General features: G+C 65.0%; 52 protein-coding genes (1 of these 52 running past the window's edge). 20 read left to right on the forward strand and 32 right to left on the reverse strand.

Annotated elements, in window-relative coordinates; translation table 11 throughout:
• The 4 genes from A3M7_RS46670 to A3M7_RS0117190 form a co-directional block, all read right to left on the reverse strand.
• The coding region (locus A3M7_RS46670) for a helix-turn-helix domain-containing protein (RefSeq protein WP_156936904.1) at window positions 1-164 on the reverse strand (164 nt) is incomplete at its 3' end.
• A gap of 267 nt (window positions 165-431) precedes the next feature.
• Window positions 432-860 carry a heme-binding protein gene (locus A3M7_RS0117180; RefSeq protein ID WP_027545025.1) on the reverse strand — a complete coding sequence of 143 codons (429 nt, stop codon included), beginning with the start codon at window positions 858-860 and terminating at the stop codon, window positions 432-434.
• The gene (locus A3M7_RS0117185; protein ID WP_027545026.1) at window positions 853-3,828 is read right to left on the reverse strand and encodes an FAD-binding and (Fe-S)-binding domain-containing protein; all 2,976 of its coding nucleotides are present in this window, start codon (window positions 3,826-3,828) and stop codon (window positions 853-855) included. The genes A3M7_RS0117180 and A3M7_RS0117185 overlap by 8 nt, the downstream gene beginning before the upstream one ends.
• A 103-nt stretch (window positions 3,829-3,931) precedes the next feature.
• A complete protein-coding gene (locus A3M7_RS0117190; RefSeq protein ID WP_049823500.1) occupies window positions 3,932-4,669 on the reverse strand; it encodes a GntR family transcriptional regulator in 738 nt (245 codons plus the stop codon).
• A gap of 133 nt (window positions 4,670-4,802) precedes the next feature.
• On the opposite strand from A3M7_RS0117190, the gene A3M7_RS0117195 reads away from it, so the two are divergent.
• The 11 genes from A3M7_RS0117195 (at window position 4,803) to A3M7_RS0117245 (ending at window position 16,672) form a co-directional block, all read left to right on the forward strand.
• Window positions 4,803-6,005 (forward strand): alanine--glyoxylate aminotransferase family protein, encoded by a 1,203-nt coding sequence (locus A3M7_RS0117195; RefSeq protein WP_027545028.1) that lies wholly within the window; start codon window positions 4,803-4,805, stop codon window positions 6,003-6,005.
• A 55-nt stretch (window positions 6,006-6,060) separates the two neighbouring features.
• Window positions 6,061-7,344, forward strand: coding sequence for an MFS transporter (locus A3M7_RS0117200; RefSeq protein ID WP_027545029.1), 1,284 nt, complete (start codon window positions 6,061-6,063; stop codon window positions 7,342-7,344).
• A 117-nt stretch (window positions 7,345-7,461) separates the two neighbouring features.
• Window positions 7,462-8,661, forward strand: coding sequence for an alanine--glyoxylate aminotransferase family protein (locus A3M7_RS0117205; RefSeq protein ID WP_027545030.1), 1,200 nt, complete (start codon window positions 7,462-7,464; stop codon window positions 8,659-8,661).
• Between the two features lie 41 nt (window positions 8,662-8,702).
• Window positions 8,703-9,500: an enoyl-CoA hydratase/isomerase family protein gene (locus A3M7_RS0117210; RefSeq protein ID WP_027545031.1), complete on the forward strand. Its 798-nt coding sequence runs from the start codon at window positions 8,703-8,705 to the stop codon at window positions 9,498-9,500.
• A 146-nt stretch (window positions 9,501-9,646) separates the two neighbouring features.
• On the forward strand, window positions 9,647-10,633 hold the full coding sequence (locus A3M7_RS0117215) for a tripartite tricarboxylate transporter substrate binding protein (RefSeq protein ID WP_049823501.1): 987 nt from the start codon (window positions 9,647-9,649) through the stop codon (window positions 10,631-10,633).
• A gap of 228 nt (window positions 10,634-10,861) precedes the next feature.
• Complete coding sequence (locus A3M7_RS0117220; protein ID WP_027545033.1) at window positions 10,862-11,404, forward strand: tripartite tricarboxylate transporter TctB family protein; 543 nt, start codon at window positions 10,862-10,864, stop codon at window positions 11,402-11,404.
• 12 nt (window positions 11,405-11,416) lie between these two features.
• On the forward strand, window positions 11,417-12,934 hold the full coding sequence (locus A3M7_RS0117225) for a tripartite tricarboxylate transporter permease (protein ID WP_027545034.1): 1,518 nt from the start codon (window positions 11,417-11,419) through the stop codon (window positions 12,932-12,934).
• Window positions 12,935-13,104: 170 nt separating this feature from the next.
• The gene (locus A3M7_RS0117230) at window positions 13,105-13,974 is read left to right on the forward strand and encodes an outer membrane protein (protein WP_027545035.1); all 870 of its coding nucleotides are present in this window, start codon (window positions 13,105-13,107) and stop codon (window positions 13,972-13,974) included.
• Between the two features lie 439 nt (window positions 13,975-14,413).
• Complete coding sequence (locus A3M7_RS0117235; protein WP_027545036.1) at window positions 14,414-15,304, forward strand: outer membrane protein; 891 nt, start codon at window positions 14,414-14,416, stop codon at window positions 15,302-15,304.
• A gap of 183 nt (window positions 15,305-15,487) precedes the next feature.
• Entirely contained in the window at window positions 15,488-16,339 is an 852-nt protein-coding gene (locus A3M7_RS0117240) for a leishmanolysin-related zinc metalloendopeptidase (protein ID WP_027545037.1), read from the forward strand.
• Between the two features lie 51 nt (window positions 16,340-16,390).
• Window positions 16,391-16,672, forward strand: a complete 282-nt coding sequence (locus A3M7_RS0117245; RefSeq protein WP_027545038.1) for a hypothetical protein — start codon at window positions 16,391-16,393, stop codon at window positions 16,670-16,672.
• Window positions 16,673-16,691: 19 nt separating this feature from the next.
• On the opposite strand, the gene A3M7_RS0117250 is transcribed toward A3M7_RS0117245, so the two are convergent.
• Complete coding sequence (locus tag A3M7_RS0117250) at window positions 16,692-17,885, reverse strand: CaiB/BaiF CoA-transferase family protein (protein ID WP_027545039.1); 1,194 nt, start codon at window positions 17,883-17,885, stop codon at window positions 16,692-16,694.
• Between the two features lie 145 nt (window positions 17,886-18,030).
• Complete coding sequence (locus A3M7_RS0117255; protein WP_027545040.1) at window positions 18,031-18,357, reverse strand: hypothetical protein; 327 nt, start codon at window positions 18,355-18,357, stop codon at window positions 18,031-18,033.
• A gap of 196 nt (window positions 18,358-18,553) precedes the next feature.
• Here A3M7_RS0117255 and A3M7_RS46675 point away from each other — a divergent pair, with 196 nt between their 5' ends.
• Together A3M7_RS46675 and A3M7_RS0117265 are read left to right on the forward strand one after the other, a co-directional pair.
• Window positions 18,554-21,517 (forward strand): M10 family metallopeptidase C-terminal domain-containing protein, encoded by a 2,964-nt coding sequence (locus A3M7_RS46675; protein ID WP_156936905.1) that lies wholly within the window; start codon window positions 18,554-18,556, stop codon window positions 21,515-21,517.
• Window positions 21,518-21,887: 370 nt separating this feature from the next.
• Window positions 21,888-23,465 carry a hypothetical protein gene (locus A3M7_RS0117265; RefSeq protein WP_027545041.1) on the forward strand — a complete coding sequence of 526 codons (1,578 nt, stop codon included), beginning with the start codon at window positions 21,888-21,890 and terminating at the stop codon, window positions 23,463-23,465.
• Window positions 23,466-23,475: 10 nt separating this feature from the next.
• On the opposite strand, the gene A3M7_RS0117270 is transcribed toward A3M7_RS0117265, so the two are convergent.
• The 20 genes from A3M7_RS0117270 to A3M7_RS0117365 form a co-directional block, all read right to left on the reverse strand.
• Complete coding sequence (locus A3M7_RS0117270) at window positions 23,476-24,684, reverse strand: glycosyltransferase (RefSeq protein ID WP_027545042.1); 1,209 nt, start codon at window positions 24,682-24,684, stop codon at window positions 23,476-23,478.
• Entirely contained in the window at window positions 24,681-25,448 is a 768-nt protein-coding gene (locus tag A3M7_RS0117275) for a class I SAM-dependent methyltransferase (protein WP_027545043.1), read from the reverse strand. Before A3M7_RS0117275 ends, A3M7_RS0117270 begins: the two co-directional genes overlap by 4 nt.
• Window positions 25,445-26,566 carry a DegT/DnrJ/EryC1/StrS aminotransferase family protein gene (locus A3M7_RS0117280; RefSeq protein WP_027545044.1) on the reverse strand — a complete coding sequence of 374 codons (1,122 nt, stop codon included), beginning with the start codon at window positions 26,564-26,566 and terminating at the stop codon, window positions 25,445-25,447. The genes A3M7_RS0117275 and A3M7_RS0117280 overlap by 4 nt, the downstream gene beginning before the upstream one ends.
• A complete protein-coding gene (locus A3M7_RS0117285) occupies window positions 26,563-27,009 on the reverse strand; it encodes a hypothetical protein (protein WP_027545045.1) in 447 nt (148 codons plus the stop codon). The genes A3M7_RS0117280 and A3M7_RS0117285 overlap by 4 nt, the downstream gene beginning before the upstream one ends.
• 127 nt (window positions 27,010-27,136) lie before the next feature.
• Window positions 27,137-28,315 (reverse strand): glycosyltransferase, encoded by a 1,179-nt coding sequence (locus A3M7_RS0117290; protein ID WP_027545046.1) that lies wholly within the window; start codon window positions 28,313-28,315, stop codon window positions 27,137-27,139.
• A gap of 4 nt (window positions 28,316-28,319) precedes the next feature.
• Window positions 28,320-29,624 carry a hypothetical protein gene (locus tag A3M7_RS0117295; RefSeq protein WP_027545047.1) on the reverse strand — a complete coding sequence of 435 codons (1,305 nt, stop codon included), beginning with the start codon at window positions 29,622-29,624 and terminating at the stop codon, window positions 28,320-28,322.
• Window positions 29,625-29,665: 41 nt separating this feature from the next.
• A complete protein-coding gene (locus A3M7_RS0117300; RefSeq protein WP_027545048.1) occupies window positions 29,666-30,628 on the reverse strand; it encodes a UDP-glucuronic acid decarboxylase family protein in 963 nt (320 codons plus the stop codon).
• Between the two features lie 165 nt (window positions 30,629-30,793).
• Window positions 30,794-31,543 carry a glycosyltransferase family 2 protein gene (locus tag A3M7_RS0117305; protein ID WP_027545049.1) on the reverse strand — a complete coding sequence of 250 codons (750 nt, stop codon included), beginning with the start codon at window positions 31,541-31,543 and terminating at the stop codon, window positions 30,794-30,796.
• Window positions 31,544-31,554: 11 nt separating this feature from the next.
• A complete protein-coding gene (locus A3M7_RS0117310) occupies window positions 31,555-32,958 on the reverse strand; it encodes a capsule biosynthesis protein (RefSeq protein ID WP_027545050.1) in 1,404 nt (467 codons plus the stop codon).
• A 4-nt stretch (window positions 32,959-32,962) separates the two neighbouring features.
• Entirely contained in the window at window positions 32,963-34,351 is a 1,389-nt protein-coding gene (locus tag A3M7_RS0117315; RefSeq protein WP_027545051.1) for a surface carbohydrate biosynthesis protein, read from the reverse strand.
• A 71-nt stretch (window positions 34,352-34,422) separates the two neighbouring features.
• Window positions 34,423-35,937 (reverse strand): hypothetical protein, encoded by a 1,515-nt coding sequence (locus A3M7_RS0117320; RefSeq protein WP_027545052.1) that lies wholly within the window; start codon window positions 35,935-35,937, stop codon window positions 34,423-34,425.
• A 10-nt stretch (window positions 35,938-35,947) separates the two neighbouring features.
• A complete protein-coding gene (locus A3M7_RS0117325) occupies window positions 35,948-36,769 on the reverse strand; it encodes an SDR family oxidoreductase (RefSeq protein WP_027545053.1) in 822 nt (273 codons plus the stop codon).
• A gap of 13 nt (window positions 36,770-36,782) precedes the next feature.
• Entirely contained in the window at window positions 36,783-37,484 is a 702-nt protein-coding gene (locus tag A3M7_RS0117330) for an acylneuraminate cytidylyltransferase family protein (RefSeq protein ID WP_027545054.1), read from the reverse strand.
• Window positions 37,481-38,389, reverse strand: coding sequence for a Gfo/Idh/MocA family protein (locus A3M7_RS0117335; RefSeq protein ID WP_027545055.1), 909 nt, complete (start codon window positions 38,387-38,389; stop codon window positions 37,481-37,483). The genes A3M7_RS0117330 and A3M7_RS0117335 overlap by 4 nt, the downstream gene beginning before the upstream one ends.
• Window positions 38,386-39,435, reverse strand: a complete 1,050-nt coding sequence (locus A3M7_RS0117340) for a nucleotidyltransferase family protein (protein ID WP_027545056.1) — start codon at window positions 39,433-39,435, stop codon at window positions 38,386-38,388. The genes A3M7_RS0117335 and A3M7_RS0117340 overlap by 4 nt, the downstream gene beginning before the upstream one ends.
• A 195-nt stretch (window positions 39,436-39,630) precedes the next feature.
• Window positions 39,631-40,701 (reverse strand): N-acetylneuraminate synthase, encoded by a 1,071-nt coding sequence (neuB, locus tag A3M7_RS0117345; RefSeq protein WP_027545057.1) that lies wholly within the window; start codon window positions 40,699-40,701, stop codon window positions 39,631-39,633.
• On the reverse strand, window positions 40,698-41,876 hold the full coding sequence (gene neuC / locus A3M7_RS0117350) for a UDP-N-acetylglucosamine 2-epimerase (RefSeq protein ID WP_027545058.1): 1,179 nt from the start codon (window positions 41,874-41,876) through the stop codon (window positions 40,698-40,700). Before neuC ends, neuB begins: the two co-directional genes overlap by 4 nt.
• The gene (locus tag A3M7_RS0117355) at window positions 41,869-43,089 is read right to left on the reverse strand and encodes a LegC family aminotransferase (protein WP_027545059.1); all 1,221 of its coding nucleotides are present in this window, start codon (window positions 43,087-43,089) and stop codon (window positions 41,869-41,871) included. Before A3M7_RS0117355 ends, neuC begins: the two co-directional genes overlap by 8 nt.
• Window positions 43,082-44,101 (reverse strand): NAD-dependent 4,6-dehydratase LegB, encoded by a 1,020-nt coding sequence (locus A3M7_RS0117360; RefSeq protein ID WP_027545060.1) that lies wholly within the window; start codon window positions 44,099-44,101, stop codon window positions 43,082-43,084. Before A3M7_RS0117360 ends, A3M7_RS0117355 begins: the two co-directional genes overlap by 8 nt.
• Window positions 44,102-44,234: 133 nt before the next feature.
• On the reverse strand, window positions 44,235-45,437 hold the full coding sequence (locus tag A3M7_RS0117365; protein ID WP_027545061.1) for an HAD-IIIA family hydrolase: 1,203 nt from the start codon (window positions 45,435-45,437) through the stop codon (window positions 44,235-44,237).
• A 282-nt stretch (window positions 45,438-45,719) separates the two neighbouring features.
• Between A3M7_RS0117365 and A3M7_RS0117370 the strand changes: the two genes are divergently transcribed.
• The 3 genes from A3M7_RS0117370 (at window position 45,720) to A3M7_RS0117380 (ending at window position 48,627) form a co-directional block, all read left to right on the forward strand.
• A complete protein-coding gene (locus A3M7_RS0117370; RefSeq protein ID WP_049823507.1) occupies window positions 45,720-46,460 on the forward strand; it encodes a hypothetical protein in 741 nt (246 codons plus the stop codon).
• Between the two features lie 92 nt (window positions 46,461-46,552).
• Window positions 46,553-47,395: a hypothetical protein gene (locus A3M7_RS0117375; RefSeq protein ID WP_245284270.1), complete on the forward strand. Its 843-nt coding sequence runs from the start codon at window positions 46,553-46,555 to the stop codon at window positions 47,393-47,395.
• 83 nt (window positions 47,396-47,478) lie between these two features.
• A complete protein-coding gene (locus tag A3M7_RS0117380; protein WP_027545064.1) occupies window positions 47,479-48,627 on the forward strand; it encodes a hypothetical protein in 1,149 nt (382 codons plus the stop codon).
• A gap of 78 nt (window positions 48,628-48,705) precedes the next feature.
• Here A3M7_RS0117380 and A3M7_RS0117385 read toward each other — a convergent pair whose 3' ends face one another.
• Entirely contained in the window at window positions 48,706-49,647 is a 942-nt protein-coding gene (locus A3M7_RS0117385) for a glycosyltransferase family 2 protein (RefSeq protein ID WP_027545065.1), read from the reverse strand.
• Between the two features lie 201 nt (window positions 49,648-49,848).
• Between A3M7_RS0117385 and rfbF the strand changes: the two genes are divergently transcribed.
• Genes rfbF through A3M7_RS0117405 form a run of 4 tightly spaced genes read left to right on the forward strand, consistent with a single transcriptional unit; the run spans window position 49,849 to window position 53,888 of the window.
• Complete coding sequence (rfbF, locus tag A3M7_RS0117390) at window positions 49,849-50,619, forward strand: glucose-1-phosphate cytidylyltransferase (RefSeq protein WP_027545066.1); 771 nt, start codon at window positions 49,849-49,851, stop codon at window positions 50,617-50,619.
• Entirely contained in the window at window positions 50,616-51,677 is a 1,062-nt protein-coding gene (rfbG, locus tag A3M7_RS0117395; protein ID WP_198033759.1) for a CDP-glucose 4,6-dehydratase, read from the forward strand. The genes rfbF and rfbG overlap by 4 nt, the downstream gene beginning before the upstream one ends.
• Window positions 51,678-51,718: 41 nt before the next feature.
• On the forward strand, window positions 51,719-52,963 hold the full coding sequence (locus tag A3M7_RS0117400) for a class I SAM-dependent methyltransferase (RefSeq protein ID WP_027545068.1): 1,245 nt from the start codon (window positions 51,719-51,721) through the stop codon (window positions 52,961-52,963).
• Entirely contained in the window at window positions 52,956-53,888 is a 933-nt protein-coding gene (locus tag A3M7_RS0117405) for a hypothetical protein (RefSeq protein ID WP_027545069.1), read from the forward strand. Before A3M7_RS0117400 ends, A3M7_RS0117405 begins: the two co-directional genes overlap by 8 nt.
• Window positions 53,889-53,913: 25 nt before the next feature.
• On the opposite strand, the gene A3M7_RS0117410 is transcribed toward A3M7_RS0117405, so the two are convergent.
• The 5 genes in view from A3M7_RS0117410 to A3M7_RS0117430 are tightly spaced (at most 14 nt apart) and all read right to left on the reverse strand, a layout consistent with a single transcriptional unit that may run on beyond the window.
• Window positions 53,914-54,753: an SDR family oxidoreductase gene (locus tag A3M7_RS0117410; RefSeq protein WP_027545070.1), complete on the reverse strand. Its 840-nt coding sequence runs from the start codon at window positions 54,751-54,753 to the stop codon at window positions 53,914-53,916.
• A gap of 14 nt (window positions 54,754-54,767) precedes the next feature.
• Window positions 54,768-55,529, reverse strand: coding sequence for an SDR family NAD(P)-dependent oxidoreductase (locus A3M7_RS0117415; protein ID WP_027545071.1), 762 nt, complete (start codon window positions 55,527-55,529; stop codon window positions 54,768-54,770).
• Window positions 55,526-56,374, reverse strand: a complete 849-nt coding sequence (locus A3M7_RS0117420; protein ID WP_027545072.1) for a sugar phosphate isomerase/epimerase — start codon at window positions 56,372-56,374, stop codon at window positions 55,526-55,528. Before A3M7_RS0117420 ends, A3M7_RS0117415 begins: the two co-directional genes overlap by 4 nt.
• Window positions 56,371-57,135, reverse strand: a complete 765-nt coding sequence (locus A3M7_RS0117425) for an SDR family oxidoreductase (protein ID WP_027545073.1) — start codon at window positions 57,133-57,135, stop codon at window positions 56,371-56,373. The genes A3M7_RS0117420 and A3M7_RS0117425 overlap by 4 nt, the downstream gene beginning before the upstream one ends.
• Window positions 57,128-57,230: the 3' portion of an acylneuraminate cytidylyltransferase family protein gene (locus A3M7_RS0117430; RefSeq protein ID WP_027545074.1), read on the reverse strand. The gene runs 587 nt beyond the window's last position; the window shows 103 of its 690 coding nt (coding positions 588-690); its start codon lies beyond the right edge, outside the window — the gene reads right to left on this strand; the stop codon is at window positions 57,128-57,130. The genes A3M7_RS0117425 and A3M7_RS0117430 overlap by 8 nt, the downstream gene beginning before the upstream one ends.

A 57,230-nucleotide genomic window follows, 5' to 3' on the forward strand; every position in this document is an offset into this window, starting at 1 on the left:
TTGTAGCCGACCTGCCTGCCACGGTTCCGCCTCAGCTCCCGAGAGATCGTTGATGGCGGGCGATCCAAAGCTGCCGCGATTTGCCCGACCGAGTTGCCATTGGCCGAAAGGCGGGCAATCTCGCATCGATCGTCAAGGGAGAGCTGTTTGTAAGTCCGCCCCATGGCAACACCTCCAGTTGGAAGTGTTGCACTTCGTTTGTGAACTCAGGGGACCCATTACCCCAGGAGTCAGTTATCGCGCGCGCTCTTACCCCCAATCTTCGCCATAACCCCCGCCGGTGGTAATGGGTCCTGACTTTCGCCAGGACGACATTGAGGAGGCGGTATGCGCGCTACAGACTCGTCATTGCGAGCGCAGCGAAGCAATCCAGACTATCTCCGCGGAAAGACCAGGGATTGCTTCGCTTCCTCCGGGCTAGGGGACGGACCTTACCCCGCGTTGGCCTTCAGCCCCGCCGCCTGGATGCCCGCGACCGCGCAGGCCTCGTCATTGTCGGAGGTGTCGCCGGACACGCCGACGGCGCCGAGCAACGTGGTGCCGTCCATGATCAGCACGCCGCCGGGGACCGGCACCAGCGCGCCCTTGGCAATCGTGTTCACGGCGTCGATGAAATAGGCCTGCTCCTGGGCCCGCTGGTACAGCGCGCGCGAACCCATGCCCATGGCGAGGGCGCCATAGGCCTTGCCGTGCGCGATCTCGCCCCGCATCAGGCTGGTGCCGTCCTGGGCTGCTGCGACCTTGAGCACGCCGCGCGCGTCCAGGATGGTGACGACAAGCGGCTTCAGCTTCAGCTCGGTGGCCTTCGCGAAGGCGGCGTCGAGGATCTTGCGGGCGGTGTCGAGCGTCAGTTCAGCCATGGTTGGGTTCCTTTGCAGCTGGAGAAGGGAAATTGGTCTTGGCGCGATCGAGGCTCATCGCCAGCACGCGCGCGACGTGAAGCGCTTCGCGTTTCGTGCCGTCGTGGATCTGGTGCCGGCACGAGGTGCCGTCGGCGACGACCAGCGTCGCCTCGCCCGCACGCCGCACGGCGGGCAGCAGCGACAGTTCGGCCATCTCGATCGAGGCATCGTACGTGTCTGCACCATAGCCGAAGGCGCCGGCCATGCCGCAGCAGCTGGACTCGATGGTCTCGACCTCAAGGCCGGGAACGAGCCGCAGCACCTGCTCGACCGGCTTGAAGGCGCCGAAGGATTTTTGATGGCAGTGGCCGTGCACCACGGCCTTGTCGGCGACGGTGCCGAGCGGCAATTGCAGCCGGCCGGCCTGGGCCTCGCGCACCAGGAATTCCTCGAAGGTCAGCGCATGGGCACTGATGGCCTTGGCGTCATCGTCCTTGCGCAGCGATGAAAGCTCGTCGCGCAGCGTCAGCAGGCAGCTTGGCTCGAGGCCGACGATCGGCACGCCGCGCGCAGCGAAAGGCGCGAAGGCGGCCACCAGCCGGTCCAGCTCCGTCCTGGCCTCGTCGACGAGACCCGCGGAGAGAAAGGTGCGGCCGCAGCACAGCGGGCGGCTGCCGCTCGCGGGCTTGGGCAGATGCACGCGATAGCCGCCGGCCGCGAGCACGCGCAGCGCGGCGTCGAGGTTTTCGCGCTCATAGATGCGGTTGAACGTGTCGGCGAACAGCACGACCTCGCGGCCGCTCTCTGGTCCGACCGCTTCCGCGGGCGGCGCAAACACGTCGCTGCGGAAGGCGGGTAGCGCCCGGCGCGCGCTGATGCCGGCAAAGCGCTCGAACAGTTTTCGCAGCAGCGGGCTGTGATTGCGCAAATTCGCGAGCGGCGCGAAGCGCGCGGCGAGGCCGGCATAGCGCGGCAGATAGCCGACCAGGCGGTCGCGCAGCGTCAGGCCGTGGGTGGCGGCGCGTGCGGCGAGCACCTCGATCTTCATCTTGGCCATGTCGACGCCAACAGGGCATTCGTGGCGGCAGGCCTTGCAGGAGACGCAGAGTTTCAGCGTCTCCATCATCTCGTCGGAGGAAAGCGCATCGGGGCCGAGCTGGCCGGAGATCGCGAGCCGCAAGGTGTTGGCGCGCCCCCGCGTCACATCCCTCTCGTTGCGCGTCGCGCGGTAGGACGGGCACATCACGCCGCCCTCGAGCTTGCGGCAGGCGCCGTTGTTGTTGCACATCTCGACCGCGCCCTGGAAACCGCCGCCGGCGCCGGGATAGGCGGACCAGTCGAGTTTTGTCTTGAGCTCAGCGACGCGATAGTCCGGCCTGAAGCGGAACAGCGAGCGGTCGTCCATCCTGGGCGCATCGACGATCTTGCCGGGATTGAGGACACCGGCGGGATCGAAGCGCTGCTTCACCTCCCTGAAATCGGCGACGAGGCGTTCGCCGAACATCGTTTCGTGGAATTCCGAGCGCACCAGGCCGTCGCCGTGCTCGCCGGAATGCGAACCCTTGTATTCGCGCACCAGCGCGAAGGCCTCTTCGGCGATCGTGCGCATCGCCTTGACGTCCTTCTCCAGCTTCAAGTTCAGCACCGGGCGCACATGCAGGCAGCCCTCGGAGGCATGCGCGTACATCGTGCCGCTGGTGCCGTGCCTGGCAAAGACCTCGTTCAGCCGCGCGGTGTAGTCGGCCAGATGCGGCAGCGGCACGGCGCAGTCTTCGACGAAGGAGACCGGCTTGCCCTCCTGCTTCATCGACATCATGACGTTGAGGCCGGCGGCGCGGAAATCGGCGATGCCGCTCTGGAGCGCGGGCTCGGTGATCTCGACCACGCCACCCCATTTGCGCTGCTCGTTGTTCCAGCCGAAGCCGAGATCGCCCATCAGCTCGCCGAGCTGCTTCAGGCGCAGGAGATTGTCGGCCTGGTCCTCTTCGGCGAATTCGACCACCAGCACGGCGTCCGGATCGCCCTTGATCGCGGCCGAGATGATCGGCCTGAACATCGCGATGTCACGGCCGAGCGCGATCATGGTGCGGTCGACCAGCTCGACCGCGATCGGCTTGAGTTTGACGAGATGCTGGGCCGCATCCATGGCCTCGTAGAAGCTGCCGAAATGGCAGACGCCCAGCGCCTTGTTGCGGATGACGGGCCAGAGCTTCAGCTCGACCTTGGTGGTGAAGGCCAGCGTGCCCTCCGAGCCGACCAGCAGATGCGCCATGTTGTTCGGCGCGTTGCGCGGCACCAGCGCATCGAGATTGTAGCCGCCGACGCGGCGCTGCACCTTTGGGAAGCGTGCCGCTATCTCGTCGGCCTCGCGGGTGCCGAGATCGAGCATGTCGCGAAATAGCGCCCGGGCATTGTCGCCGGCATCAATATCGGACAGATCGCGCGACACCTCGCCGAAGCGGCTCAGCGTGCCGTCGGCAAGCGCCGCCTCCATCGACAGCGTGTTGTCGCGCATGGTGCCGTAGCGCAAGCTGCGGCCGCCGCAGGAATTGTTGCCGGCCATGCCGCCGATGGTCGCGCGCGAGGCCGTGGAGACGTCGACCGGAAACCACAGGCCGTGCTTTCTGAGCTGGCGGTTGAGGTCGTCGAGCACGATGCCGGGCTCGACCACGCAGGTGCGGTTCGCGACGTCGAGCGACAGGATGCGGTTCAGGTGCTTCGAGAGATCGACAACGAGGCCGTCATTGACGGTCTGGCCGCATTGCGAGGTGCCGCCGCCGCGCGGGGTGACCTTGCGGCCCTCGTCACGGGCGATCGCCAGGGCCCGCAGCGCCTCGTCCATGGTCTTGGGCACGACCACGCCGGCCGGCACGATCTGATAGAACGAAGCGTCGGTGGCGTAGCGGCCGCGGCTGAAGGGGTCGAACAGGACGTCGCCGGTCAATTCCGACCGCAGGCGCCGTTCGAGCGAGGAGGCGTTTGTCATCCCTGATCCCGGGCTGACCCAGCGAGGCTCGGCCTTGCTGAGTTATTCATTATTGTTCATGACCGATTATATTATGAATTCAAAATGAGCAAGCCAGCCGCCGTCAGGGCGAGGCCGGCGCGTCCTCTTGGGGCTCGGTCAGGTGCTCGATCGCGGCCATTCGCTTGTTGCGCAGGTGCTGGAACAGGATGTCGCTGAGCTCGCTGCCGGCGCGGCGGCGTAGTGCATCGAGAATGGCCTCGTGCTCGCGCATGGCTTCCGCCCAGCGCTGCCGCTTGCGGGCGAAATTGGCCGAATAACGGACGCGGCGAATGCGCCCGGCGAAGTTGGTGTAGGCCGTCTTCAGCGTCTCGTTGCGCGCGGCCGCCACGATGCTCTCGTGAATGCGCTGGTTGGTCTGGAAATAGCCGTGCATGTCGCGGTGCAGATAGTGGCCGTACATCTCGTAATGCAGCTGCTCTATCGCGATGATTTCCGCATCGGTAATGGCCTCGCAGGCGAGGCGCCCGGCGAGGCTTTCCAGGCCCGCCATGACGTCGAACAGCTCCTCGAGGTCGCGCTGGCTGAGCTGGCGCACCCGCGCGCCGCGGTTCGGCAGCAGCTCGATCAGGCCTTCGGCGGCGAGCACTTTGAGCGCCTCACGCAAGGGCGTGCGGGAGATGCCGAGCATCTCGCAGAGCTGGCGCTCGGGAACGCGCGCTCCGTCGGGAATGTTGCCTTCGACCACGTAGTCGCGCAACCGCAGCAGGATCTCGCCGTGAAGCGAGGCCTCCTGGCGATCACCGCCGTTTCCGGCGGGCGGGGCGATTGGAACCCCGGTGTCGGGAATCGTGGATTTCATTTGCAGCACAATAGTTTGCTCGTTTGGTCACGTCGACGTCCACAATCGAATACCAAATTTCGATTGAAAGGACAAAAAATGAATGCAAAATAGTCGGCAACGCCGGCCAGAACCCGCCGACAGGGAGGTTTTCATGCACCAGGGACGCCATTTCCTTCAGATTCCCGGCCCAAGCCCGGTCCCCGAGCGCGTCCTGCGCGCCATGGACATGCCGGTCATCGACCACCGGAGCGCCGAATTCGGCGAGCTCGGCCGGACCGTGCTCGAAGGCAGCCAGAAGATTTTCCAGACCGCGGGGCCGGTGGTGATCTTTCCCTCGTCGGGGACCGGCGCCTGGGAGGCCGCGATCGTCAACACGCTGTCGCCGGGTGACAGGGTGCTGATGGTCGAGACCGGCCATTTCGCCACCCTGTGGCGCCAGATGGCGGGCCGCTTCGGCATCGAGGTCGATTTCGTTCCCGGCGACTGGCGTCGCGGCGCCGATCCCGCCGTGATCGAGGCGAAGCTCGCCGAGGACAAGGCACGCGTGATCAAGGCCGTCATGGTCGTGCACAACGAGACCTCGACCGGTGCGACCAGCCGCATCGCCGAGATCCGCGCCGCGATCGACCGCACCTCGCACCCCGCGCTGCTGATGGTGGACACCATCTCCTCGCTCGGCTCGGTCGACTACCGCCACGACGAATGGAAGGTCGACGTCAGTGTGAGCTGCTCGCAGAAGGGCTTCATGCTGCCGCCCGGCCTCGGCTTCAACGCGATCTCGGAGAAGGCGCGCGCTGCGTCCAAGACCAACAAGATGCCGCGCTCCTATTTCGACTGGGAGGAGATGCTGAAGCCGAACGCGAAAGGCTTCTTCCCCTATACGCCGGCGACCAATCTGCTCTACGGCCTGCGCGAGGCAATCGCGATGCTGCTCGAAGAGGGGCTCGACAACGTCTTCGCCAGGCATCAGCGGCTAGCTGCGGCCACGCGCGCCGCCGTCAATCATTGGGGCCTCGAAGTGCTCTGCCAGGAGCCGGCCGAGTTCTCGCCGGTGCTCACGGCGGTGCTGATGCCGCCGGGACATGATGCCGATCAGTTCCGGAAAGTGGTGCTCGACAATTACAACATGTCGCTCGGCTCTGGCCTGTCGAAGGTCGCCGGAAAGGTCTTCCGTATCGGCCATCTCGGCGAATGCAACGCGCTGACGCTGCTCGGCGCGCTCACCGGCGTGGAGATGGGCCTGTCGGTTGCGGGCGTGCCGCATCGCTCTGGCGGCGTCGATGTCGCGATGAAGCTGCTGGAACAGCGCCCGCAGGGCAATGCGTCGCCGCATCTGAAAGTGGTCGGCACTTAAGTCGCGCGGGACATTCGAGCGGCAATCATAACAACAGCAAGTCGGGAGGGGTGAGATGGGAGTTCGGTTCAAGGCCACGCATGTCGTGCTGGCGATGCTCTGCGCGATGTATTTCATCACCTATGTCGACCGGGTGAACATCGGCACGGCGGCGAGCGAGATCCAGAAGGAGCTCGGCCTGTCGAACACCCAGCTCGGCCTCGTCTTCTCGGCCTTCGCCTATCCCTATCTGCTGTTCCAGGTGATCGGCGGCTGGGTCGGCGATCGTTTCGGGCCGCGCAAGACGCTGTTCTGGTGCGGCATGATCTGGGCGGTCGCCACCATCATGACCGGCTTCGTCAACGGTCTGGCCGCGCTGTTCGTCGCGCGCTTCGCGCTCGGCTTCGGCGAGGGCGCGACGTTCCCGACCGCAACACGCGCGATGCAATATTGGACGCCGGCGAACCGCCGCGGCTTTGCGCAAGGCCTGACCCATTCCTTCGCCCGGCTCGGCAATGCCGTCACGCCGCCCGTGGTGGCGCTGCTGATCCTCTGGCTGACCTGGCGCGGCGCCTTTGTCGTGCTCGGCTTCGTCAGCCTCATCTGGGGCGTGATCTGGGTCTGGTACTTCCGCAACGAGCCGAAGGAGCATGCCTCGATCACCGAAGCCGAGCTTGCGGCGTTGCCGCCGCGCCCGACCGGCGAGCGGCCGCGCGTGCCGTGGGGGCCGCTGCTCGGCCGGATGTGGCCGGTGACGCTGACCTATTTCTGCTACGGCTGGTGCCTGTGGCTCTATCTCAACTGGCTGCCGCTGTTCTTCAAGAACAACTACGGTCTCGACATCAAGAACTCGGCGCTGTTCGCCTCCGGCGTGTTCTTCGCCGGCGTGGTCGGCGACAGCGTCGGCGGCGTGCTGTCGGACAAGATCCTCGACCGCACCGGCAATGTCCGCCTGGCGCGGCTCAGCGTCACCGTTGCGGGATTTACGGGGGCGCTGCTCTCGCTTTTTCCGATCCTGTTCGTCCACGACATCACCATCGTCGCGCTGTGCCTGTCGGCCGGCTTCTTCTGCGCCGAGCTCGTGATCGGCCCGATGTGGTCGATCCCGATGGACATCGCCCCGAAATATTCCGGGACCGCCTCGGGAATCATGAACACCGGCTCGGCCTTCGCGGCCATCGTCTCCCCGCTGGTCGCGGGCTTCGTGATCGACGCGACCGGCAACTGGTACCTGCCGTTCCTGATGTCGATGGGGCTGCTGCTGCTCGGCGGCTTTTCCGCCTTCCTGATGCATCCGGAACGCCCGTTCGCGGAGGCCGAGGGCAGGTTGCCGTCCGGAAAGGTGGTGCCCGCGGAGTAGGGGGCGACGGAGGCCCGCCGCCCATGCATGGGAGGAGCCTTAAGGAGAGGGGACAAGCCGGTCAAATGGTGCTATTCGGCGGCCATCAAAATCAAGGCAAGACCGGGAAGGACGCCGATGACCGTGCATACTGGAAGGCATTTCCTACAGATTCCAGGACCGACCAACGTGCCCGACCGCGTGCTGCGGGCGATGGACATGCCGACGTTGGACCATCGCGGTCCGGAGTTCGCCGAGCTCGGCTTCGCCGTGCTTGCCGCGATGCAGCGCGTGTTCCGCACCAAGCAGCCCGTGATCATCTTCCCCTCGTCCGGCACCGGCGCCTGGGAAGCGGCGATGGTCAACGTGTTCTCGCCCGGCGACAAGGTCCTGATGTGCGAGACCGGCCAGTTCGCCGTGCTGTGGCGCGGCATCGCCGACAAGTTCAAGGTCGACGTCGACTTCATCCCGAGCGACTGGCGCCATGGCGCCGATCTCGCCGAGATCGAGAAGCGGCTCGCGGCCGACAAGCAGCACGCGATCAAGGCGGTCTGCGTCGTGCACAACGAGACCTCGACCGGCTGCGTGACGCCGCCGCTGGAGGTGCGCAAGCTGCTCGACCGCGTCAAGCATCCGGCGCTGCTGATGGTCGACACCATCTCCGGCCTCGGCTCGATGGAATACGAGCACGACGCCTGGGGCATCGACGTCTCGGTCGCGGGCTCCCAGAAGGGCCTGATGCTGCCGCCCGGCCTCGGCTTCAACGCGGTCTCGGAGAAGGCGCTCGCGGTCGCCAAGGCCAATCCCGGCATGCGCTCCTACTGGGACTGGCAGGAGGTCATCAGCTTCAACAAGCTCGGCACCTTCCCCTACACGCCCGCGACCAATCTGCTCTACGGCCTGCGTGAAGCGGTCAAGATGCTGGAAGAGGAAGGGCTGGAGAACGTCTGGACCCGCCACAAGCGCCACAGCGCGGCGACGCGCGCTGCGGTCAAGGTCTGGGGCCTGGAGACGCAGTGCGCCGATCCCGCGGCGCATTCGCCTGCGCTGACCGGCGTGCGCGTGCCGGATGGACACGACGCCGACGCCTTCCGCAAGGTGGTGCTGGAAAACTTCGACATGTCGCTCGGCACCGGCTTGAACAAGGTCAAGGGCAAGGTGTTCCGCATCGGCCATATCGGTCATTTCAACGATCTGATGCTGATGGGTACGCTCGCCGGCGTCGAGATGGGCCTCGATCTTGCAAAGATTCCGCACCGGAGCGGCGGCGTATTGGCGGCCATGGACGTCCTCAAGGGACGCGACGTGGTGCCGATGGCCAAAGCCCAAGTCGCTTAAAGGCGCAGGTGGCCTGAACCAACCTGGAAAGTGAGCGCGCGATGAACGCACCGACGACTGCTAACGAAGACCTGCTCTACTCCGTCCAGGACGGCATCGCGCGGATCACTTTCAATCGCCCGCAGGCGCGCAACGCAATGACCTTCGCCATGTATGACCGCATGGCGGAGATCTGCACCGAGATCAACGCCGACCGCTCGATCAAGGCGCTGATCCTGACCGGCGCCGGCGACAAGGCGTTCGCCTCCGGCACCGATATCTCGCAATTCCGCGCCTTCAAGACTGCGCAGGACGCGCTCGATTACGAGGCCCGTATCGACCGCGTGCTCGGCACGCTCGAGCAGTGCCGTGTGCCCGTGATCGCGGCGATCGCGGGGGCCTGCACCGGCGGCGGCGCCGGCATTGCCGCCTGCTGCGACCTCCGCATCGGGACCGAGACGACGCGCATCGGCTTTCCGATCGCGCGCACGCTCGGCAACTGCTTGTCGATGTCCAACATTAGCCGCGTCGTCTCGCTGGTGGGACCTGCCCGCACCAAGGATATGATCTTCAAGGCGCGCCTGGTCGAGGCGCCGGAAGCGCTCGCCCTCGGCCTGCTCAACGAGATCGTGCCCGACGTCGAGACGCTTCAGCGCCGTGCCGACGAGACCGCGAAGCTCGTCGCGAGCCATGCCCCGCTCACGCTCGAAGCAACCAAGGAAGCGGTGCGCCGCATCCGCCGCACGCTGTCGCGCGAAGAGGGCGAGGACCTGATCCTCAAGGCCTATATGAGCGAAGATTTCCGCGAGGGCATGGACGCCTTCCTCAACAAGCGCACGCCCGTCTGGAAGGGCAAGTAGCGAGCGCGCCGTCGAGCGCTTTCCGTCAGCCGAAAGTCATATGCGGAGATACGTCCGTCTGCTTGAACTCGTCAGCAATAGTCCGCACAATGCAGCGATAACCTTCCCGGCATCACAAAGCCAATAAGAATCAGGGGACGAAACTCGTGCGAATTTCAGTGAAAGCCGTCGGCGCCGCGACAGCGCTGTTGTTGGGCACGCCGGCTTTTGCCGGCTGGGAACCGACCAAGCCGGTCGAGATTGTGGTGGCGGCCGGTGCGGGCGGTGCTTCCGATCAGATGGCGCGAATGATGCAGGCCGCGATCCAGAAGAACAATCTGATGAAGCAGCCGATGGTCGTCTCGCTCAAGGGCGGCGCCTCGGGCGCGGAAGCACTGATGTACATGAAGTCCAGCGAAGGCGACCCGAACAAGGTGCTGATCGCCTATTCCCTGATCTACATGCTGCCGCTGTCGGCGAAGATTCCGTTCAACTGGCGTGAGCTGACCCCGGTCTCCGTGATTGCGCTCGACCAGTTCGTGCTGTGGGACAACAGCGCCGGTCCGAAGACGGTGAAGGAATTCGTCGCGGCCGCGAAGGCGGCGAGCTCGCCGTTCAAGATGGGCGGCACCGGCTCCAAGCGCGAGGACCACGTGCTGACCGTGTTCCTGGAGCAGAAGACCGGCGCGAAATTCTCCTATCTGCCCTACAAGTCCGGCGGCGAGGCCGCGACCCAGCTCGTCGGCAATCACACCGAAGCCAACGTCAACAACCCCAGCGAAAACCTCGAAGTCTGGCGCGCCGGTCAGGTGCGTCCGCTCTGCGTGTTCGACAAGGAGCGCATCTCCTACACCAGCAAGGTGACGGACACGCAGTCCTGGGCCGACATCCCGACCTGCAAGGAGGAGGGCGTCGACGTGCAGTATCTGATGCTGCGCGCGATGTTCCTGCCCGGCAAAGTGACTGCCGAGCAGCAGGCGTTCTATGTCGAGCTGTTCCACAAGGTGACGCAGACCGCCGAGTACAAGGACTACATGGAGAAGCAGGCGTTGAAGCCGATCTTCCTCACCGGCAAGGACATGGTGCAATTCCTCGAGGAGGACGATGCCACCAACAAGGCGCTGATGACGGAAGCCGGATTCGTCGCGAAGTAGTCGGTCTTCACCTCTCCCCGCTTGCGGGGAGAGCATAGGCCGCCTAGGCGGCCGTTCTTAAGGGACGCCGAAGCGAAGCTTCGGCTATGTCGCATCGAAGATGCGATGCAGGTGAGGGGGACTCTCCGCGAGTCCGACTTTCACCGTCCCCGTGGAGACTCCCCCTCACCCTGACCCTCTCCCCGCAAGCGGGGAGAGGGGATTGGCCACAGCGTTTGTTGTCAGCACATGTCCCAAACCGATATCGAAATCGTCGTCGACGATCCGACCGCGCCTGAAGACGATTCGCCCTCCGTCGTCAGCTCCGGCACGATCGAAATCCTTGTCTGCCTCCTGCTGCTCGCGCTGGCCATCACGCTCGGCTACGACAATTGGCGCACCGGGGCGTCCTGGGACGCAACCGGGCCCGAACCCGGCTATTTCCCGTTCTATCTCTCCCTCATCCTCGCCGGCGGCAGCCTCTACGGCCTGGTCACGGCGCTCGTCGCGCGCCGGGCGACGTCCGGAAGCTTCGTCACGCGCGCGCAGGCGCGCCGCGTCATGGCGGTGTTCGTACCGACGCTGCTGTTCTGCCTCGTCACGCAATTCCTCGGCCTCTATGTCGCGAGCTTCCTGCTGATCGCGAGCTTCATGCGCCTCGTCGGCAAGATCGCGCTGTGGAAGTCGCTGCTCACCGCGCTCGTGTTCACGGCGATCATGTTCGTCACCTTCGACATCGCCTTCGACGTCATCATGCCGAAGGGACCGCTCGAAGCGGCCTTCGGTCACTAAGGCGGCCCCGCGATGGAAGCTCTCGGTCTCCTGTTTCACGGCTTCGCCGTCCTGCTGACGTGGAAGACGCTCGTGCTGATGATGGTCGGGCTGGTGCTCGGCATCTTCGTCGGCGTGCTGCCCGGGCTCGGCGGCCCCAACGGCGTTGCGATCCTGTTGCCGCTGACCTTCACGATGGATCCGACCTCCGCCATCGTGATGCTGTCCTGCATCTATTGGGGCGCGCTGTTCGGCGGCGCCATCACCTCGATCCTGTTCAACATCCCGGGCGAAGCCTGGTCGGTCGCGACCACCTTCGACGGCTATCCGATGGCGCAGCAGGGCAGGGCGGCGGAGGCGCTGACCGCGGCGTTCACGTCCTCCTTCATCGGCTCGCTGGTCGCCGTGCTCCTGATCACCTTCCTCGCGCCGATGATCTCGTCCTTTGCGTTGAAGTTCGGCCCGCCCGAGTTCTTCGCAGTGTATCTGTTGACCTTCTGCTCCTTCGTTGGCCTCGGGCGCGAGGCCAAGCACAAGACGGTCATCTCGATGTCGCTCGGGCTGCTGCTCGCCGGCATCGGCATGGACACGGTGTCGGGCAATCTGCGCATGACCTTCGGCTCGGCCGAGCTCTTGCGCGGCATCAACTTCCTCGTCGCCGTCATCGGCCTGTTCGGCATCAGCGAGATCCTGCTGACGATGGAGGAGCGTCTGGCATTGCGGGGACATGCAGCGAGCATCTCGCTGCGCGTCGTGCTCAGCGTCTGGAAGGACCTGCCGAAATACTGGGTGACGCTGCTGCGCTCCTCCTTCATCGGCTGCTGGCTGGGCATCACTCCGGGCGGGGCGATCGCCGCGTCCTTCATGGGCTACAATCTCGCCAAGCGCTTTTCCAAGGATCCCGAGAGTTTTGGCAAGGGCCGCATCGAGGGCGTGTTCGCGCCGGAAACGGCGGCGCATGCCTCCGGCACCGCGGCGCTGCTGCCGATGCTGGCGCTCGGCATTCCCGGCTCCGGCACCGCCGCGATCCTGCTCGGCGGCCTGATGGTGTGGGGGCTCAATCCGGGCCCGTTGCTGTTCGTCGAGCACAAGGACTTCGTCTGGGGGCTGATCGCCTCGATGTATCTCGGCAACGTCGTCGGTCTCGTGCTGGTGCTGACGACGGTGCCGATTTTCGCCTCGATCCTGCGGGTGCCGTTCGCGGCGGTGGCGCCGATGATCGTGGTGTCCTGCGCGATCGGCGCCTATGCGATCCAGAACGCGATGTTCGACATCTGGCTGATGCTCGGCTTCGGGGTCGTCGGCTACGTCTTCAAGAAGATCGGCATTCCGCTCGCGCCGTTCACGCTGGCGCTCGTGCTCGGCAACCGCGCCGAGGATGCCTTCCGCCTGTCGATGATCGGCTCCGGCGGCGACCTCAAAGTGTTCTGGTCGAACGGGCTGGTCGGCTCGATCACGACGCTGGCGATCGTGCTGCTGTTTTGGCCGGTGATCGACGGGTTGCTGGGCCGCGTCGGACTGACGCAGCGGACCAGGGCGACATCGCGCTAGGCCTGTAGAACAACACTGTTCCAAATCAACGACTTAGAGAATGTGGTGGCGTTCGGGTGCCGGCACAACCTTAAGCCCGATTATTTCCAGATGTTGCTGGCGCGGCACAGCCCTTGGGTGGGGAGCGGGGTATATTTTGATCACAAGATTGTGCGGGATGAGGAATTGCTATGAAGCGGATTGTGATTGGAATGGCAGCGGCGATGTCGCTGTTCGCGACGGGCGCACTGGCGGCCGACCTCGCGGCGAAGCCCTACGTCAAGGCACCGGTCATGGTCGATCCGGTCTGGAGCTGGACCGGCTTCTACATCGGCGTCAACGGCGGCTATAGCTGGGGGCGTTCGCGCACCGACGTCACCTACAACAACACGGCGACTGGGGCGGTGATCGCGCCTCCGGCGGGCTCCATCACCAGCGCGTCGTTCGACATGAACGGCGGCGTCGCCGGCGGTCAGGCGGGCTACAACTGGCAGAGCGCCAACTGGGTGTTCGGCGTCGAGGGCGACCTGCAGTGGTCGGGTGAAAAGGGCAGCGCCTTCTTCAACTGCGGCGGCGTCGCGCCTGCCGGTGGTGCCTGTCTTCCCGGGCTGACCTTCCTTCCGGCCGGCGGTCTGGCCGGCACCACGCTGACGATCGACCAGAAGCTCCAGTGGTTCGGCACGGTTCGTGGTCGCGTCGGCATCCTGGCGACCCCGAAGGTGCTGTTCTACGGCACCGGCGGTGTGGCCTTCGGCGAGATCAAGACCACTGGCACCATGACTGGCTTCACGCCCGCTGGCGTCGCGATCGCCTCGGTCGGCTCGAGCTCCGATACGCGCGTCGGCTGGACCGTCGGCGCTGGTGTCGAAGGCAAGATCACCCAGAACTGGAGCGCGAAGCTCGAATATCTCTACATGGATCTCGGCCGCTTCTCGGCGGGTCCGTTTACGCTCGCGCCGGCTTCCGCGATCGCCGCCAATACCTCGTCGCGCTTCACCGACCACATTCTGCGCGCCGGCATCAACTATCAGTTCGGCGGCCCGGTGGTTGCCAGGTACTGAGATCAACAGAGGCGTCAACAAGAAGCAAAGCCCGGCCTCGCGCCGGGCTTTGTCGTTCCTCTCCTGATTCTTGGACATGACGCAGGGCCGACGATCGGACAGTGCGACCCGCTTGTTGCGGGTGTGCCACATCCGCGGCCTGATCTGCTCTGATTGGATTGTCGAAGCTGCGCGTACCGGGCCTCTTTCGAGGCCCTCGCGTCCGTCCCCAAGATTCATCCCCGCCGCCAAACCGCGCTGAAATAGCAGCGATCTCGAGATCGTCCCGATGGCCCGCGCGCGCCCCACGCGCGCGAGCGGCTGCACGCGTCCTCTGAACGACCGACGTTCGAACGCAGGACGCGAAGAGATGCGCTCTTTCCTAGTGTCGCCGCACTGAATCGCCCGCGCATCTTGCGAGCAGGCGAACAGGCAACGCCATTTTCTCGAGGGAAGATTGATGACACGAACTTTGCTGGTCGCGGCGGCGATCGCCATGCTGCTTGCACCGCGTGCCTTCGCCGCCGATCTGGCGGTGCCGCACATCCATACCAAGGCGCCGCCGGTGGCCGTCGATCCCGGCTACAATTGGAGCGGCTTCTATGCCGGCATCAATGTCGGCTATGGCTGGGGCCGCTCGGCCACCACGGCCGACTTCATCGACAGCGGGGGCGGCGCGCCGCTGAGCTCGAGCGCCGGCACGTTCGATCTCAACGGCGTCACCGGTGGCGGACAGATCGGCTACAACTGGCAGCGCGGGATGTTCGTGGCGGGCTTCGAGGCCGACTTCCAGGGCAGCGGCCAGAAGAACCGTTTCGACGCGCTGTGTGCCGGCGCACCGGCCGGTTTGCAGGACGGCGTCTGCACGCCGGGCCATCGCGGCGACAACACGTTCGATCCCGCGCTGCCTGTTACGTTCGATCTCACCCAGAAGCTCGACTGGTTCGGCACCGTCCGCGGCCGTCTCGGCGTCGCCGTGACGCCGCGCGTGCTGCTCTACGGCACCGGCGGTCTCGCCTATGGCCGCGTCTCCACCGCAGGGAGCGTGAGCGCGATCAATGTCGGCGGCTTCCCGGGCGCCGACGGAGGAACGTTCACGCCTGTCGCGACGAGCTTCAGCAGCAGCACGTCGAAGGTCGGCTGGACCGCGGGCGCCGGCATCGAAGGCGCCTTCGCCGACAATTGGAGCGCCAGGCTCGAATATCTCTACGTCGATCTTGGAACGGTGTCGGGCACGCTCGCAACTCCCGTGATCGCGCTCAGCGGCGCGCCGCTGGTCGTCGGCTATCGCTCGCACGTCACCGACAACATCCTGCGCCTCGGTGTGAACTATCGCTTCAGCGGGACCTGAGCGACTGTTTCGCAAAGCGTGGTTGCGAGTCGAAAGCCCGGTGGTCGCGCCGGGCTTTCGTGTGTCCGGAGTGAAAACAGTCAGGCCCCGTGACGCTTTCTCTCCCTTGTCAGCGGCGTTAATCGGGATCACTATGCAAGCATAGATAGAAACTTATTTGATCTGATTTTTTCGGAGGATGTCATGGCCATTGAACGTTATCGCGCCCAGAGGGGCGCCGAGATTCCTCACGCGGTCGCCGCCGCAGCCGCCCGAGGTTACACGATCGAAGTTCATTTCCTGGGCGGACTGACCGCCAAACAAAAGGCCGCTTTCAAGCTTGCGGCAAACCGGTGGACCCACGCCATCGTGGGCGACTTGCCGGACGTCACGGTTGGCGGCGAAAGGATCAACAATCTTCGTATCACAGCGCAAGGCACTGACATTGACGGCCCCGGAAATGTACTCGGCCAGGCGGGGCCGGACCGCCTGCGTCCGAAGAGTGCAGGGGCCGCTGCGTTCCTGCCGGCGACGGGTGACATGCAATTCGACATTGCCGATCTCGCCGCCATGGAAGCCGACGGCACCCTGAACGACGTCATCACGCACGAGATGGGTCATGTGATCGGCATCGGAACGATCTGGACGAACAAGAGATTGTTGAAGGGCGTCCGCACGCACAATCCGACTTTCCACGGTGCCAACGCCATGCGCGAATACGGCAAGCTCCGCGGCTCCGCTACGCCGCTCCCCGTTCCCGTCGAAAACAAGGGTGGCGAGGGGACGGTGGATTCGCATTGGCGCGACGCTGTTTTCGGCGCGGAATTGATGACCGGCTTCGTCAATGAGGGCGGCAATCCGATGAGCCGGTTGACGATCGCCAGCTTGCAGGATCTGGGCTATGAGGTGAACATGGAGGTTGCGCAGCCATATCACCTGCCCAATCATCTCCATATGGCTGAGGCGGGACTTGCTGCCGCGCATGATGAAAAGCCAAGAGGCATCGTGCTCCCGCGGATTCCGATCACGTTGCCTGATGAGAGCCTCGAACCTTAGGCCAAAGCACCGCCGAGCAAGGCTTCGCTCGGAATTCAGGGAAACCGGATCATGGAGGGTATGAAGCGACCGGAAGCGATTGTGCTTCCAGATTCGTCATTGATCCCGTCCGACTGTCTGATCTCGCCTCCGCCCAACCAGTTCACGCACGAGGTGGCGAGATCGCAGCCATTCTATGCCTCGCGCGGCATGCCGAGCGGACCACCGACCGGGCAATTCGAGGCGGGAGCCAAAGTCGTTCTGCTCTATCATGATGGCGGAGAGCTTTGTCGGGTTGTCGATGCCGGCGGCCACTATGTCGACACGCGCTTCGACGGCTTGCGCAAGATCTAGACGACTGCGTACGCCGCTTTCAGACCACCTTGCGCTGACGCAGCTCCGCGATCTCGTCGGCGCCGAAGCCGAACTCCTTCAGTACCTCGTCGGTCTGCTCGCCGAATTCCGGCGGCCGCGCCACCATCTTGCTCGGCGTGCGCGACAGCGTCACGGGCTGGCCGACCAGGCGGATGTGGCGGTCCTCGTCGTTCGGCACGTCCTGCGCGATGCCAAGATGCCTGACCTGGGCATCCTCGAACATCTGGTCGATGGCATAGATCGGCCCGCAGGGCACGCCGGCGTCGTTGAATTCCCGGACCCAGGTCTCGGTCGACTTCGTCACGGTGCGCTTCTCGATCTCGGCGTTGAGCGCGTCGCGGTTCTTGGAGCGGGCGGGGGCCGTCGCATAGTCGGGGTGGCTAAAGAGCTCCGGCGCGCCGATCGCCTGGGCGCAGCGCTCCCAGATCCGCCCGCCCGTGGTGGCGATGTTGATGTAGCCGTCCGAGGTCTTGAACACGCCGGTCGGGATGCTGGTCGGGTGATTGTTGCCGGCCTGCTTGGCGACTTCCTTCTCCATCAGCCAGCGCGCGGCCTGGAAGTCGAGCATGAAGATCTGGGCCTGGAGCAGCGAGGTCTGCACCCACTGGCCCTTGCCCGAGACCTCGCGCTCGAGCAGCGCCGTGAGGATGCCCATGGCGCAGAACAGGCCGGCGGTGAGGTCGGCGACGGGAATGCCGACCCGCATCGGGCCTTCGCCCGGCGCGCCGGTGATCGACATCAGCCCGCCCATGCCCTGCGCGATCTGATCGAAGCCTGGCCGCTTGTGATAGGGGCCGTCCTGGCCGAAGCCGGAAATGCTGCCATAGACGATGCGCGGATTGATCGCGGCGAGGCTGTCGTAGTCGATGCCGAGCTTCTTCTTCACGTCGGGACGGAAATTCTCGACCACGACATCGGCCTTGGCGGCGAGCCGCTTGAACACGGCGAGCCCGCGCTCGTCCTTCAGGTTCAGCGTCATCGCACGCTTGTTGCGGTGCAAATTCTGGAAGTCGGAGCCCCGCCGCGGCCCGCCCGGCTGTTCCCCGCCGGTATCCTCGGTCAGCGCGTCGATCTTGATCACGTTGGCGCCCCAGTCCGCGAGCTGCCGCACGCAGGTGGGCCCGGATCGGACACGGGTCAGATCGAGCACGGTGAAGCGCGACAGGGCTTCCGAGGCATGCGGAAAGGGCATCTTGAAGGGCTCCGGGACAGATTGCGGGCCTACCATAGTGCCCAACGCCCATGCGACAAGTCTGGGCCGACGCGGATGCCGCCTGTCGAAATGCAGTGCCTGACGGGGCTGGGCTGGCGCGGCTTGCTGCGCCGCGTGAAAGGGATCAGCGCGGCAGGCGCTTCAGCTCGGCGCGCGCCTGCTCGGCCAGCGGGGCGTCGCCGTGGCGCGCAATGAACAGCTCGAGCGCCTCCCGTGTTCCGGTCCGACGGGCGGCTTCGTACTCCTCCGCCACCGCGGCGGAAGGATCGCGCGCCATTGGCATGGAGGGTGCGCGGCCCGCCTTGCCGCGGTCTTTGCCGCCGTCCTTGCCGTTTTCATCCGCGTTGGCCTTCACGACCATGACAGGCTGTTCTCCGATGGACAGGTGATCCGGCCCGGCGACCACCGCAAGGACGCCGACGAGACCGGCCGAGAAGGAGCCAAGTTTCATGATTCTCCTCTGGAGATCCCGTGCTCGGCCCCGTATGACTACGGAATGCTTGGCCCGTATGATTACGGGATTTGATGGCTAATACAACTTTATGGAAGGGCCCGCACGCAGGCACAAAATTTAATCCAAACGTTTACCTCTGAGGCTAGAATCATACGCCTTCGCCCGAATCGCGCGGGTAGCTCCGGAGAGTCCATTGGCCACCGCTGTCACCGTCAGTGCCACCAATAACGCCGAGATCGACGGCCTGCTGTCGGGCGCCAAATGGTCCGGCTCGATCACCTACAGCTTTCCGGACTCGCCCAGCGATTACGCCAATCCCTACGGCGGCGGCAACAGTGAGCCGACCACGTCTGGTTTTGCCTCGGCGCCGAGCCAGATGCAGGCGGCGATCAACTACGCGATCGGACTGATCCTCGGCTACACCAACGCCAATATCCAGTACGCAGGGACGAACGGCGCCGACATCATGGTCGCGCAGTCACCGTCGGCCAATCCGACCTCCTACGCCTATTACCCCGGCAACTACGCGTCCGGCGGCGATATCTGGTTCGGGACTCAGTACAATTACTCGCTTGCCGCGCTCGGCAATTACTATTTCGCGACCGCGCTGCACGAGCTCGGCCACGCCGTCGGCCTCAAGCACAGCCAGGAAACGGGCGGCGTCGCCAACGTCGCTGTGCCGAGCGCGCACGACGACAGCGAATACACCGTCATGAGCTATCGCAGCTATGTCGGCGGCTCGACCACGTCCGGCTACACCAATGAGGCGTACGGATTTTCGCAGACCTATATGGCCAACGATATCCTCGCGCTCCAGACGATGTACGGCGCGGACTACACGACCCAGAGCAGCAACACGGTCTACACCTGGAATCCGACCACGGGACAGGAATTCATCAACGGCGCGGGGCAGCTCGCGCCGGGCGGTGGCGTCGGAGGCTCGGCCAATCGCATTTATGAGACGGTCTGGGACGGCGGCGGCGTCGATACCTATGACCTGTCGAACTACACGACGAACCTGAGCATCAACCTCAATCCCGGTGCGGCGTCGGTGTTCTCCTCCGTGCAGCTGGCCAATCTCGGCAATGGCCACTACGCATCGGGCAACGTCTACAACGCCTATCTCTATAATGGCGACGCGCGCTCCTACATCGATAACGCCATCGGCGGGTCCGGCAACGACACGCTGGTCGGCAACGCGATCGCCAACGCGCTGAACGGCGGCGGTGGCAACGACACGATCACGGGGGGCGCGGGCAACGACGCCATCAATGGCGGCTCGGGCACCGACACCGCGGTGTATTCGGGCAGCCGGGCCAACTATCTGATCTCGTACAACGCGGCGACCCAGACGTTCACTGTGACCGACCAGCGCAGTGGCGCGCCCGATGGCACCGATACCGTCACCGGTGTCGAAAATTTCCAGTTTGCCGATGGCACGGTCGCCAGCTCCAGTCTGATGGCAATCGTGATCGAAGCGCTCGGATCGACCAGCCTGGTGCTGTCCGGCGGCAATTATCACCTGAACAGCATCGCAACCGACACCGGCCCCATCCTGAAATATGCGGGCTCTCCGGTGATCGCCCCGAACTGGGGATCGTGGACCGTCATTGCCGCCGAGCAGGTGACGGGCGGCGGCTACGATGTCGTCTGGAGGGATTCGTCGAGCGGCCATTATTCGGTTTGGAGCACGGACAGCGGTGGCAACTTCGTCACGACTCTCGGCTCTGCTCCCGACATGCTGGGGACCGATCCGTCCCTGAAAGCGCTGGAGTCGGTACTGCATCAGGATCTGAACGGCGACGGCACGATCGATGTCCCCGTTGTCCCCGTCACCAGCAGCACGACGATCGAAGCGCTCGGATCGACCAGCCTGGTTTTGTCCGGCGGCAATTACCACCTGAACAGCATCGCTAGCGGCACCGGACCTACCCTGAAATATGCGGGCTCTGCGGTGATCGCCGCGAATTGGGGAGCGTGGACGGTCATTGCCGCCGAGCAGGTGACGGGCGGCGGCTACGATGTCGTCTGGAAGCATTCGGCTACCGCCCACTATTCGGTCTGGAGCACGGACAGCAACGGCAACTTCCTCACGACTCTCGGCTCGGCTCCGGAGATGCTGGGGAGCGATCCAGCGCTGAAAGCCCTGGAGCCGACGCTTCATCAGGATCTCAACGGCGACGGCACGATCGATGTCCCCGTTGTCACCCCCGTCACGAGCGGCACGACGATCGAAGCGTTTGGATCGACCAGCCTGGTTCTATCCGGCGGCAATTATCACCTGAACAGCATCGCCACGGACACCGGCCCCATCCTGAAATATGCTGGCAATGCGGTGATCGCCGCGAATTGGGGATCGTGGACGGTTATTGCCGCCGAGCAGGTGACGGGCGGCGGCTACGATGCCGTCTGGAGGGATTCGGCGAGCGGCCATTATTCGGTTTGGAGCACGGACAGCAACGGCAACTTCCTCGCGACTCTCGGCTCGGCTCCCGAGATGGTGGGGAGCGATCCAGCGCTGAAAGCGTTGGAGCTGACGCTTCATCAGGACCTCAACGGTGACGGCACGATCAGCGGGCCCGTCACCAGCAGCACGACGATCGAAGCGCTCGGATCGACCAGCCTGGTTCTGTCCGGCGGCAATTATCACCTGAACAGCATTGCAACCGGCACCGGTCCCGTCTTGAAATATGCGGGCAATGCGGTGATCGCCGCGGATTGGGGAGCGTGGACGGTCATTGCCGCCGAGCAGGTGACGGGCGGTGGCTACGACGTGGTCTGGAAGCATTCGGGCACCGGCCACTATTCGGTCTGGAGCACGGACAGCACCGGCAACTTCCTCGCAACTCTCGGCTCCGCTCCCGAGATGGTGGGGAGCGATGCAGCGCTGAAGGCACTGGAGCCGACGCTCCATCAGGATCTCAACGGCGACGGCGCCGTCGGCGCAGCGCCTTGGACCGACGGATTCGTGTTCAATTCCGTTCAGGGGGGATCGTCATCCTCCAGCACGCCGGATGTGCCCGACCCCATGCCCGATTGGGTTGGCGCGCAGGCCACGCCCTCGGTGTCGGCATCCGTCGAGACGCCGGCGAATCACGATGCCACGGCGCATGATCTTCTCCACAATGTGCTGAGCCTGGGCTTCCTGCTCGCCTGACGATGCGCGTCTCGTCGCCCCGAACCGATATGCCCTCAGCGCGCCGCGAGCTCCGACATGGAGGCACTTCGCGGATTGGCGAGTGTACTGCCTGAGATAGCTGGGCGATCAGTGTGACGGGGCGAAGTCGGGCACTATCGCCATGGTGACATAATGCCCCTGTTTTGCCCGACGTGTCAAAATCGCTTCGGAAAATCCACAAAGCGCATAGGTCGGTAGCTAAGTCATTGACAAAGCTGCATCCGTCTACTTTGCATGGGGTTGTTTTCGCGCTTTTTGTGAGATCGGCCTCGGATATGACGATTGTCGCGCGTGTGATGCCAGGACTCCTCGATGAGCGGGGCCGATTGCTTGCCGGGAAGGATGCGGCTTGATCGACACGCAACCTGACGTGCCCGGCAAGGCCGACGGTGCGCCCGGACCCGGCGTCGGCCGCGCCCGCCGGCTGGTGCAGGGCTGGTCCGCCAACCTCGTCCAGATGGTGCTGGGGCTGACCCAGCAGCTGTTGCTGATCCCCGCGTTCCTCCACGTCTGGAGCGGCGACATGCTCGCGGCGTGGCTGACGATCTATGCGGCCGGCAGCCTCGTCGTCGTCGCGGACGCAGGATTGCAGCTTCGCGCGATCAACCGCTTTCTCGCCTTCAAGTCCTGCGCCGATTGCGACGGGCGCACGGCGTATTTCTATTCAGCCCTGCTGCGGATCTATCTCGCGATCATCGCGGGGCTCGGTGTCCTCTTGTGCGCGGCCGTTGTCCTGGCGCCGCCATCGGTGGTGCTCGGCTTTCACGCGACGCCGACATTCGATTCCGCGATGCTGGTGATGATTCTGGGCATGATTCTGACCCTGCCCGCCAACCTCGTCTCCGGCCTCTATCGCGTGCGCGGCCGGTATGGCCGGACGGTCTGGCTGCAAAACGCCGCCCTGCTGCTCGGGCAGATCGCGCAGCTCGCTGCACTCGCGACGTTCGGCAGCCTGCTCGCGGTCGCGATCGCCTTCGTGTCGATGCAGCTCCTGTTCGCGGTCTTCCTCGCTGCGTTCGACGCGCCGCGATTGTTTCCGTTCCTGCGCCGTGCCGGCAGGCCGCCATTCGTGTCGCCGTCCCTGCGCTGGAGTATCGGGCAGTTCGGCCGCGCGCTGCCTTTCGCGGTCGCCAACTTCACGGAGCTCGCGCTGGTCAACGTTCCGGTGCTGCTCGTGTCCGCGCTGGTCACCAACCGCGTCGCGGTGGCGCAATGGGGCCTGACGCGTGTGATCGCGAGCCTGGTCCGCGGCCTCTGCCTCCAGGTCACGCTGCCGCTTGCCGCCGAGCTCGGCCATGACCATGCGATCGGCGACAAGGAGCGGCTGCGCCGGCTCTACGCCCATGGCTCGGTGTTCGTGACCGGCCTTGCCTGCCTGATCGTCGCCGGCCTGCTGCCGTTCTGGCCCGATTTCTTCGCGCTGTGGACCCATGGCAGTATCCCCTATGACGCGCCGCTCACGGTGACGCTGCTGCTCGGTTCGGCTGCGGTCGCGCCCTCGCTGCTGGCGCTCGGCTTTGCCAACCACAGCAATCGCGGCGAGCTTCTGATCCGGACCAAGGGACTTCAGCTCGTCGTCTTCCTGGTGCTGTCCTTCGTCCTGATCCCGCGGCTCGGACCGCTCGGCGCCGCGTTTGCCGTGGTCGCGAGCGACATGCTGGTCCAGTTCGGTCTGCTCGCGTTGATGGTCATGCGGCAGACCCTGCATCATCCGTTCAGGCACATCGCCTTCCTGATGCTGCTGGCCGTCGGCGTCGTGGCGTCGGGCTGGCTGATCGGGCTCGCGATCACCGCGCTCGTGCCGGGGAGCGGGCTCGTGCATTTTATCGTAGAGTGCGCGATCTGGCTGGCGGCGGTCGGCGTGCTCGCGAGCCCGCTGTTGAGTACGGCCTTGCGGCAGCGCCTGCGGGCGCTGATTCCGGCCTAGCCGGTCGTATTTAACGCGCGGTCAGCGCGAGCCGGTGCTTCAGCCGTTCCAGATGCCGGGCGAATTGCCGATGCCCGGCCTCGGTCTCCCCGGCAAACTGCGCGAGCCGCAGTTGTCCGGCCGCGCGTAGCCGCTCGCGCGTGCCGTCGGTGCGAAGGGCGACGATCGCGTCCGCCAGCGAGCGCGGATCGTCATAGTCGAACAGCAGCGCGGCATCGCCGGCCTGCGCCTTGAAGGCCTCGGGATAGATCACGGGCGTGCCGACCGCCCAGGCCTCCATCGGCGGCAGGTTGGTCGGGCCGAAATAGCTCGGCATCGCCAGCGCCGCGGCGCCGCGGTAGAGCGCGCCGAGCTCGGCGGACTCGACGAAGCCGATGATGGAGATCTGACCCGACAACCCGTAAGTGCGGATCGCGGCGTTGACCTTGTCGCGGCCGCCGCGGTCCGAGCCGCACAGCACCAGCCGTTCGGTGATGCCGCGCTCGCGCAGCAGCGCGAGCGCGGCGAGCAGCGTCATGTGGTTCTTGTGCGGCCAGAACTGCGCCGGATAGAACAGATAGCCCGGCTCGAGCCCGTACTTCGCCAGCACCGCCGCATCAGGGGCAGCGTCAGGTGCTGACTTGCTGACATAGGCCGATGGCGAGAACGGGATGCAGACCGCGCGCTCCCGTTCCATGGCGTAGCGGCGGCAGAGATCGTCGATCAGCTCGGGCGCATTGACGATCACGATCGCCGCCTTGGTGCTCGCGAGGCCGAACAGGATCTCGCGGCGCTCGAACTCGCCGAAGGTCCGGACCTCCGGAAACTCGGGCGCGTCGCGATGGCAACCGTCGAAGATCGTGATGATGAAGGGCAGCTGGTAGAGCAAGAGGTGCCGCTTCGAGGTCGAGGTGAAGTGCACGACGTCGATGCCGTCGCGGATCAACGCGCGTTCGAACGGCGATCTCAGCCTCAGCGCGATCTGCACGAGATCGAACGGCCCGCAATATTTCAGGAACAGGAAGGCATAGTCGAGCACGCCGAACTTGAGCAGGCCGGCTGCGACGCCGAACTCCTTCAGGATGTCCAGCGTCTTCGGATAGGGCGAGTACACCACGATCTCGTTGCCGGAGGCGGCCGCCCAGTCGCGCAGCCAGAGCAAGTCGTTGAGCGGCTGCTGAAAGCCGCCACCGACCTCGAGCGCCTGCTCCAGCATGACGGCGAGCCGCAGGGGTCTCACGGCGTGCCGCTCTTTCTGGCGACCGCGTAGGCGGCCCAGCTCTTCGTGTGCGGTGCGTCCTGGGTCAGCCAGGCGGCGTGGACGGCGGGCCGAAAGCCGCTCGCCTCGAGCGCCGCATCGATCTCGAACGGAAACCAGTAGCGCAGGTGGTGCGCTTCCTCGACACGCCGGATCGTGGCGCGATCCGTGTCCTCGCAGAACAACGTGTAGTTCACGGTGACGGTCGCGGCCTGCTCGTCGTGGTTGGATTGCGCGATGCGGGTGAGACGCAGCGGCTTCTGCTCGATCACCTTGACCCTGGTCTCGACGCCCTGCGCCAGCACGGCGCCGCCGTACCAATAGTCGAAGAAGAACACGCCGCCGGGCTTCAATGCGGCGTGCGCGGTGCGAAACATGGCCGCCAGCGCATCGCGGCTGGTCTGGTAGCTCGCAACGTGGAACAGCGACACCACCGCGTCGAAGTCGCGCTCGGGACCGGCTTCACGGGCGTCGCCCTGCCGGAACGGAATCGAAAGGCCGGCCTGCTCGGCGCGGGCCTTGGCACTCGCGATCATCTCGTGGCTGAGATCGATGCCGGCAACGGTCCAGCCGTCGCGCGCGAAGGCGAGAGCATGCAGGCCGGTGCCGCAGCCGAGATCGAGCAGCCTGCCCGAGGTGACGCCGTGGTCGCGCAGGCGCGCTTCGACGAACGCCGTCTCCGCCGCGTAGTCCTTGTCCCGGTAGAGGAGATCGTACCAGGGCGCGTATTCGGCGAACACCGTCACGCCAAAATCTCCTTCAGCGCCTGTGCGGAGCGCGCGATCTCGTCGTCGGTCAAGGCAAGGCCGCTCGGCAGGTAAAAACCGCGGCGGGCGATGTATTCCGCGTTCGGATGGGATTCGGCGAGCATCAGTCCCATCCGGCGCAGCACCGGCTGCTCGTGCATGCACCAGAAGAACGGCCGCGTCCCGATGCCTTTTTCGCCGAGGCGGCGCATCGCTTCCTTGGCGTCGAACGGTACGTCCTCGTTCAGCACGATGCCGTAGACCCAGTAGATGTTGTCGGCATAGCCGGTGCGGGCAACCGGGCGGCGGATGCGGTTGAGGCCCGCAAGATGCTCGTCATAAAGCCGGCCGATCCGGCGCTTGATCTCGACCGTGCGCGACAGGCGCTCGACCTGGGCGACGCCGAGCGCGGCCTGGAGGTTGGTCATGCGCGCGTTCCAGCCGAGCTCCTCGTGGACGAAACGCTGCTGCGGCTGGAAGCAGAGGTTGCGCAGGCCCTGTAGGCGGTCGGCGAGCGCGTCGTCGTCGGTGAGGATCATGCCGCCTTCACCGGTCGTGACGTGCTTGTTGGGATAGAAGCTGAAGGTCGAGACGTCGCCGAAGCCGCCGCAGGGCGCGCCGCGGTAGGTCTGGCCGTGCATCTCGGCAGCGTCCTCGATCACCTTCAGGTCGTGCTTGCGTGCGAGCGCCAGGATCGGATCGAGATCGACCGGCAGGCCGTAGATGTGAACCAGCATGATCGCGCGCGTGCGTGGCGTGATTGCGGCTTCGACGCCGTCGGCCGTCATGTTCCAGGTCGCGGCATCGCAGTCGACCCCGACCGGCACGAGGCCCGCCCGTACCAAGGCGGCGGCGCAGCTGATGATCGTGAAGGTCGGGATGATGACCTCCGAACCTTGCTCGAGCCCGAGCGCGTGAACGGCGATGTCGAGTGCGACGGAGCCGTTGGTCACCGCGATGCCGTGGCGCCGCCCCGCAACCTCGGCCATCGCCTGCTCAAAGCGCTTGATGAACGGTCCTTCCGACGAGATCCATCCGGTCCGGATACATTCGGCGAGATAGTCGGCCTCGTTGCCGTCGAGCAGCGGCGTGTTGACGGGAATGAACGGCGCGGTCACTGGCCAGGGCCCTTGATCCGGATTTCGGACCGGGAGACTTCGGCAAACCGCGTCTTGTCGTCTTCGCCGGAATAAGGACCCTGCTTGATCTCGAACATCTCGAGCGGTTCGAGCACGTGGAAGCCGTGGGCGCCGCTGCAGAGCAGGATGATGTCGCCGGCACCGAGCACGCGGCTTTCGAGATAGTTCTCCTCGACGGTGTAGAAGTCGACCTGGAGCTTGCCCTTCTGGATCAGGAGGGCTTCCTGGGTGTAGTGCACCTCACGCGTCACCTTGTTGTGGCGATGCGGCTCGATGCTCTTGCCCTTCGGATGGCTCATATAGGCGAGCTGCTGCGACAGTTCCGGCGACGAGAAGAAATGGATACCCGGCTCGCGGAACGAGGCGCGCACGATGATCGCGTAGAGCTGGTCGCCGAATCGAACATGTTCGACGTGTTCCATCCTGGGCCTCGACAAAAAGCGCTGTAATTAGAGTGACATAGCTGTATCGCTGCGCACTTTGGCCATTTTGGCCGGGACCGTCAAGGGCGGACGGAAGACAGCAATCGTCGTACCGGCCGGCGGGGATTTAACCGACGAAGGCCAGGATCTCCTCGACGCGCCGGCGGAAGGTATGGGCCGCAAAGGTCCTGGCCTGTCCCGCCTTCGCAATGGACAGGCGCGCCGCGTCGTCGGCGAGATAGCGTTCGATCTGCGCAAGGCAGTCCTCGACCGTGCGCCATGCCGCGACCTCGCGTTCGGGCGCGAACAGCGTATCCAGGTTGTCCTTGAAGTCGGTGAGCAGGAAGGCGCCGACGCCGGTCGCTTCGAACAGCCGCGCATTGCCGGCCTCGCGGCCGGCCATGTCGATGTGCGAGTTGAGCGTGACGCGCGAGGCGCGCAGCGCCTGGTACATCTCCACGCCCCAGACCTCGCCTTGATGGCAGCGGTGCAGCGGCGAGGAGGCGGGGAGGGTATGCAGGCCGCTGCCGTAGAGCTTCAGATCGTATCTCCGAGCCACCGCTTCGAGTTGTGCCACCCGTTGCTGGTGATCTGCCGACACGGCGCCGACGAAGGAGATGTCGATGCTGCGTTCGGGCGCAGGCGGTAGAACGTTAAGGATATCAGGCTCGAAGGCCAGATGAACCACCTCGGATCTGACGCCGGCATTGCGGAAGGAATGAACGACACTGAGAAGCTGCGAGATCATCAGGTCGTAGGCCGACCAGTCCTCGCCGCGCGAAGGAACGATGCCGACCTGGCCGATCAGGATTGGGCGGCCGATCTGCTTGATCCGGCGCGCAAGGCGCGTGTCGACGTGAAATAGATCCTGGTTGAGGACGAGATCGGGTTTGAAGTCCTCGATCTGCGCCAGCAGGATAGTTTCGGCTTCCGCGTCGAGACGCGGGCTGAGGCCGACCTTGCGCGCGAGCGGTCTCAGCATCGGCTTGAACGGCGCGACCGCGCGTTGCAGCCAGCCAGGAACGGCATCGCGCGCGGCCGGCGCGCCGGGCGGCGGCGGCTCGGTGACGGCAAGGCCATGCTCGCGTGCCCAGGCTGCCCGCATCCAGGGATTGTTGACATGGATGTCGGCGGCTGTGTGCCCGAGGCCGGCGAAATTGCGCGAGTAGAAATCGGCGACGCCGAACAGGCTGGCGTTCCGCGCCGCCATCTGCGCCGCATAGGGCTCGTTCTCGAGACCCGGCCGGCGCCGGTAGAGCCAGGAGAGGAAGCGAGGATAGTCGGCGTTGAGGATCAGGATGCGCACGGCGTCACGACTTCGGTTCGAACAGGCTGCGGGGCATCACGTACCAGAGCAGGAACAGGATCGCGATGCCGTGGGTGAGCATGGCAACCGAGAGCGGCACGTTGAGCAGGACGTGCGGCAGCACGCCTGATGACATCAGGACGAAGCGGGCGGGAAGTCCCGCGGAGGCTCGGTTGCCGAGCGCCAGCACGAAGCCCGATGCGAGCGCGGTCAAAGGCGCAAGATAGAGGCCGACCGATGCGACCCCTTCGGTCGCAAACAGCGACGCATTCAGGTTGCCGAGGTCGTAGGCCTCCTGCATCACGACCGCCAGCGGCGCCTGGTAGGGACAATGCGTCAGCGGCTTGAGGACGGATATCTGGCAGAACCAGGTCAGCGGGTGGCTCGAGAAGAAATTGTTGTAGATGTCGAGGGCGCTGGATGCGGTCGCCATCATCCGGATGTTGACGAGGTCGAAATACTTGCCGGGAATGCTGTTGATGGAGGCACCCGTCAGAACGATCAGGATGAGGCCAAGGAGCATCGGGACGAAGATCGATGCGATGGCTGAAGTCCTCGCCTCCAGAAGGCGCGAGAGCACGGCCAGTACGATCAGCCAGGCGGGTGTGAAGAAAGCGAACTTCGTCAGCGTGATCGGGTAAAAGAACAGGAGCAGGATCAGCACCAGGCCGGCGCGCCAGCGATGGCCGAGCAGCCAGTAGCAGGCGAAGGCGAACGGCAGCAGCATGCTGGAGACCCAACCGACGAGATATCGCACCGGGCCGGGAAAATCGAGCGCGCCGCGGTACTCGTAGATGTTCGCGACCGCGACCAGGCGGAAATTGTAGGTCGAGGCGACGGCAATTGTGCCGATGGAGACCACCAGGATAGCCGTGAGCAGATGCTCGAAGCCGGCATTCGACAACGTGACGAGCTGCCGCAGCGGCGCCTTGACGAACAGCACGGGCAGCAGGAAGAGCACCAGCGCCAACGCCGCCGAGATGCCTGCGGGCAATTGCGGGTAGCTGTAATACGAGAACACGTCGATCCACAGGAAGCCGAGGATCATCGTGTAGAAATAGAACCCGGCGAAATAGCCGAAGCTGAAGCGGGCGACGACGAACAGCAGCGAAACGACGGAGAAGCCGAGCGCGACGATGACCGCGATCCAGACGCGCTCCTCGCTGAAGCTGATATAGTACTGGAAGGTCGCGACCTTGATCAGCGACAGGCAGGCGACGGCGCTGTGCAGCAGCACCAGGAGCGTCAGCGCAGCCTTCGAGTCCAGCCGCAATCGCAGGTCCCTGATGATGCCGGACGGTTCGCTCATGGCGGACATGCTCGCTGCGGACGAGGGGAGTTGCGAGCGGATCAGGCGATTTCGAGCGAATGCTTGAAATAGGCGATGGTCTCCTTCAAGCCGTCCTCGAGCGCGACCTTCGGCTCCCAGTTCAGCGCCGCCTTCGCCTTGGTGAGGTCGGGCTGGCGCTGGCGCGGGTCGTCCTGCGGCAGCGGCTTGAACACCAGCTTGGAGCGCGAGCCCGTCAGCTCGATGACTTTCTCGGCGAGCTCGCGGATGGTGAACTCGTGATTGTTGCCGATGTTGATGGGGCCGGTGATGTCTTCGTGCGTCACCATCAGCCGCATGATGGCCTCGACGAGATCGTCGACATAGCAGAACGAGCGGGTCTGCCCGCCGTCGCCGAACACGCTGATCGGCTCGCCCTGGAGCGCCTGGACGATGAAGGATGAGACCACGCGGCCGTCATTGGGCTGCATGCGCGGGCCGTAGGTGTTGAAGATGCGCGCGACCTTGATCGGCAGGCCGTGCTGGCGCCAATAGTCGAAGAACAGCGTCTCGGCGCAGCGCTTGCCCTCGTCGTAGCAGGAGCGGATGCCGATCGGGTTGACGTTGCCCCAATAATCCTCGGTCTGGGGATGGATCAGCGGATCGCCATAGACCTCACTGGTCGAGGCCTGGAAGATGCGCGCCTTCAGTCGCTTGGCAAGGCCCAGCATGTTGATGGCGCCGTGCACCGATGTCTTGGTGGTCTGCACGGGGTCGCGCTGGTAGTGGATCGGCGAGGCTGGGCAGGCCAGGTTGAAGATCGCGTCGACCTCGATGTAGAGCGGGAAGGTGACGTCGTGCCTGACCGCCTCGAACAGCGGATTTGCGATCAGGTGGGCGATGTTGCGCCGGCTGCCGGTGAAATAATTGTCCGCGGACACCACCTCGGCTCCGGCATCGAGCAGCCGCTCGCAGATGTGCGATCCGATGAAGCCGGCGCCTCCGGTCACGAGGATGCGGCTGTTCTTGTAGCTTTCAAACGGCATGATCGGTTCCAGACTGTCCACGGCGGCCGGCAGAGTGGTATCGGCAACAGCCGGACTCGCCAATAGCCAAGTGGCCTTGGGTCGAGGTATTTAATTACCTCTACTGTGCATGGGGTTGTTTTCGCCATTTTTTCGGGTGGGCGGGCCGGGCGCCCGCCGTCGAGGCTAGAATTCCCGCCGCTTCAGCCAGGCCCGCGCGCCCCAATGGGCAAAACACCAGGCCGACCTGATCAGGGAGAGGTGCTCGACATTGCGGTAGATCTGCCAGACCCATTTGGCCGAGCGCGCCGGGCGGCTGGAGACCGAGGAGCCCCTGACGCGGTAGCGGGCAAGGTCCTCGTCGAGGCCGTAGGCGGTGTGGCCGCGCTTGAGGATCGAGAGCCACAGGCAGAAATCGTCATAGCCCTCGTTCTTCATCGCAATGGGACCCGCGATCTCGCGGTCGACCATCGCGGTCAGCGTTGCGATCGCGGTGTTCTTCAGGAGCTGCCCGTAGGCGAGCGAGGCGGGCACCGAGATCAGGCGTCCGGTGAGCGTGTTGGTCTCGTTGATGCGGCGGAAGGCGGTGTAGCTGAGGGCGGCCTGCTTCTCCCGAGCGAAGGCGAGCTGCCGCTCGAGCTTCGCGGGCAGCCACAGATCGTCACTGTCGAGGAAGGCGAGGTAGCGGCCCTGCGCCCGGTCGATCGCGGCCTGTCGCGCCAGCGCCGGGCCGCCGTTCCGGGCCTGCCGGATCAGCTTGACGCGAGGATCGCGCTCGCCGATGTCAGCGATGATCTGCGGTGTCCGGTCAGTCGAGCAGTCGTCGGCGATCAGGAGCTCCCAATCGGCAAAGGTCTGGCTCTGCACCGAGCGGATCGTCTCCTCGATCAGGCCTTCGACGTTCCAGGATGGTGTGATGATCGAGACGAGCGGCATGTCGGGTCCGTTCAATTCACGCGGGCGGGCTCGGCGATCGCGGCGCGCAAGGAGGCCGCAAACGTATCGAGCAGTTTGGGATCGCTGATATAGAGCTCGCCCGGGAACGACCTGCGCCAGGCCGATTCGAAATAGGGCGCGCCCCTGGCCGGATCGAACGGCCCCGCGCGCAGCGCCTCGCGCAGCCGCGCGGGCACGTCCGCCAGCCGATCGACCGCGTAGACCAGCGGGCAGGAGCGGTAGAACGCATCGCCCATCACCACGACCGGCTTGCCGAGCAGCAATGCTTCAGCGCCCGACTTGCTGTTGACGGAGATGACCGCATCGGCGCGGTTGAGCACGGTGTAATTGTTGGTCTGCGGCGGCAGCAGCACGAAATTGTCGAACCGGCGCGCCAGCTCGAACAGGCGGTCGGCCGAGATCGCGCCGATCTGGGCGGGATGTTCCTTGACCACCAGCACATGCGAGTCCGGGATCGTCCGCAGCAGGAAGTCGACGGTCGCGACCTGGTCGAGATAGTCGGGCGAGCGCAGCGTCAGCGCCATGTCGGCCGGAACGTGGAACGGATAGTAGACGAAGGGCACGTCCGGAATCGGCTTGTAGAGCTTGCGCAGCCGCGTCGCGTTGAGCGCCATCGCAGCGTGCACGCGGGCGTGGCGCAGATTGTGCCCGAACTCCTGATGCTTGCCGAGCGCGAACTGGTCCCACAGCTTTTCGGTGAGGCGGCGGGCGTTGCGAAGGTTCACGACTTTCTTGAAGGCCGCCGAATAATGGTGCTGATCCTTCTTGGGGATGACGATCGCGCGCTGCGTCAGCGTATCGTCCAGATAGGCCCGCACCTCGGGGGACATCGTATCCGCCGGCGTCGGCATCACGTCGGGAGCGGCGAGGCTGTCGGGCGTAAAATACATCCGGCCGCGAAAGAACGACGGTTCGATGAACCAGTTGCGGATGTTGCGACGCCTGGCGGCGTAGAAGCTCGCGATGACGGAGAGAAAGCCGCCCAGCTCCTGGACCAGCTCGACGGACCTGCCCTGCGCCTCCAGGCGGTCGAGCAACGCCTCCATGGCGTTGGCATAGATCATGAAGCGCCGGCGCAAAGCGGCAGTATCCCTGATACCGAAAGTAAAACGCTCATGGCTGAACAGGAAATTGGTCCCGTCGAGGCCGTAAGCGGCGACGCGCGCATCGAATGCCCGGCGATCGTCGGGCGAGGGGCCGGCCTTGAGGCCCTCGCGGTACATGTTGGTAACGGGCACGCCCTCTGCCGCCGACATCTCGGCGCTGCGGTCGTCGAAGGCGAGCAGCTCGACGTCGTGGCCCGCCGCGCGCAGCCGCTGTGCGACCGGAATCCAGAAGCGGGTCTGGTATTCGGCAAGGGTGGTGATGAGAATGGTTTTTGCAGATGTGGCCATGAGTCTATCGGGCGGGTTCGATGGCAATGCTCGCGAGCGGCAGGCCCGTCGTCGCGCAGTGCGCACGTCTTGCCGTGAATTGCGCCGGGCTCGCGCGATCATGGGTCGCGATACGCTGAAGCAGGGTGTTGACGAAGATCGGCTCGATCCGCTTGTCGCGCCGGGCTGGATTGAACCGGCTGCGCAGCCGCTCCGTGACGGCCGATCCGAGCATCGCGCTGGCGGCGCCCTTGACGATCTGCCCGATGCTCGGCTTGTCGCGCGTGCCCTTCACGGTCGCCAGCAACGAGACGTAGGACCGGCGCGAGCCTGCAGTGCGGGTCAGGACATTGGCGACGCGTTCGGCGGCCTGTCCGTCGTTGAGATGGAAGAAAGCCTCGATATCGGCGGCATGAACGCGTGCGAAATCGAAGGTCTCGGTCTCGCGCTCGATGTGGTCGATCGCGCCGAGCAATTCCTCGAACGAGGCGACGGGCCGGCTCACCCGCGCGGGCAACGCGGCATGGCCGGCCGTCGTCGGCGTGTTCAGATACTCGAGCTGCAGCGGCAGCTTCCCGAGCAGCACCGATTCGACGGCCGTGCCGCAGTTGAGATGAACGACTGCAGCCGCATTGCGGATGCGGTCGAGCACGCTGCCGGTGCCGTCGATCACGACGTTGGCGTGGCGCGCGAGCGCGTTGCGATAGACGTCCTCGCTCTCGAAAGGATGCGGACGCACGAGGATGTTGCGGTCGGGCCGCGCCGCGGCAAGCCGGCCGATCTCGGCGAGATACTTCGCGAATACCTGCTTCAGGTCCGTGATGAAGCGATCGACATAGGCCCCGTCCCAGCCGGCCCGCACCATGGCCTCGCGCTCACCGCCCGGCTTGCCGGTAAAGCGTGAATTGACCAGCGGGAAGTTGGCGTTGACGAGCAGATAGCCGCGCGGCTCGCCATCGAGAAGCGCACGCCAGCGCGGGGCCGCAAAGTCGAAGCGTGGGCATCCGGTGAGGTGCAGCTGCTCCGGCTTCATGGTTTCCGCCGCCAGGAAGGCATCGTGAAGCCGGCTGCCCCAGAAGAAATAGCCGGCCAGGATGTCGGCGTAGCCACTTTGCCTGATGTGTGCGGCCATCGCCGGCGGCGAGTTGCCACCCGTCTCGGCAAGCACGCCGCCCTCGGTGTCGAGCACGTACAGCGCGAGGCCGGCCTTGGCGAAGCTGCGCATCAGGTCGAGATTGACCGGCCGCGCGTAGTTGACGACCAGCGTATCGAGCCCGAGCCGCGGGACATCGACTGCCTGCTCATACATCGGCACCAGCACGACGGAGACGCCGCGTCGCGCGAGCTGATAACCGAGCATGACTGCCCCCGGCAGGTCACGCTTGGGGTGATCGACCACCAGGCCTATGCGCACCGTTCGCGTCTCCTCGTGGACTCAACCAAGGCGGTCATCGGTCTCCCGAACATGCTGGGCGAAATAGAGAGCTAGGTCGAGGCCCAGCCGAAGCGATGGCCCAGTTCCGTGAAGATCGCCCGTTGGCGCTCTTCCAGAACCAGGAAATATTGCAGGGACCAGCTCACGACGCAAAATGCGGCGATCGCAAGCCCGAGTCCCCAGAAGCCGTCGATGGCGACGTAGTCGGCAAGCTTGAGCAGCAGCAGGCTGACGACCGCGAGAATGACCGCTTGGGCGAGAAGTGCTCTGAGGAGGCGGTGGGAGTCAAGCTGCAACCCGCGGCTCACGGCACCGATCTGCAACGGTAGAATCGCGGCGTTGCCGACCACCTGCCCGAGGATCAGCGCGCGCTCATCGAACATGTGCAGCGTCGCAACCGCCACCACGGCCCAGATCGCCAGTTGATAGATCATCAGCCGGTTCAGGCGCGATTGCACGTCAGTGCGTGTCAGGAACATGACGTTGCCAAACGCGAGGTACTGAGCGCAGATCGGCACCACGAAGCTCAGGCCCATCCAGACCGCGTAAGGAACCATCTGCGGCCCGATCCATGCCTGCATGATCTCGGGCGACAGCACGGCGGCCGCCATCAGCGGCGGCACCGTGAACATCGGCAGGATGACGAGGCCGAACTCGCCGAGCCGCTGGAAGGCGTCGGCGTTGCCGCGCTCGTCCAGACGGCTCGCGACCGGCAGCAGTGCCGACGTCAGCAGGCCGATGACGACCTTGGAGACCCGCGATAGCCGGACCACGGTGTCGTACACGCCGACGCCCTTGGGTCCGAACAACAGGCCGACGAGGAAGGGCTGGACCGGCAGCGCCAGGCCGCCGGTCAGCTTGCCCTGCGCGAACAGTGCGCAGCGGTGGAACAACTCGCGCCGGATCGGCGCGTCCCACATCGCGAGCCGGACCTTGCGCACGACGGCGACGAAGGCCGCGATGAACACCAGACATGCACGCATCAGGGTACTGGCGAGATAAATATAGGCCACGACTTCGAACGAAGCCGCGGCATGGGAGGCCCAGATCGTGCCGGCGACATAGATGATGGTGGAGCCCACCTCCGCCAGCCGCAACACGTTGTAGCGCTCAAAGCCCTTGACGATGCCTTCCCAGACCAGCGCCGGGATCAGCACCAGATTGGCCAGCGCCGTGTAGCGCAGGATCTGCGAGAACCGATCGACGTGGACGGGATCGACGCGGAGCGCGATGCTGAGATAGGGCGCGCTGATCCAGATCGTGACGGCAAGAAGCGCGCCGAGGCCGGCGGCCATCACGGTCAGCAGCGCAAGCTGCTGGCCAGCGCGGCGCCAATTGCGGTGTTCGCGTGCGCGCGCCACCGCCTGCGTCGTGACCTCGGACAGGCCGAGATCGAGGAGGCCCATCATGCCGCTCGGCAGCAGGATGCGCGCCAGCACGATGAGGCCGAACTCGGTGACGCCCCAGGTCCGGATGATGACCGGAATGACAATCAGCCCGAGCACGGCCGCGACCCCGAAGGCCGCGCTGGAGATCACCGTGTTGCGGATCAGCTGTTTGAGCATGCGCTGCTGCTTACCACGCGCTCAGTCCGCCATCGACCGCGATGTTCTGGCCGGTCACGTAGGACGCAGCATCCGACACCAGGAACAGCATCGTCCCCACCATCTCGTCCGCTCGGGCCATGCGGCCGAGCGGAACGCGGGCACCGTAACGCTGCTTGAAGGTTTCGTTCTGTCCGCTCTCGACCCCGCCCGGGGTGAGCGTGTTGACGCGGACGCCTTTGTCTGCCCAGTAGGTCGCAAGGTGCTTGGTCAGGCCGATGACGCCGGCCTTGGATGCGGTGTAGACCGCCGGCGTATTGATGGCACGGCCGAGATATTCGGAGCCTTCGTAGATGCGCTGGTCGGGGGCCATCAGGCCGTAGATCGAGGCGGTCTGCACGATGGCGCCGTAGCCGTGCTCGGCCATTCGGCCGCCGAACACCTGCGCGACGTTGAACATGCCGTCGAGATTGACCGCCATGATCTCCCGCCAGATATCCTGCGAATATTCTTCGACGGGCGCGAAGAAGGCGTCGACATCGCGGGTCTTGCTCGCGGCGTTGTTGAGCAGGATCGAGACCGGTCCGAGGTCGGCTTCGATCGCATCGGCGGTGTCGCGCACGGAGCTGGGCTCGGTGATGTCGCAGCCATAGCCTCTGGCGCGGACGGAGTGGCGTGAAGTGAGGTCGGCTGCCGCCGCATCGGTCGCGGCCTGATCGAGATCGACGATCGCGACATTGGCGCCGAACTCGGCGAGGCCTTCGGCAAAGCGGCGTCCGAGGATGCCGCATCCGCCGGTGATGACGGCCGTGCGGCCGGTCAGATCGAACAGAGCCTTGAAGCTCGTGGTCATCGCTTGGGCCTCCTCAGGCCGGCATTCGTTGGCGCAGCAACAGTTCAACCAGCGCAAAATCGAGATCGGAATCGATGTCGATCGAGCGTTCTTCCGGCATCTCGAACAGACGCGTGTCCGGATAGAAGACCGCGGGCCGCTCCAGGAATGACGCGACGCGCCAGACGTAGATCGACGCGTTCATGTCGAAGCAGCGCGGCGCATCCTGCCGGCGCGTGATCGGAGGATTGGTAGATTTGGAAAGACCAACGCTGCCGTCGGTGCGCTGCTCGACCAGGTTGAAATAGGGCGAGCGGCGGGCCGGCGCGCCAGTGATGACGTTGGGTGCGCCGGACTGACGTAGCAGATCCACCGCACCGGTGATGTCGGAGGCAAGCCTGAGCGGCGAGGTGACGTCGAGATCGACGAAGATCTCCGGCGTTCTGCCCGTTTGCGCGATGGCCTGCTCGAGACAATGGCGGATCGCCGGCAGCTTCGGCGCGGTATCGGTCGCCATCTCGTCCGGACGCTTGACCGCAATGTCGGCGCCGGCCTTCAGTGCCGCCTCGAGCAACGCGTCTGAATCGCTGCTGAAGGCGATCGCCTCGAACAGGCCGGTCTCGCGCGCCTGCGCGATGCTCCACGCGAGGACGGGCTTGCCCAGGAGATCGCGCGCATTCTTGCCGACGACCCCTTTCGAGCCGCCCCGCGCGCAGATCGTGCAGAGCAGACTCATGGCGATATCCAGGTCTTGGTGCGCAGCGCGCGCTCGCTGGCGTCGATCAGGTGCACGACGCCGAGTGCCTCGGGCAGGGAGCAGGCCGGGCGCGCGCCCCGCATCGCCGCGACATGCATGTCGCGATAGCTCTGGTCGCGCTCGCTGGCAAAGTCCGTCGCCTTGCCGTTGACGACGAGGCGGCTGCCGACGAGGTCGGCCTCGATGGTGTCGTCGTCGACATTGACGCGAATGCGGCGGATGCCCTGGCGGTCGAGGTAGTCCATGTGCACGTGGACCGATGGCGCCCGTTGCATATCGATCAGCAGGTCGAGGTGATCATCGACGTCGATGTCGCGTGCGCCGGACGCGCCGCCGAGGGCGGCGACACGATGCCACGGCCCGAACAGCCACAGGAGATAGTCCAGCTCGTGGCTGAGATCCCTCAGGACGCCGCCGCCGGCGTCAACCGTTGCGGATGCGGTCGTGCGATGGTCGCGGCCGGGCCGCCAGTCCCTGATGTCCTGGCCGACATAGGCGGCGACCGTGATCACCTCGCGCCCGCGCAATCTTTCGACGAGCGCCGTCATGACCGGATGGAAGCGAAGATTGTATCCGACACTGACATGGGCGAATGGATATTTCGGCGGAGCCGCCGCTGTTGCGAACAGCGGCTTCTCGACCAGAACCGCGCCGCGGAAGCCGGCCTGCGCGAGGTCTTGCAGGTCGTCGGCATGACGTGCGGTCTCGGTGGCAATCACTGCGTAATCCGGATGCGCGCCCGCGACAGCCTGCGCGATCGACCCATAGTCGCCGCCGTCACGGCGGCTCACGGTCGCGACCCGAAGGCCAAGCTCGCGCAGGACCCGCGCATGCCTCGTGCCGATCGAGCCGAGGCCGATCACGACGGCGGTTGTCGAGGTCACGGGAAGACCTCGTGAAACTCCGCATGCGCCTGCTCGAAATCCTCCAGGCGGCCGATGTCGAGCCAGTATTCGCGGATCGGGTAGACCGCGACGCGTCCCTTGCCGGCGATCACGCGCTCCAGCACGGTCGGCATGTCGATGCTGACGCCGGGCGCGACATGGCTGAAGACGGAGCTTCCAATCACATAGATGCCGGCGCTGACGAACCAGCTTTCGGTCGGCTTCTCGCGAATGGCCTGGAGAAAGCCGTCCGAGGTCGAAACCACACCATACGGGACGTGCACCTTGTGCTCACGAACGGCCATCGTCGCTTCCGCCGGCGTTCCGTTGTGGAAGTCGAGCAGCGCTCCGTAATTGATCGTGGTGAGGATGTCGCCGTTGGTGACGATCATCGGCAGATCCGGCGGTGTCGCAAAGAGCCCGAGCGCGCCGGCGGTGCCCAGGCGTTCGGTCTCCTGCACGTACTGGATATTGGCGCCGAAGGCGGCGCCGTCGGCGAAGTAGTCCTTGATCGTCTCGGCCTTGTAGTTGACCGAGATGTAGATGTTGCGAAACCCCTGCTCCACCACGTTGCGGACGATCGTCTCGAGCAGCGGCCGGCCGCCGACATTGAGCATGGGCTTCGGGAGGTCGCGCGTCAGCGCGCCCAGGCGTTCGCCGAGGCCGCCCGCCATGATCAATACCGGATTTGCGTTATGGCGCGGCTCGAGCAGCTCATCGAGCGTTTCGACCACGACCAGATGGCCACCCTCGTCGACAAGCGGGAGCTGCTTGATCGACTTTTGCCGCATCAGATGCAGGCGGTCGTCGCGCGGCAGTGTCGCAGGTGCCGACACCGGTGCGCGGTTCATGATGTCGATCGCAAGTCCGGCGAGCGGAATGCCGCGCAGCAGCCCGCGCCTGACATCGCCGTCGGTGACCACGCCGAGCAGGCGGTTCTGGTCGTCGAGCACCAGCGCAATCTGGATGCTGCCGCTCTCGATCGCGGCGATGGCCTCGCCCACGGTCGCCTGCGTTCCGACGACGGCTTTACGCCAGGATTTCATGGCAATCTGCCTCGTATACGCCAGATATCGGGGGGCGGCCCACGGCTGAGCCTGCTATATCGCGGCTGCGAGAGGCGCCGTCAACCCCGGCGTTCCGTGGGCCGAATCAGTGGTTTGAAGACCCGCGGCCGGCCGCTGAGATCGGTGCACGCAGGCGGCCGCGAGCATGCGCGGGGGGCCTGCCGAGCCGCGTCGTTAAACCGGATCGTCCGGCTCGAGCGCCCGCGGCGCCGCCGTTCCGATCAAGGACCAATAGTCGATCGGCGGCCGGCCTGCGCCCGGCCGCTTGGCGGTGATGTCGGCCGGGCCGATGATCTCGCCGGCCCGCAGTGCGCGTGCCGCCACGATGCTCTTGCGCGCCACGGGCACATTCCTGATCTCTGACTCTTTCGGCGTCTTCACGCCGTCGCCGAGCGCGGCTTCGACGTTGCGAATGGCGCGCACCATCCGCCCGAAATCGTCCGGCTCGAGCGAGGCTGCGTGGTCAGGACCGGGCGCGTTGCGATCCAGTGTCAGGTGCTTCTCGATGATGGTGGCACCGAGCGCAACCGCGGCCACCGAAATCTCGAAACCGTCGGTGTGATCGGAATAGCCGACCGGAAGCTGGAACGCGGATCGCATCGTCGCCATCGCGGCGAGGTTCACATCCGCGATGGGGCAGGGATATTCGGTCGTGCAATGCAGCAGGCTGACGTGCCGCGCGAGCGCGGTGCGCGCCGCAGGATCGCGCCATGCCGCGCGGAACGAGACGACGCCGGCAGGATCGATGCGCTGCGCGTAGCCATGGGCCAATACGCCCAGGGCTTCCTCGATCTCACCGAGTGTCGCCATCCCCGTCGACAGGATCAGTGTCGCGCCGGCCCTCGCCGCCGCATGCAGCAGTGGTGCATTGGTGAGATCACCCGATCCGATCTTGATGCGCGGCAGCTTCAGCGACAGCAAGAAGCCGAGCGAAGCATCATCGAACGGCGTCGACAGGAATTCGATGTCGCGTTCGGCCGCGCGCGCAATCAGCGTGTGGTGTGCGGCCTGCGGCAGTTCGAGCCGCTCCAGCATCGCGAGCTGGCTCTCGGCGGCGTCCGTCGTGCGCTGCTGATAGTCGGCCTTCTTCGCCGCGCCGCTCGTCAGCGCCTTGGCGTTGAAGGTCTGGAACTTGACGATGTCGGCGCCGGCGTCGGCTGCCGCATCGACCAGGGCCAGTGCCTTCTCCGGGCTGCCGTCGTGATTGACGCCGGCTTCCGCGATGATCAGCGTGTGCGTCGTCATGGCCGCGCTCCGCTTGCGGGAAGGTCGTAGAAGCCCTTTTTCAGAAGCTGTCCGAAATCGGGGATGCCGGCAATGATGTCGGCAAAGCGCCGGCTGGAGTCGCCGTCGCCGTAGGGGTTGACGGTGGCCTGACGGCCGCGCCCGAGCGCTTGCGAGATGGCGGCGCCGATGGCGCCGCGTTCGGATGCCGCGTGAAACACCGAAGCCGCGCGCTCGCGCCCCTTCTGGCGGTCGCCGACGTCGACCGTGGGAACGCCGAATGACGGCGCTTCGAGGATGCCGCTCGACGAATTGCCGATCACCACGTCCACCTGGCTCATCAGGCTGAGATAACGGTGCTGTCCGAGCGAGGCGACCGCGATGGAGTTCGGCCGGCCCGCCGCGAAGGCCTTGGTTCGGTCGTTCAGCGCGCGTCCCTCCGCATCGGCATTGGCGAGCGTGAAGATGAGACGGAAGGCGGGATCGAGCGTCGACAGCGCCGCGAACAGCTCGTCCAGCTCGGCCATCGAGCGTCCGGCCTCGACCGTGACCGGATGGAACGTCACGAGCGCATTGCGCTCGCCGAGCGGCATGCCGACCGCACGGCCGATACCGTCGCGGTCCATCAGGTCGAGATGCCTGATGGCGTCGATGCCGACCGAGCCGATGGTGTGAACGCGGGACGGATCCTCGCCGAGCTGCGTCAGCCGCTGCGTCGAGCCCCGGTTGCTGGTGAAATGCAGATGCGACATCTTGCTGATGGCGTGACGAATGGACTCGTCGACCGCGCCTTCGGTGACGTCGCCGCCGAACAGATGCGCCATCGGCAGCCGCATGAACATCGCGGCCTGCGCGGCCGCGAACATCTCGAAGCGGTCGCCGAGCACGACGACGAGATCCGGCTGCAGCCGCGTGAAGGCATCGGCAAAGCCGATCACGCCGAGCCCGACGGATTTCGCGACGCCGGCACCGGTGTCGCTGGCGAGCAACGTCTCGACGCGCTCGTCGGCTTCGAATCCCTCGTCGCGGATGGCGTTGAAGGTGTAGCCGAACTCCGGCGCGAGATGCATGCCGGTGGCAATGAGCTGAAGCGTCAGGCCTGATGTCTCGCGGATCGCGCGCATCGGCCAGACCAGCAGCCCGAAATCGGCGCGGCTGCCGGTCACGAAGCAGATATTTCGTGCGATGCTATTCATCGCGGGCCCGGATGCTGGCGCTCGAGGGCAGGTTGATCAGCCGCCGCTCGATCGATTCGGCCGTGGCGAGATCGCCGCGCGGGCTTTGCGCGAACATCGGCAGGCGGTGCATCAGGGTCCAGGCGGGACGCGCGCCGAAGCCGGCTTCGTTCAACGCCGTGAGCACGTCGTCGCGCCGCTGCGCATACGCCTCGTCGAGCAAGATGGCGTTCAGCCAGTAATTGCTCGTGGTGCCCTCGGGCTCGCGCGAGAAGCGCACGCCGGGCACGTTCGCAAAGACGCGCTCATAAGCTGCAGCCAGCCGGCGCTTGCTCGCCAAAAATCCGTCGAGCTGCTCGAGCTGCGCGCAGCCGAGCGCGGCGTTCAGGTTGGGCAGGCGGTAGTTGAAGCCGATCTCGTCGTGCACGAAGGCCCATTTGTGCGGCAGCTTCGCGGTGGTGGTGAGATGCTTGGCGCGGCGCCCCAATTCCTCGTCATTGGTGAGGATGGCGCCGCCGCCGCCGGTGGTGACGATCTTGTTGCCGTTGAAGCTCAGCGCCGCGAGCCGGGCCTGCGATCCGACGGCGTGGCCCTTGTAGGTCGAGCCCAGCGATTCCGCGGCATCCTCCACCAGCGCAATGCCCCACTCGTGCGCGATCGCGGCGATCTCGTCGAGCTCGACGGGATGTCCGAACGTGTGCATCGGCGAGATCGCGGCAATGCGGCGTCCGGTCTCGCGATTGATCGCGCCCCTGGTGGTCCGCTCGGCGATTGCCTCGAGCCGCGTGGCGAGGGCGCGCGCATCCATGCCGAGCGTCGTGAGCGAGCTGTCGACGAAATGCGGCACCGCCCCGCAATAGGCGATCGCGTTCGTGGTCGCGATGAAGGTCAGCGCGGGCGACATGACTTCCTCGCCGGGCTCGACGCCGGCCAGCCTGAAGCAAGCGTGCAGCGCTGCGGTGCCGTTGACGACGGCGACGGCCCGCCTGGCGCCCGTCACTTCTTCCAGCATGCGCTCGAAACGGTCGACGAACGGGCCGACCGAGGAGACGAAGGTGCTCTTGATGCACTCTTCGAGATAGGCGACCTCGTTGCCCGCGAACACAGGCTCGTGCAGGCCGAGGACGCCGTTGGGCGTGCCCGCCGCGCGCCGGACGGCGTCGACCACGGCCTTAGGATCGAACGCGCGCGCGTCGGATCCGGTAACAGCAGTGCCCACCGTTGCCTCAGACATTGTAGACGTCCGCCTTGTAACGGCTGAGATTGGCGGGGTTGGTGAACCAGCTAACCGTCTTCTCGATGCCACGGCGCATGCCGTCGAGCCCGCCGAATTCCGGCGCCCAGCCGAGCTGCTGGCGCGCCCTGGAATTGTCGGCCCAGAGCCGCTCGACCTCGCTGTTGGCCGGCCGCAGGCGTGCCTCGTCGGTCTCGATCTCGATGTCGACGCCCATCACGTCGGCAATCATCTCGACGGTCGCGCCGACCGATATCTCGAAGCCGCTGCCGAGATTGATGGTCTGGCCGACGCTCTGTTCGGCCGGCGCGGTGAGGCCGGCGATCAGGCCGCGCGCGGTGTCGGTGACGAAGGAAAAATCGCGCGTCGGGCTGACGGCGCCGAGACGGATCTTGCGCTTGCCGGTCGCGATCTGGCTGATGATGGTCGGGATGACCGCGCGCGCCGACTGACGCGGTCCGTAGGTGTTGAACGGCCTGATGACGACGACCGGCATGTCGAACGAGGCCTGGAACGACAGCGCCATCTGGTCGGAGGCGATCTTCGAGGCCGAGTAGGGCGATTGGCCGACCAGCGGATGATTTTCCTTGATCGGTACGATTTGCGCCGTGCCGTACACCTCGCTGGTCGAAGTCTGCACGAAGCGCCGCACGCCGGCCAGGCGCGCCGCCTGGAGCACGTTCACCGTGCCGCGCACGTTGGTCTCGACGTAGGAATCGGGCGCAACATAGGAGAAGGGAATCGCGATCAGCGCCGCCAGGTGCAGCACGTCGGTGCAACCGCTGGCGGCCGCGATCATGAAATGCGGATCGCGGATGTCGCCGGCCACCACCTCCACGGACTTCATGATGTCGGCTGGAACCGTGTCCAGCCAGCCCCAGGAATTGAAGGAATTGTAGTAGACGATCGCCTTGACGCGGGCCCCGGCCTTCACCAGCTCCTCGACGGCATGCGAACCGATGAAGCCATCGCTGCCGGTAACGAGGACGCGGGCGTCCCTCAGATCTGCCATGCCGGACCCCAGAAGGCGATTAAGCCAGTGTTCGCAACAAGATGGCGCTATAGCACACTGGCGGTTGCGCGCAACAGAGCAGCGCCCGGGACCCCCAAATGCCCGGGGATGCAGCAGTTTTCGTGACGCGCCCCTAGGCCTTGCCGGCCGCGTTCAGGCGCTGCTTCACGAACGCCTCCAGATTCCCGCCTTCAAACAAGTGGCCCGCAAGGCCCGCGGCCTGCGCCGCCGCCATGTCGCTGTCCTTGTCTCCGATCACCATGCTGCGCGTCAGGTCGACCGGAAAGCGCTGTGCGAGATCGGTGATCATGCCCGGCGCCGGCTTGCGCCGGTCGCTGACGCGGCAATAGCGGGCGACGGCTCCGTCGGGATGATCGGGGCAATATTCGAACGCATCGATATGCGCACCGATCAGCGCCATCTGCTCCGCCATCCAGCGGTGCAGGGCGACGACGTGATGCTCCTCGTAGTAGCCTCGCGCGACGCCGGATTGGTTGGTGATGACAAAGGCGAAGTAGCCGGCGTCGTTGACCGCCTTCACGGCCTCGCGCGCGCCATCGATCCATTCGAGCTTGTGCGTCTCGAACGTGTAGCCTGAATCATGGTTGAGCACGCCGTCGCGGTCGAAGAACACGGCGGGACGCCGCAGCGTCTCGCGCAGCTCGCGGTCGGCTCGCGCGAAGTCATCGGGGATGCCGATGTCGATGAAATAGCCGCGATAAGCCGTCCCGCGCAGCTCGCCGGACCTGACGAGGCCGGGGAACACGTCCTGCTCGAGCGAGGCGGGAAGCTTTGCGATATCGGCGATAATGGACTTGTCGACGACGTAGATGCCGGCGTTGACCGGTCCCGTGGCGCCCGCACCCGGCGCGATGAAGTCGCGCACGATGTCGCCGTCGAGCGTGACGCGCCCGTAGCGATCCCCGACGACGCCGTCGCGCAGTGCCATGTGAACGCGCCCGTCTTGCGCGCGCGCGATCAGGTCGAGCAGGTTGAAGTCGAACAGCGAGTCGCCGTTGAGCAGCAGGAAGCGGTCCTGCAGCAGGTCGCGCGCGTGCACGAGAGCGCCGCCGGTGCCGAGCGGCTCGGTCTCGCGCGACACGACGATTTGCGCCTGTCCCCTGGCGGCTGCGGCGTAGTGCGTCTCGACGATCTCCGCCTTGTGGCCCGCAAGCAGGAGGATTTCATCGAACACGCCATAGCGGACGAGCTCGTCGATCAGTGTGTCGAGAAACGGCCGCCCGCCGACGTCGAGCATCGGCTTCGGTACCAGCCTGGTGCGCTCACCCAGCCGTGTGCCCAGCCCGCCGACCAGGATGACGGCCTGTCTCAACATGGAGCGGGGGTTTTGCGACATCGATCGATCTGTCGGTGAAAAGCAAGTGTCATTCCAATGTCCATACCGCGTCACTGGTCTCCGCGCCAGTTGGGGGCGTTGTGCCGGATTTTCCGAAGGTGCGGCGCAGCTCCATCCACAGTTGATTCCACATGCGGCTAAGCGTAAACATCCGTCGAATTGTGCAGGATTTTTAGCAGGCGGGCGAGAACATCCGGGCGCAATCTTCGCTATCCGCCGGCCAATCGGGCCTGATTGTTGCTTCCCGCCGAGTTTCGCCGCATGCCGGGTGAATTGCAGATTAGCGAGGCCGTCGCAAGGGGCTATCCGCCTGCCGTGCTCTACCTGCGCAACGACGAGACCGTCACGACGGAAGTCTGCGCATTCAACTACTTCTCGATCTTCATGAAGGATAATCCGGACGTGGATGCCCATGTCTGGTTCTTCGACGGGGCGGGCAAGCAGGCTGGATATTTCCACAAGGCGCTCGGCGTCGACGGACAATTGCAGTTGCCGACATCGGAGCTGTGTCCGCGCATTTCGGGAACGGTGGCAATGACGCTGGTACCGAAACACGAGACCAAGCTTCGTCCCGGACGAAAGGTGACCACCGGCTATTACGCACAATATTTCTCGCAGCACGGCGCGATAACATTGTCGCACGAGCGCGAGCCCGTCGCGGCAGCGCCGTTCCCGACCTCCGCCTGGATGCAGTCCTATCTCACGCGCTTCCTGAAGGAGTCGGGCGTGGTGCTGGTGAACTCCTGCATGGCGTCCGAAGGCGTCTCGGTGGGGACGGCCCGACTCATGGCTCTGGACGGCACCGCCCTGGGCGAGCGCGCGCTCCCGGAAATCGCGCCGATGGGCGCGGTCCGCATCAGCACGCTCGACCTTTTTCCCGAGGCCGAAAGACTGGTGGGTGCGAGCGAGGGGTTCGCCCTGGAGTTCAAGGGCACCAACATCGCCAGCCCGTTCAGCTATTATGAATTTGCCAACGGCAAGTTCAGCTTGCATCATTTCTAGAGGCCGCGACCGTGACACGTTTCTCGTCCAGTCCTTGGAAACCTTACGAGCCCAGGTTCATGTTCCCGACCTTTGCGGGGGTCGAGTCGCGCATGGGTTTCTCGATCCCTGCCTGGTACCGTCCGGTCGACATCAGATATCTCCGCAGCCTCATCGCCGGCAGCCTGCGGAAGAACTTTCGCGAAACGGTCAAGGATCTCGTCCCCGAGCTCGCCAGCCTGGTCGCCTCGGGCTTCAGCAAGAAGCTCAGATTCAAGCTGCACATCCTGTCGCGTCAGGGCGATTACCGCGCGACCTACGAGTTCCCGGAAGACTATGCGCCGGGTGCCACCGTCGAGGTCGAGCTGTCGCGCCTGTTCGCGTCACTCAAGCTACCGCAGGACGACTATGTGGTCGTCGCCGTGATGTCGCGCGGGCGTATGGACGGCTTTCGTTCCTCGCCCGCCAGCTATTCGATGACTTATGTCGATCAGGACAATGTCGCGATCTACCGTACCGGCGCGTTCGCCCGGCCGCTGAACGAGGGCAGGCTCAAGGCGCATGTCGGGTTCACCGGCATCAATCCGAAGATCATCGCGACCAGCGACATCGTCAGCAGCCTGATGCTGATCAATCATTCCTCCGATCCTGAATACGCGCATGCGGCGCGGCCGACGTCGAAGCTGATCCGCGGAGACGGCGAGCAGATCGAGGGCGAGTTCGGCGAGATTGCGCCGCTCGGTGCGCGGGAGATGTCTGTCGTGGATATATTCGGCAGCCGCGTGTTCGACTTTCTCGCACCGTTCGGCGGGCGCGGCACGACGGTCACGACCTGCACCGGCATGACGCTCGCGAGCTTGCATCTGCAGCGTACAAACGATAACCGGCGGACGCTGCTGGGCATTGAGCATTCGCGCCCCGCGCACATGAACCTCGCTGGCATCCTCCAGCATTAAATTCGGTCATTCAATTGTCGCAGTCAATATCTCCGAAGCCGCCTCATAACCTCCTGAGCCGATTCATCACATTCGAAGACGATATGAGGACGCCGTCGCTCGGGCTCGTTCTCGGCTTCTGGCTTGTCACGAACATCCTGGTCATCGTCTGGTGGCGCTTGGAGATTTCGGAACGCTGGCTCCCTGGCGTATTGCGGTATTTCGGAATCGCCATCTACGTGATGGTGGCGCTGGTGCCGCCGCTGCTTTTGTTCTGGGTCCGGAAAAGCTTTCTCAATCCGGTCGTTCTGGGGCTGCTGATCAGCTGCTGTCTGGCGCTGTCGATCACTGCGCATGAAGCCAATTTGCTGCGCGAGCAGATGCAGTTCAGCCTCGATCATGAACGGGAATTCGCGCATCTGGGCCTCGTCGAAGGCATCATCCGGCCGCTCATATCGCAGATCGTGGAAACCTACGTCCAGGTCATGGGGGACGACCACCTGAGAGGCTCGACCTGGCGGACTCACGTCGCGATCAACTACATGTTCGACTCTCTGGCCTTCCTCGGGGTGTTCGCGCTCGGAACGCTCCTGCTCTCGCCGACTTCGAGATGGCTTTGTCTTCTCACCTTCGCGTTCTATACACAGATCGCGATCTTTCCCGGGCGGATGGGCGCTGTGTTTATCGCGGGCGGATTGTTCTGGCAGCTGTTTCTCCTGGTATCGCGGCGCTATCCCGCCGCCATCATTTCGGGGTTGATCATCAGTTTTGCGCGAACCGACGTCGTGTTCGCGTCGGCCTTCGTGCTGTTGAGCCTGCCGGCCTTCGAGCGGCGCTGGCCTACAACCAAGGAATGGGCCGTGTTCGCGGTGTTGATCGGCATTTCCCTCGTCACGCCCAAGTTCTTAATCTGGATGCACCCGGAAGCGAACTTCAAGTCCTTCCTGGTTACGCAAGGCGACTATTTCGGCAAGATGCTCGGCAATCTTCTGAGCATGAAGCTCGCGATTGCCGTCGCCAGTCCGGTGTTGGCGATCGTGGTCGTCACGACCTGTTCGATGACCCGGACGATCGCTGCTGTGGTGCCGGCTGCGCTGGTTCATGTCGGGATCGTCTTTTTGATCGCCGATTTTTCAGAGACCAGGCTGATCATCCCCGCGCTGGCCGCGCTTGCGTTTGTGGCCTCCGAGGGGCTAGGGAAGCTCCTTGAGGCGGGTCGCTGCGAACCATCGCAGAACCCCGCCGCCGATTAGGCGAGATGGGTGCACCACCGCGCGCTCAGGTCGGCCGCCAGCGCTCGCGCGAGGCGCAACCGTCTATGGTGCGAAGGCTCAGTCGAAATTGACCCGTTCGCGCTCGACGACGATCGGCCGTCGCCGGACCTGATTGAAGATCGCCACGATATATTCGCCGAGCACGCCAAGGAAGAAGAGCTGCACGCCGCCGAAGAAGAACAGGCCTATGATGATGGTAGGAATGCCGTGCGGGCCGATGTCGAAGCCGGCAATCTTGAGCAGGAATACCATGAAGGCGTAGGCGAAGCTCAGCGTGGAGATGATCAGCCCGCAAAAAAACGCCGTGCGCAGCGGCACGGTGGAGAAGCTGATGGCGCCGAGCAGACCCTGGTCGATCAGGCTCGACAGCCGGTTGCGCGAGATACCGTGTTTCCGCGCAAGCCAGGTGTAGGGCACGCCGATCGAGCGGAAGCCGCATTCGAACGGCATCATCCGCATGAAGGGCTGGACGTCCTCGAACTGCTTCATGGCATCGAGCACCTTGCGGTCGACCAGCTGGTAGTCGCCGACGTCGGCCGGATAATCGACGTAAGACATGCGGCTGATCATCTTGTAGTACAGATGGCGCGCCGTTCGGCTCAGGAACGGCTCTTCGCGCCGCGCGCGGATGCCGAACACGATCTCGTAGCCGTCCTCCCAGTGCTTGACGAAGGTCGGGATCAGCGACGGCGGATCCTGCAGATCGGCCGGCATGAACAGCACCGTGGCATCGCCGGTCGAGGCCAGCACACCGTTATAGGTGTTCCTGAGCACGCCGAAGTTCCGGGCATTGACGATCACCTTGACCGAGGGGTCCTGGGCCGCGATCTCCTTCAGGATCTCGACGGTCCGATCGGTCGAGGCATTGTCGCAGAAGATGTGCTCGCGCTCGTAGCCCGGAAGCTCGCGGTCGAAGATGTCCTTGACCGCTGCGTAGCACTCGCGGATTCCCGCCTCCTCGTTGTAGCAGGGCGTCACAAGGCTGATCTTCTTCCGCATCCATCCTCCAGGACGTCCTTACCGGGGGGCGGAATCGGACGGATGGCAGCGCCCGGTGGTGGGGTTGCCATCTTTCAATCGTTTCTTTAGCAGGTAAGCGGACAAGTTCAACCGCTCCCGAAGGGTGGTGGGCGCCCGATCTTGTTGACAAGGCTGGGCTAATCGTTCTGATGTGACCTTTTCGGCTGGACGGGTATGAGCATGAAGGCCGTGATTCTGGCGGGTGGGTTCGGGACTCGCATCACCGAAGAGAGCCACGTCAAGCCGAAACCCATGATCGAGATCGGCGGCAAGCCGATCCTGTGGCACATCATGAAGATCTTCTCGTCGCATGGGATCGACGAGTTCATCATCTGCTGCGGCTACAAGTCCTATGTCATCAAGGAATATTTCGCGAACTACTTCCTTCACATGGCGGACGTGACGTTCGACCTCGCCAATAATTCGATGGAAGTGCACAACAAGTTCGCCGAGCACTGGAAGGTGACGCTAGTCGACACCGGCCTGAACACCATGACCGGCGGCCGTCTCAAGCGCATCAGGGACTATGTCGGCAACGAGACGTTCTGCATGACCTATGGCGACGGGCTCGCGGACGTCGACATTGGCGCGTTGCGAGAGTTTCATCGCGCTCACGGGCGCCATGCGACGGTGACCGCGATTCAGCCGCCGGCGCGCTTCGGCGCACTCGATATCGACCACGACGTCGTCCAGCATTTCGAGGAGAAGCCGCGGGGCGACGGCCGCTGGATCAACGGCGGATTCTTCGTGCTGGAGCCTGCGATCTTCGACTATCTCGGCAACGACGCCACAATCTGGGAGCAGGAGCCGCTGAAGCGTCTGTCGCAGGACGGACAGCTCGCGGCCTACCGCCACACCGGCTTCTGGGAGGCGATGGACACGCTGCGTGACAAGCTTCATCTGGAGCAGCTCTGGGACGGCGGGCGGGCGCCCTGGAAACGTTGGCAATGAACGCTGGCTTCTGGACGGGCAAGCGCGTTCTCGTCACTGGCCATACCGGCTTCAAGGGCGGCTGGCTGGTGGCCTGGCTGCGCCATCTCGGCGCCGAGGTCGCGGGGCTCGCGCTGCCGCCATCGACGACGCCCAACCTGTTCGATCTGGCGCAGACCGCGCAGGACACCCTGTCGGTCTTCGCCGACATCCGCGATCCCGCCGCGGTCAAAGCAGCGTTCGACCGGTTTCAGCCCGAGATCGTGTTTCACATGGCGGCGCAGGCGATCGTGCGCGCGTCCTACGACGATCCCGTCGGCACCTACGCGACCAATGTGATGGGCACGGTGCACGTGTTCGAGGCAGTGCGGAATTCGGACGTGCGCGTGGTGGTCAATGTCACCAGCGACAAATGCTACGACAACAGGGAATGGGTCTGGGGCTACCGCGAGGCGGATCCGCTCGGCGGCAAGGATCCCTATTCCAGCAGCAAGGCCTGCGCGGAGCTGGTCACGGCGGCCTACCGTTCGTCGTTTTTCAGCGGAACCAGCCGGATCGGGTTTGCCAGCGCCCGCGCCGGCAATGTGATTGGTGGCGGCGACTGGGCTCAGGATCGTCTCATTCCCGACGTGATCGCGGCGATCCGCAGCGGCCAGCCGGTGCCGGTCCGGAATCCCGATGCTGTACGGCCCTGGCAGCACGTGCTCGAGCCGCTGTCCGGCTATCTTCTGCTCGCCGAGCATCTGTGGCACGACCCGATCGGCTTCTCCAGCGAATGGAATTTCGGCCCTGATGCGGACAGCGTGCGCACGGTGCGCTGGCTGGTCGATCGCCTGGCGGTGCTGTGGGGTGTTCCGCCGCAGCAGATGCCGCAGCCCGGGCAGCACCCGCACGAGGCGCGGCTTTTGTCGCTGGATAGTTCCAAAGCGCGAGCCCATCTGGGCTGGGCGCCGCGCTGGGGCCTCGATCGTGCCGCCTCCGCCGTGGTGGAATGGTACAAGGCGTTCGAGCAGGGCGCCGCGGTCAGGCCGGTGATGGTTGACCAGATCGACGCTTTCATGAACACAAAACGCGACTAACTCGCTTACTCCGGCCCGGTGGGCCGCAAACTGGATTCAAGATGATGACCACCACGTCGACCAGACCGCTCACCGAGATCAAGGGCTGCGAGGTCTGCGGCAATGACAAGCTCGTGCCGGTGCTCGATCTCGGTCTGCACCCGCTGTGCGACGACCTGGTGGCGGTCGGCGATTCGCGCCAGTGTCGCGAATATCCGATTCTGATCGATTTTTGTCCGACCTGCGTCACCGGCCACCAGCGCGTCCAGGTTCCGAAGGAGGACCTGTTCCCCAAGGATTATCACTACCGCTCGCGCTTCACCGCCGACGTGCTCTCCGGAATGAAGAGCCTGGTGGCGACCTGCACGGAGCGGATGGGGGCGCTGACAGGCAAGGTGGTTCTCGACATCGGTTGCAACGACGGCAGCCTGCTCGATTTCTTCCGTGAGGCCGGCGCGACAACGGCCGGCATCGAGCCGACCGGCGCGGCCCAGGACGCCGCGGCGAAGGGCCATTTCGTGGTGCAAAACTATCTCAGCACGGAGACCGCGGCCGAGATCCGTCGTGCCGTCGGCACGCCCGACATCATCACCTTCACCAACGTTTTCGCGCATATCGAGGATCTGAACGGCGTCCTTGCGGCGCTGAAGGCGCTGCTCGGGCCTGAGACGGTGATCGTGATCGAGAACCACTATCTCGGCGCGGTGCTGGACCGGCATCAGTTCGACACCTTCTATCACGAGCATCCGCGCACGTATTCGTACAAATCGTTCAGCTTCATCGCGAGATCGCTTGGCCTCGACATCGTGAATGTCGAATTTCCCGCGCGGTATGGCGGCAATATCCGCGTCATTCTCGGACACGCGGCGAAGAGCGATGCCGTCGCAGCCGAGATCGTCGCGCGCGAAAACAATTTCCGGGCCGAGTTCGCCCAGCTCGCGCGCGACGTCGAACTCTGGAAGGCGCGCAAGGGCGAAGAGCTGAAGAAGATCATTGCGGCACATGGTCCTGTCAGGGCCAAGGCATTTCCGGGCCGTGCGGCGATCCTGGTCAAGTTGTTGGGACTGACCGAAAAGGAGATCGTGGCCGTCCACGAGAAACCCGGCTCGATCAAGATCGGGCACTATGTGCCAGGCACGCGCATTCCGATCGTGTCCGACGACGAATTGTTCGCGCATGGCGACCAGGGCAAGCCATTGCTCAATCTCGCCTGGCACATCTCGCGTGAGATCCGTCAGTATCTCCAGGAAAACGGATACAAGGGGTCGGTGATCGACGTGCTCGGCGCGGACGATTTCCATGCCTGAGGCGCGCGTTTTCACGATCCTCGGATCGGGTTTCGGGATGTATGGGTATCTGCCTGCGCTGATCGAGTGCGGGATGAAGGTGGCGCTGCCGGAGCGCTACCGTGCGGTGGTCGGCGGGCGAAGCGAACTCGTCCAATATGTGCCCCAGGTGACCTGGTGTCCCGGCACCGAGGAGGCGTTGGCACAGGCGAGCGGCGCGGTGGTTGCGCTTCGTCCTGCCGATCAGGCCGGTTGGATGGCGCGGCTGGCAGACATGCCCGACATCCGCGAGCTGATCCTGGAGAAGCCGGTCGCGCCGACGCCGCAGCTTGCGGCGCAGCTCATCGAGGCGTTCGAGCACACCGGAAAGCGCTATCGCGTCGGCTACACCTTTCGTTTCATGGCGTGGGCAGAGCGGCTTCGCGCGGTGCTCTGCGAGGGAACCGATGGTCTTTCGCTGGACTGGAGCTTCATGGCGCATCACTATCGCGCCAATCTCGCGAACTGGAAGCGGTTCGACGCCAGTGGCGGCGGCGCTCTCCGCTTCTACGGCATCCACCTGATCGCGCTTCTTGCAGAGCTCGGCTACGACGATGTCTCGTCGTCGGTGGTTGGCGGCCCCTCGGATGGCGAGACGGCGTCCTGGGAGGCGGTCTTCACTGCACAGGCCCTGCCGCCGTTTGCGCTGCGGGTCGACAGTCGCTCCGCGAAGACCTGCTTCAGGATCGCGGCAGGCGAACGCGGGCCCGCCGTCGTGGACCTACCCGATCCCTTCGCGTCGGTGAAGCAGGCCGTTGTGAATGTTCGAGATCCCAGGGTCGATGTGCTTGCACGTTTGTGCCGCTCGCTCGACGCGGACGACGCAAGCCACGCGCAGCGTCAGCGCAACATCATCGCGCTGTGGGCGCGGGTGGAGGCGATGTCTCACCGGATTGCCACGCCATGAGTTTGGCCGGCAACGGTGCGAGCCGCTACCACACGCTTCGGCCGCCATCCATGACGAGGTTCTGCCCGGTCATGTAGCTCGACGCGTCCGAGCAGAGGAACTGGACCGCGGCGCGGTATTCCTCGACATCTGCCATGCGCCCCATCGGGATCAAGCGGGTGAGGCGCTCCACGAAGGCGGGATCCTGGTTGTTGAAGACGCCGCCCGGCGAGATCGCGTTGACGCGCACGCCGTGGTCGGCCCAGTAGGTCGCCAGATATTTCGTCAAACCGATCAGCCCGTGCTTGATCACCGAGTAGGTCACGGGCTTCACCGGCTGCTCCTCCTCGCGCGTCACATGCGGCTGGCGGTAGAGCCGCTGGTCCGGCGCGATCACGCCGAGGTCGGAGGCGATGTTGAGGATCACGCCGCGGCCGCGTTTGGCCATTTGGCCGCCGAATTCCTGCGCGCACAGCATCGCCCCGGTCAGGCCCACCGCGATCTCGGTCTGCCATTGCGGCACCGGGAACGCTTCGAAGCGCGAGGAGTGCATGACGCCGGGGCTCGACGTCACCTTCGGATCGATGGCGGCGTTGTTGACGAGGATGTCGACGGTGACGCCGCGGCCTGCGAGCTGCTCGTTCGCGGCGCGCACCGAGTCCTGCGATGTGACATCGAGCGCCAGTGCGATCAGATCGGCGGAGGGCGTGCTCTGCTTCAGCGCGGTGACGGCCGCCTCGGCCTGCGCGAGGCCGATTTCGGTGACGACGACGCGCGCTCCCGCCTCGGAAAGCGCGGCGACGTGCTGCCGCCCGAGCAGGCCGCCGGCGCCGGTCACGAGCGCGGTGCGTCCGGTCAGGTCGTAGCGGGAGGACGGGCTTGCCATTGGAAGGCTCCTGTTCAGCTGCGCAACTGGCCGCCGTCGGCGACCACGACGCTGCCGGTGATGAAGGCCGCGCGGGGCGAGGCAAGGAACGCGACGAGGTCGGCGATCTCTTCCGGCTTGCCGAGCCGGCGCAGCGCCACCTCGCGCACGAGCATGTCCTCGACCGCGGCCCTGTTCTCGACGAGCTTGCGCGCCCAGGTCCCGTCGGCGGCCAGGACATTGCCCGGCGCGACCGCGTTGATGCGGATGCCGTCAAGCGCCAGCGGCCGCGCCAGTCCGCGTACGGTCGCGTTCAGCGCCGCTTTCGCGGCGTAGTAGGTCACGGGCGCGCCGAGCGCCGCCATGCCGGCGATTGAGGAGATGCAGATGATGGACCGGTCGCCGCTGCCGCGCGCCATCAGCGGGCGTGCGGCTTCGATCGCGTTGGTGGTGGCGAAGAGATTGAGGTCCATCACCCGCGACCATTCCGCCGCCGTTTCCTTGCCCGGCGGCACGGACGCGCCGCTGCCGACGTTGCAGACGAGGATGTCGAGGCGGCCCCACCGCTTGTCGACGTCCTGCACCAGTGCCGCGGCGGCGGCCGGATCGGTGACATCAGCAACATGGATCGAGCTGTCTCCGCCGACGGTGGCGCGTGCCTCGTTCAGGGCGTCGGAGCCGCGTGCAGCCAGCGCGACCTTCGCTCCCTCGGCGGCAAGCGCAGCGGCAATGGCAAGGCCGATGCCGCGGCTGGCGCCGGTGACGAGGGCGACACGACCGTCGAGTTCGAGCTTCATCGCATCGCGTCCTCGATCCAGCCGACCGTCATGTCGCGATATCTGGCCAGCGCGCCCGCGTGGTCGCCGTCCGCGGCGCGTGCGGTTTGCAGGATGTACTGCCCCCTGTAGCCGGAGCGCTCGATCAGCCGGATCGTCTTGGCGAGATCGGCGTTGCCGGTGCCGAGCGGCACGGTCGTGCCGCCGCGCATGCGGTCCTTCACATGCACATTGAGGATCCGCGGTGCGTAGGCTTCGATCTCCTCGGTGCTGTCATAGCCGAGCGAGGCGCTGTTGCCGCTGTCGTAGTTGATGCCGAAGACATCGGCTGGAAAGGCTTCCATAAAGCGGGCGAGATCGCGCGGCGGCAGATCGGATTCGAACACGACTTTGACGTTCTGTCTTGCAAGCTGTTCGCGGCGGGCGATCAGCACCCGCTTGAGCGTATCGCTTTCGCTTTCGCGTTCGATCTTGCCGTTGTCGACCAGCGGGATCACGATGAATTCGATGCCGATCCGGCTACAGGCGGCGATCAGCAGATCGAGATCATTGACGAGCGCGTCGCGTACGACGGCGTCGACCTTCCAGAACGGCGCCTGCATGAAGCAATCGCCGGTCAGGCTCGGAATGCGTAGGCCATTCTCGCGCGACAGCGCGGCGATCTCCGTCTGGCCGGCTTCGGTCGTGAGCGGATTTTCCCGCAGCCCTTCCTGGTCGATGGTCCATTCCATCCGCGTCAGGCCGAGCGCCTTCGCACGGGGAAATTCCTCGCGCCATTCATTCCACGGGAACGCCTGGATCTTGCCGTCGACCAGGGCCGACAGACGTCCCTGCATGAAGCCGATGCGTTGCAGCGTTGCGGTCACGATTTGCTATCCGAGCTGATGGCGAGGCCCTTGGCGGTCCAGCCGCCGTCGACGAAGATCTCCTGGCCCGTCACATAGGCCGATGCGTCCGACGCCAGGAAGATCGCGGCGCCCACCATGTCGGCGGGCTGTCCCCATCGGCCGAGCATGGTGTGGCGGCGCCGATCCTCGTGCATGGCGGGATCGGCATAACTCTTTGCGGTCATCTCGGTTGCGACATAACCCGGCGCCAGCGCGTTGACGCGGATGCCGTCGGGCGCATAGTCGGCGGCCAGTGCGCGCGTCAGCCCGGCGAGTCCGGCCTTCGCCGCGACGTAGCCGGGATTGCCGGGGAAACCGCGGATCGAGTTGATGCTGGTGACGTTGATGATCGCGGCCGAGCCCGTCGTCTTCAGAAGCGGATAGGCGGCAAGGATCGTGGCGTAGACGCCTGTGAGGTCGGTCGCGACCGTGGCGCGGAAGCGCGCCAGCTCGCTTTCGGCGCTCTGCGGGGGAAGGCTGATCCCGGCCGCGTTGACCAACGCGTCGATATGTCCGCCTTGCGCCGCGATGGCGTTGAAAGCGCGCCCGATCGCGGCATCATCGGAGAGATCGCAGGCAATCGCGGTCACGCCCTGCGGCGCAGTCCCGGAACGGCTGAGACCGAATACCGTGGCACCGGCATCCTTCAGGCCGCTCGCAATCGCAGCGCCAATGCCGCGCGAGGCGCCCGTTACGACGGCGATCTTGCCTGCGAGAGAGAAGGCGCTGAGGTCAGGCATAGCCGTAACTGCGCATGATGGCGCCACAGAGCTTGACGTCTTCCGGGCGGTCGATCTGGAACATCTTGTGGCGCTCCATCACGTGAAAGCCGATT

Source organism: Bradyrhizobium sp. WSM2254, from assembly GCF_000472645.1.
GTDB lineage: Bacteria > Pseudomonadota > Alphaproteobacteria > Rhizobiales > Xanthobacteraceae > Bradyrhizobium > Bradyrhizobium niftali.

Excerpts from the sequence above, each read along its gene's own strand:
- A3M7_RS0117185 (WP_027545026.1), bottom strand. The coding sequence starts at position 3,828 with ATGACAAACGCCTCCTCGCTCGAACGGCGCCTGCGGTCGGAATTGACC.
- A3M7_RS0117200 (WP_027545029.1), top strand. The coding sequence starts at position 6,061 with ATGGGAGTTCGGTTCAAGGCCACGCATGTCGTGCTGGCGATGCTCTGC.
- A3M7_RS0117195 (WP_027545028.1), top strand. The coding sequence starts at position 4,803 with ATGCACCAGGGACGCCATTTCCTTCAGATTCCCGGCCCAAGCCCGGTC.
- A3M7_RS0117400 (WP_027545068.1), top strand. The coding sequence starts at position 51,719 with ATGATGACCACCACGTCGACCAGACCGCTCACCGAGATCAAGGGCTGC.
- A3M7_RS0117245 (WP_027545038.1), top strand. The coding sequence starts at position 16,391 with ATGGAGGGTATGAAGCGACCGGAAGCGATTGTGCTTCCAGATTCGTCA.
- A3M7_RS0117230 (WP_027545035.1), top strand. The coding sequence starts at position 13,105 with ATGAAGCGGATTGTGATTGGAATGGCAGCGGCGATGTCGCTGTTCGCG.
- A3M7_RS0117425 (WP_027545073.1), bottom strand. The coding sequence starts at position 57,135 with ATGCCTGACCTCAGCGCCTTCTCTCTCGCAGGCAAGATCGCCGTCGTA.
- rfbF (WP_027545066.1), top strand. The coding sequence starts at position 49,849 with ATGAAGGCCGTGATTCTGGCGGGTGGGTTCGGGACTCGCATCACCGAA.
- A3M7_RS0117320 (WP_027545052.1), bottom strand. The coding sequence starts at position 35,937 with ATGCTCAAACAGCTGATCCGCAACACGGTGATCTCCAGCGCGGCCTTC.
- A3M7_RS0117330 (WP_027545054.1), bottom strand. The coding sequence starts at position 37,484 with ATGAGTCTGCTCTGCACGATCTGCGCGCGGGGCGGCTCGAAAGGGGTC.
- A3M7_RS0117410 (WP_027545070.1), bottom strand. The coding sequence starts at position 54,753 with ATGGCAAGCCCGTCCTCCCGCTACGACCTGACCGGACGCACCGCGCTC.
- A3M7_RS0117205 (WP_027545030.1), top strand. The coding sequence starts at position 7,462 with ATGACCGTGCATACTGGAAGGCATTTCCTACAGATTCCAGGACCGACC.
- A3M7_RS0117210 (WP_027545031.1), top strand. The coding sequence starts at position 8,703 with ATGAACGCACCGACGACTGCTAACGAAGACCTGCTCTACTCCGTCCAG.
- A3M7_RS0117190 (WP_049823500.1), bottom strand. The coding sequence starts at position 4,669 with ATGAAATCCACGATTCCCGACACCGGGGTTCCAATCGCCCCGCCCGCC.
- A3M7_RS0117385 (WP_027545065.1), bottom strand. The coding sequence starts at position 49,647 with ATGCGGAAGAAGATCAGCCTTGTGACGCCCTGCTACAACGAGGAGGCG.
- A3M7_RS0117310 (WP_027545050.1), bottom strand. The coding sequence starts at position 32,958 with ATGGCCACATCTGCAAAAACCATTCTCATCACCACCCTTGCCGAATAC.
- A3M7_RS0117365 (WP_027545061.1), bottom strand. The coding sequence starts at position 45,437 with ATGTTGAGACAGGCCGTCATCCTGGTCGGCGGGCTGGGCACACGGCTG.
- A3M7_RS0117285 (WP_027545045.1), bottom strand. The coding sequence starts at position 27,009 with ATGGAACACGTCGAACATGTTCGATTCGGCGACCAGCTCTACGCGATC.
- A3M7_RS0117235 (WP_027545036.1), top strand. The coding sequence starts at position 14,414 with ATGACACGAACTTTGCTGGTCGCGGCGGCGATCGCCATGCTGCTTGCA.
- A3M7_RS0117325 (WP_027545053.1), bottom strand. The coding sequence starts at position 36,769 with ATGACCACGAGCTTCAAGGCTCTGTTCGATCTGACCGGCCGCACGGCC.
- A3M7_RS0117180 (WP_027545025.1), bottom strand. The coding sequence starts at position 860 with ATGGCTGAACTGACGCTCGACACCGCCCGCAAGATCCTCGACGCCGCC.
- A3M7_RS0117225 (WP_027545034.1), top strand. The coding sequence starts at position 11,417 with ATGGAAGCTCTCGGTCTCCTGTTTCACGGCTTCGCCGTCCTGCTGACG.
- neuC (WP_027545058.1), bottom strand. The coding sequence starts at position 41,876 with ATGAATAGCATCGCACGAAATATCTGCTTCGTGACCGGCAGCCGCGCC.
- rfbG (WP_198033759.1), top strand. The coding sequence starts at position 50,616 with ATGAACGCTGGCTTCTGGACGGGCAAGCGCGTTCTCGTCACTGGCCAT.
- A3M7_RS0117370 (WP_049823507.1), top strand. The coding sequence starts at position 45,720 with ATGCCGGGTGAATTGCAGATTAGCGAGGCCGTCGCAAGGGGCTATCCG.
- A3M7_RS0117295 (WP_027545047.1), bottom strand. The coding sequence starts at position 29,624 with ATGAGCGAACCGTCCGGCATCATCAGGGACCTGCGATTGCGGCTGGAC.
- A3M7_RS0117305 (WP_027545049.1), bottom strand. The coding sequence starts at position 31,543 with ATGCCGCTCGTCTCGATCATCACACCATCCTGGAACGTCGAAGGCCTG.
- A3M7_RS0117415 (WP_027545071.1), bottom strand. The coding sequence starts at position 55,529 with ATGAAGCTCGAACTCGACGGTCGTGTCGCCCTCGTCACCGGCGCCAGC.
- A3M7_RS0117380 (WP_027545064.1), top strand. The coding sequence starts at position 47,479 with ATGAGGACGCCGTCGCTCGGGCTCGTTCTCGGCTTCTGGCTTGTCACG.
- A3M7_RS0117340 (WP_027545056.1), bottom strand. The coding sequence starts at position 39,435 with ATGAAATCCTGGCGTAAAGCCGTCGTCGGAACGCAGGCGACCGTGGGC.
- A3M7_RS0117255 (WP_027545040.1), bottom strand. The coding sequence starts at position 18,357 with ATGAAACTTGGCTCCTTCTCGGCCGGTCTCGTCGGCGTCCTTGCGGTG.
- A3M7_RS0117250 (WP_027545039.1), bottom strand. The coding sequence starts at position 17,885 with ATGCCCTTTCCGCATGCCTCGGAAGCCCTGTCGCGCTTCACCGTGCTC.
- A3M7_RS0117300 (WP_027545048.1), bottom strand. The coding sequence starts at position 30,628 with ATGCCGTTTGAAAGCTACAAGAACAGCCGCATCCTCGTGACCGGAGGC.
- A3M7_RS0117240 (WP_027545037.1), top strand. The coding sequence starts at position 15,488 with ATGGCCATTGAACGTTATCGCGCCCAGAGGGGCGCCGAGATTCCTCAC.
- neuB (WP_027545057.1), bottom strand. The coding sequence starts at position 40,701 with ATGACGACGCACACGCTGATCATCGCGGAAGCCGGCGTCAATCACGAC.
- A3M7_RS0117220 (WP_027545033.1), top strand. The coding sequence starts at position 10,862 with ATGTCCCAAACCGATATCGAAATCGTCGTCGACGATCCGACCGCGCCT.
- A3M7_RS0117375 (WP_245284270.1), top strand. The coding sequence starts at position 46,553 with ATGGGTTTCTCGATCCCTGCCTGGTACCGTCCGGTCGACATCAGATAT.
- A3M7_RS0117360 (WP_027545060.1), bottom strand. The coding sequence starts at position 44,101 with ATGGCAGATCTGAGGGACGCCCGCGTCCTCGTTACCGGCAGCGATGGC.
- A3M7_RS0117405 (WP_027545069.1), top strand. The coding sequence starts at position 52,956 with ATGCCTGAGGCGCGCGTTTTCACGATCCTCGGATCGGGTTTCGGGATG.
- A3M7_RS0117355 (WP_027545059.1), bottom strand. The coding sequence starts at position 43,089 with ATGTCTGAGGCAACGGTGGGCACTGCTGTTACCGGATCCGACGCGCGC.